The 57,671-nt window shown below is 48.6% G+C and carries 52 protein-coding genes, 7 tRNA genes and 1 rRNA gene (1 of these 60 running past the window's edge); 10 read left to right on the top strand and 50 right to left on the bottom strand.

What is annotated here, in order from left to right; translation table 11 throughout:
• From H8S75_RS22670 to H8S75_RS22655, 4 genes are all read right to left on the bottom strand, one after another.
• Positions 1–935 carry the 5' portion of an ABC transporter substrate-binding protein gene (locus H8S75_RS22670; RefSeq protein WP_187023486.1) on the bottom strand. 493 nt of this gene lie to the left of the window's left edge, so 935 of the gene's 1,428 nt are visible here — the first part of the coding sequence; the start codon lies at positions 933–935; its stop codon lies beyond the left edge, outside the window.
• Between the two features lie 320 nt (positions 936–1,255).
• Positions 1,256–2,605: a glucose-6-phosphate isomerase gene (locus tag H8S75_RS22665; protein WP_187023485.1), complete on the bottom strand. Its 1,350-nt coding sequence runs from the start codon at positions 2,603–2,605 to the stop codon at positions 1,256–1,258.
• A gap of 111 nt (positions 2,606–2,716) precedes the next feature.
• The gene (locus tag H8S75_RS22660) at positions 2,717–3,769 is read right to left on the bottom strand and encodes a hypothetical protein (protein ID WP_187023484.1); all 1,053 of its coding nucleotides are present in this window, start codon (positions 3,767–3,769) and stop codon (positions 2,717–2,719) included.
• Positions 3,770–3,895: 126 nt separating this feature from the next.
• A complete protein-coding gene (locus H8S75_RS22655; protein WP_187023483.1) occupies positions 3,896–4,594 on the bottom strand; it encodes a 5'-methylthioadenosine/adenosylhomocysteine nucleosidase in 699 nt (232 codons plus the stop codon).
• A 202-nt stretch (positions 4,595–4,796) separates the two neighbouring features.
• On the opposite strand from H8S75_RS22655, the gene H8S75_RS22650 reads away from it, so the two are divergent.
• The 4 genes from H8S75_RS22650 to bilR all read left to right on the top strand — a co-directional run bounded on the left by H8S75_RS22650 (position 4,797) and on the right by bilR (position 8,697).
• Positions 4,797–5,045, top strand: coding sequence for a TIGR03905 family TSCPD domain-containing protein (locus H8S75_RS22650; RefSeq protein WP_002605485.1), 249 nt, complete (start codon positions 4,797–4,799; stop codon positions 5,043–5,045).
• A gap of 255 nt (positions 5,046–5,300) precedes the next feature.
• Positions 5,301–7,034 carry an FUSC family protein gene (locus H8S75_RS22645; RefSeq protein WP_187023482.1) on the top strand — a complete coding sequence of 578 codons (1,734 nt, stop codon included), beginning with the start codon at positions 5,301–5,303 and terminating at the stop codon, positions 7,032–7,034.
• 105 nt (positions 7,035–7,139) lie between these two features.
• Positions 7,140–7,577 carry a bilirubin utilization transcriptional regulator BilQ gene (gene bilQ, locus H8S75_RS22640; protein ID WP_187023481.1) on the top strand — a complete coding sequence of 146 codons (438 nt, stop codon included), beginning with the start codon at positions 7,140–7,142 and terminating at the stop codon, positions 7,575–7,577.
• Entirely contained in the window at positions 7,570–8,697 is a 1,128-nt protein-coding gene (gene bilR / locus H8S75_RS22635; RefSeq protein WP_187023480.1) for a bilirubin reductase, read from the top strand. The genes bilQ and bilR overlap by 8 nt, the downstream gene beginning before the upstream one ends.
• A 32-nt stretch (positions 8,698–8,729) precedes the next feature.
• On the opposite strand, the gene H8S75_RS22630 is transcribed toward bilR, so the two are convergent.
• The 6 genes from H8S75_RS22630 to H8S75_RS22605 all read right to left on the bottom strand — a co-directional run bounded on the left by H8S75_RS22630 (position 8,730) and on the right by H8S75_RS22605 (position 14,563).
• Entirely contained in the window at positions 8,730–9,257 is a 528-nt protein-coding gene (locus H8S75_RS22630; RefSeq protein ID WP_187023479.1) for a flavodoxin family protein, read from the bottom strand.
• A 94-nt stretch (positions 9,258–9,351) separates the two neighbouring features.
• Positions 9,352–10,236 carry a class II fructose-bisphosphate aldolase gene (locus H8S75_RS22625; protein ID WP_187023478.1) on the bottom strand — a complete coding sequence of 295 codons (885 nt, stop codon included), beginning with the start codon at positions 10,234–10,236 and terminating at the stop codon, positions 9,352–9,354.
• A 3-nt stretch (positions 10,237–10,239) separates the two neighbouring features.
• Positions 10,240–11,397, bottom strand: coding sequence for a carbohydrate kinase family protein (locus H8S75_RS22620; protein ID WP_187023477.1), 1,158 nt, complete (start codon positions 11,395–11,397; stop codon positions 10,240–10,242).
• Positions 11,394–12,227: a carbohydrate ABC transporter permease gene (locus H8S75_RS22615; RefSeq protein ID WP_006771787.1), complete on the bottom strand. Its 834-nt coding sequence runs from the start codon at positions 12,225–12,227 to the stop codon at positions 11,394–11,396. The genes H8S75_RS22620 and H8S75_RS22615 overlap by 4 nt, the downstream gene beginning before the upstream one ends.
• Before the next feature lie 11 nt (positions 12,228–12,238).
• Entirely contained in the window at positions 12,239–13,132 is an 894-nt protein-coding gene (locus tag H8S75_RS22610) for a carbohydrate ABC transporter permease (protein ID WP_187023476.1), read from the bottom strand.
• A 63-nt stretch (positions 13,133–13,195) separates the two neighbouring features.
• Positions 13,196–14,563 (bottom strand): ABC transporter substrate-binding protein, encoded by a 1,368-nt coding sequence (locus H8S75_RS22605; RefSeq protein ID WP_187023475.1) that lies wholly within the window; start codon positions 14,561–14,563, stop codon positions 13,196–13,198.
• A 271-nt stretch (positions 14,564–14,834) separates the two neighbouring features.
• Between H8S75_RS22605 and H8S75_RS22600 the strand changes: the two genes are divergently transcribed.
• Complete coding sequence (locus tag H8S75_RS22600) at positions 14,835–15,518, top strand: GntR family transcriptional regulator (protein WP_187023474.1); 684 nt, start codon at positions 14,835–14,837, stop codon at positions 15,516–15,518.
• Positions 15,515–17,092, top strand: a complete 1,578-nt coding sequence (locus H8S75_RS22595) for a glycoside hydrolase family 43 protein (RefSeq protein WP_187023473.1) — start codon at positions 15,515–15,517, stop codon at positions 17,090–17,092. Before H8S75_RS22600 ends, H8S75_RS22595 begins: the two co-directional genes overlap by 4 nt.
• 79 nt (positions 17,093–17,171) lie before the next feature.
• Here the strand turns inward: H8S75_RS22595 and H8S75_RS22590 are convergent, their stop codons facing one another.
• From H8S75_RS22590 to H8S75_RS22575, 4 genes are read right to left on the bottom strand one after another with little or no spacing between them, the layout of a single operon-like run.
• A complete protein-coding gene (locus tag H8S75_RS22590; RefSeq protein ID WP_187023586.1) occupies positions 17,172–19,559 on the bottom strand; it encodes a glycoside hydrolase family 31 protein in 2,388 nt (795 codons plus the stop codon).
• Between the two features lie 37 nt (positions 19,560–19,596).
• On the bottom strand, positions 19,597–20,418 hold the full coding sequence (locus H8S75_RS22585) for a carbohydrate ABC transporter permease (protein ID WP_187023472.1): 822 nt from the start codon (positions 20,416–20,418) through the stop codon (positions 19,597–19,599).
• 12 nt (positions 20,419–20,430) lie between these two features.
• Positions 20,431–21,309, bottom strand: coding sequence for a carbohydrate ABC transporter permease (locus tag H8S75_RS22580; RefSeq protein WP_187023471.1), 879 nt, complete (start codon positions 21,307–21,309; stop codon positions 20,431–20,433).
• A 13-nt stretch (positions 21,310–21,322) separates the two neighbouring features.
• The gene (locus H8S75_RS22575) at positions 21,323–22,702 is read right to left on the bottom strand and encodes an extracellular solute-binding protein (protein WP_187023470.1); all 1,380 of its coding nucleotides are present in this window, start codon (positions 22,700–22,702) and stop codon (positions 21,323–21,325) included.
• A 252-nt stretch (positions 22,703–22,954) separates the two neighbouring features.
• Here H8S75_RS22575 and H8S75_RS22570 point away from each other — a divergent pair, with 252 nt between their 5' ends.
• Entirely contained in the window at positions 22,955–24,043 is a 1,089-nt protein-coding gene (locus H8S75_RS22570) for a LacI family DNA-binding transcriptional regulator (protein WP_187023469.1), read from the top strand.
• 48 nt (positions 24,044–24,091) lie between these two features.
• On the opposite strand, the gene H8S75_RS22565 is transcribed toward H8S75_RS22570, so the two are convergent.
• From H8S75_RS22565 to H8S75_RS22510, 12 genes are all read right to left on the bottom strand, one after another.
• Complete coding sequence (locus H8S75_RS22565; RefSeq protein ID WP_025529610.1) at positions 24,092–24,763, bottom strand: nucleoside recognition domain-containing protein; 672 nt, start codon at positions 24,761–24,763, stop codon at positions 24,092–24,094.
• 112 nt (positions 24,764–24,875) lie between these two features.
• Positions 24,876–26,003: an NAD(P)H-dependent flavin oxidoreductase gene (locus H8S75_RS22560; RefSeq protein WP_187023468.1), complete on the bottom strand. Its 1,128-nt coding sequence runs from the start codon at positions 26,001–26,003 to the stop codon at positions 24,876–24,878.
• Positions 26,003–27,745: an acetyl-CoA carboxylase carboxyltransferase subunit alpha gene (locus H8S75_RS22555; protein WP_187023467.1), complete on the bottom strand. Its 1,743-nt coding sequence runs from the start codon at positions 27,743–27,745 to the stop codon at positions 26,003–26,005. The genes H8S75_RS22560 and H8S75_RS22555 overlap by 1 nt, the downstream gene beginning before the upstream one ends.
• A 219-nt stretch (positions 27,746–27,964) precedes the next feature.
• Positions 27,965–29,305 (bottom strand): acetyl-CoA carboxylase biotin carboxylase subunit, encoded by a 1,341-nt coding sequence (locus H8S75_RS22550; protein ID WP_187023466.1) that lies wholly within the window; start codon positions 29,303–29,305, stop codon positions 27,965–27,967.
• Positions 29,306–29,316: 11 nt separating this feature from the next.
• On the bottom strand, positions 29,317–29,739 hold the full coding sequence (gene fabZ / locus H8S75_RS22545; RefSeq protein WP_002605463.1) for a 3-hydroxyacyl-ACP dehydratase FabZ: 423 nt from the start codon (positions 29,737–29,739) through the stop codon (positions 29,317–29,319).
• Between the two features lie 123 nt (positions 29,740–29,862).
• Entirely contained in the window at positions 29,863–30,369 is a 507-nt protein-coding gene (gene accB, locus H8S75_RS22540; protein ID WP_187023465.1) for an acetyl-CoA carboxylase biotin carboxyl carrier protein, read from the bottom strand.
• Between the two features lie 10 nt (positions 30,370–30,379).
• Positions 30,380–31,618, bottom strand: a complete 1,239-nt coding sequence (gene fabF, locus H8S75_RS22535) for a beta-ketoacyl-ACP synthase II (protein ID WP_187023464.1) — start codon at positions 31,616–31,618, stop codon at positions 30,380–30,382.
• A 61-nt stretch (positions 31,619–31,679) separates the two neighbouring features.
• Positions 31,680–32,420 (bottom strand): 3-oxoacyl-[acyl-carrier-protein] reductase, encoded by a 741-nt coding sequence (gene fabG, locus H8S75_RS22530; protein WP_187023463.1) that lies wholly within the window; start codon positions 32,418–32,420, stop codon positions 31,680–31,682.
• A 111-nt stretch (positions 32,421–32,531) separates the two neighbouring features.
• Entirely contained in the window at positions 32,532–33,440 is a 909-nt protein-coding gene (gene fabD / locus H8S75_RS22525; protein WP_187023462.1) for an ACP S-malonyltransferase, read from the bottom strand.
• Between the two features lie 21 nt (positions 33,441–33,461).
• Entirely contained in the window at positions 33,462–34,385 is a 924-nt protein-coding gene (gene fabK / locus H8S75_RS22520) for an enoyl-[acyl-carrier-protein] reductase FabK (RefSeq protein ID WP_187023461.1), read from the bottom strand.
• A complete protein-coding gene (acpP, locus tag H8S75_RS22515) occupies positions 34,385–34,618 on the bottom strand; it encodes an acyl carrier protein (RefSeq protein ID WP_025529601.1) in 234 nt (77 codons plus the stop codon). The genes fabK and acpP overlap by 1 nt, the downstream gene beginning before the upstream one ends.
• A gap of 94 nt (positions 34,619–34,712) precedes the next feature.
• On the bottom strand, positions 34,713–35,678 hold the full coding sequence (locus H8S75_RS22510; protein ID WP_055658336.1) for a beta-ketoacyl-ACP synthase III: 966 nt from the start codon (positions 35,676–35,678) through the stop codon (positions 34,713–34,715).
• Between the two features lie 243 nt (positions 35,679–35,921).
• Between H8S75_RS22510 and H8S75_RS22505 the strand changes: the two genes are divergently transcribed.
• Positions 35,922–36,344, top strand: coding sequence for a DUF2000 domain-containing protein (locus H8S75_RS22505; protein WP_002605455.1), 423 nt, complete (start codon positions 35,922–35,924; stop codon positions 36,342–36,344).
• A gap of 114 nt (positions 36,345–36,458) precedes the next feature.
• Here the strand turns inward: H8S75_RS22505 and H8S75_RS22500 are convergent, their stop codons facing one another.
• The 10 genes from H8S75_RS22500 to H8S75_RS22455 form a co-directional block, all read right to left on the bottom strand.
• On the bottom strand, positions 36,459–37,268 hold the full coding sequence (locus H8S75_RS22500; RefSeq protein ID WP_187023460.1) for a Cof-type HAD-IIB family hydrolase: 810 nt from the start codon (positions 37,266–37,268) through the stop codon (positions 36,459–36,461).
• Between the two features lie 12 nt (positions 37,269–37,280).
• Entirely contained in the window at positions 37,281–38,144 is an 864-nt protein-coding gene (gene rsmI, locus H8S75_RS22495; protein ID WP_187023585.1) for a 16S rRNA (cytidine(1402)-2'-O)-methyltransferase, read from the bottom strand.
• Between the two features lie 216 nt (positions 38,145–38,360).
• Positions 38,361–39,098 carry a tRNA1(Val) (adenine(37)-N6)-methyltransferase gene (locus H8S75_RS22490; RefSeq protein ID WP_187023459.1) on the bottom strand — a complete coding sequence of 246 codons (738 nt, stop codon included), beginning with the start codon at positions 39,096–39,098 and terminating at the stop codon, positions 38,361–38,363.
• Entirely contained in the window at positions 39,088–39,996 is a 909-nt protein-coding gene (locus H8S75_RS22485; protein WP_002605446.1) for a PSP1 domain-containing protein, read from the bottom strand. The genes H8S75_RS22490 and H8S75_RS22485 overlap by 11 nt, the downstream gene beginning before the upstream one ends.
• A 3-nt stretch (positions 39,997–39,999) precedes the next feature.
• Positions 40,000–40,989 carry a DNA polymerase III subunit delta' gene (holB, locus tag H8S75_RS22480; protein WP_187023458.1) on the bottom strand — a complete coding sequence of 330 codons (990 nt, stop codon included), beginning with the start codon at positions 40,987–40,989 and terminating at the stop codon, positions 40,000–40,002.
• A gap of 156 nt (positions 40,990–41,145) precedes the next feature.
• The gene (locus H8S75_RS22475) at positions 41,146–41,985 is read right to left on the bottom strand and encodes a polysaccharide deacetylase family protein (protein ID WP_187023457.1); all 840 of its coding nucleotides are present in this window, start codon (positions 41,983–41,985) and stop codon (positions 41,146–41,148) included.
• A 33-nt stretch (positions 41,986–42,018) separates the two neighbouring features.
• Positions 42,019–42,630, bottom strand: a complete 612-nt coding sequence (locus tag H8S75_RS22470; protein WP_187023456.1) for a nucleoside/nucleotide kinase family protein — start codon at positions 42,628–42,630, stop codon at positions 42,019–42,021.
• 35 nt (positions 42,631–42,665) lie between these two features.
• Entirely contained in the window at positions 42,666–44,198 is a 1,533-nt protein-coding gene (locus H8S75_RS22465) for an aminotransferase class I/II-fold pyridoxal phosphate-dependent enzyme (protein ID WP_187023455.1), read from the bottom strand.
• Positions 44,199–44,287: 89 nt separating this feature from the next.
• Positions 44,288–45,382, bottom strand: a complete 1,095-nt coding sequence (locus H8S75_RS22460; RefSeq protein ID WP_187023454.1) for a DUF6688 domain-containing protein — start codon at positions 45,380–45,382, stop codon at positions 44,288–44,290.
• Entirely contained in the window at positions 45,382–47,052 is a 1,671-nt protein-coding gene (locus H8S75_RS22455; RefSeq protein WP_187023453.1) for a DUF4153 domain-containing protein, read from the bottom strand. The genes H8S75_RS22460 and H8S75_RS22455 overlap by 1 nt, the downstream gene beginning before the upstream one ends.
• 362 nt (positions 47,053–47,414) lie before the next feature.
• On the opposite strand from H8S75_RS22455, the gene H8S75_RS22450 reads away from it, so the two are divergent.
• A complete protein-coding gene (locus H8S75_RS22450; protein WP_002605435.1) occupies positions 47,415–47,645 on the top strand; it encodes a hypothetical protein in 231 nt (76 codons plus the stop codon).
• 49 nt (positions 47,646–47,694) lie between these two features.
• On the opposite strand, the gene H8S75_RS22445 is transcribed toward H8S75_RS22450, so the two are convergent.
• The 5 genes from H8S75_RS22445 to H8S75_RS22425 form a co-directional block, all read right to left on the bottom strand.
• The gene (locus H8S75_RS22445; protein ID WP_187023452.1) at positions 47,695–49,554 is read right to left on the bottom strand and encodes an amylosucrase; all 1,860 of its coding nucleotides are present in this window, start codon (positions 49,552–49,554) and stop codon (positions 47,695–47,697) included.
• Positions 49,555–49,633: 79 nt separating this feature from the next.
• A complete protein-coding gene (locus H8S75_RS22440; protein WP_187023451.1) occupies positions 49,634–50,944 on the bottom strand; it encodes a glycoside hydrolase family 32 protein in 1,311 nt (436 codons plus the stop codon).
• A 27-nt stretch (positions 50,945–50,971) separates the two neighbouring features.
• The gene (locus H8S75_RS22435) at positions 50,972–51,835 is read right to left on the bottom strand and encodes a carbohydrate ABC transporter permease (RefSeq protein ID WP_055658324.1); all 864 of its coding nucleotides are present in this window, start codon (positions 51,833–51,835) and stop codon (positions 50,972–50,974) included.
• Complete coding sequence (locus H8S75_RS22430) at positions 51,835–52,707, bottom strand: carbohydrate ABC transporter permease (RefSeq protein WP_187023450.1); 873 nt, start codon at positions 52,705–52,707, stop codon at positions 51,835–51,837. The genes H8S75_RS22435 and H8S75_RS22430 overlap by 1 nt, the downstream gene beginning before the upstream one ends.
• Positions 52,708–52,723: 16 nt before the next feature.
• Positions 52,724–54,097 carry an ABC transporter substrate-binding protein gene (locus H8S75_RS22425; protein ID WP_187023584.1) on the bottom strand — a complete coding sequence of 458 codons (1,374 nt, stop codon included), beginning with the start codon at positions 54,095–54,097 and terminating at the stop codon, positions 52,724–52,726.
• A gap of 336 nt (positions 54,098–54,433) precedes the next feature.
• Here H8S75_RS22425 and H8S75_RS22420 point away from each other — a divergent pair, with 336 nt between their 5' ends.
• Positions 54,434–55,486 carry a LacI family DNA-binding transcriptional regulator gene (locus H8S75_RS22420; protein WP_187023449.1) on the top strand — a complete coding sequence of 351 codons (1,053 nt, stop codon included), beginning with the start codon at positions 54,434–54,436 and terminating at the stop codon, positions 55,484–55,486.
• Positions 55,487–55,508: 22 nt separating this feature from the next.
• Here the strand turns inward: H8S75_RS22420 and H8S75_RS22415 are convergent, their stop codons facing one another.
• The 9 genes from H8S75_RS22415 to H8S75_RS22375 all read right to left on the bottom strand — a co-directional run.
• Positions 55,509–56,651 carry a GGDEF domain-containing protein gene (locus H8S75_RS22415; RefSeq protein ID WP_187023448.1) on the bottom strand — a complete coding sequence of 381 codons (1,143 nt, stop codon included), beginning with the start codon at positions 56,649–56,651 and terminating at the stop codon, positions 55,509–55,511.
• Between the two features lie 113 nt (positions 56,652–56,764).
• Positions 56,765–56,837 (bottom strand) — tRNA-Lys (locus H8S75_RS22410).
• 4 nt (positions 56,838–56,841) lie between these two features.
• Positions 56,842–56,914 (bottom strand) — tRNA-Phe (locus H8S75_RS22405).
• 39 nt (positions 56,915–56,953) lie between these two features.
• Positions 56,954–57,027: transfer RNA gene (locus H8S75_RS22400), tRNA-Met, on the bottom strand.
• A 46-nt stretch (positions 57,028–57,073) separates the two neighbouring features.
• A tRNA-Tyr gene (locus H8S75_RS22395) sits at positions 57,074–57,155 on the bottom strand.
• 36 nt (positions 57,156–57,191) lie between these two features.
• Positions 57,192–57,264 (bottom strand) — tRNA-Thr (locus H8S75_RS22390).
• A 30-nt stretch (positions 57,265–57,294) separates the two neighbouring features.
• A tRNA-Val gene (locus tag H8S75_RS22385) sits at positions 57,295–57,367 on the bottom strand.
• 23 nt (positions 57,368–57,390) lie between these two features.
• A tRNA-Asp gene (locus H8S75_RS22380) sits at positions 57,391–57,464 on the bottom strand.
• A gap of 102 nt (positions 57,465–57,566) precedes the next feature.
• Positions 57,567–57,671 (bottom strand): 23S ribosomal RNA (locus H8S75_RS22375); the annotation flags it as partial.

The raw sequence follows: 57,671 nt of genomic DNA, 5'->3' as shown, positions 1-57,671 counted from the left end.
AAGGTCGGATAGGGCCTCACCCCGCATTCGATGGGATACTGGTTCTCCCCATCCACGATCACTTCTTTAGGAAAGTATCCGGCGCCGGCCGACGAACCGATGTAGGCCAGCAGACTGCCGCTCTTCAGCCCATCCTGATTATACACACTGCTCTTATACCAGCCGTTTATATGAGGGACGTAATAGGCATTCCACGCCTTCCTCGCGGTCTCCCTGGAATAGACAAATGAGTGATTTTCCCCATCAGCAGGAAATGGATCCGCTCCATCCTGAACCGCGGTCAGTACCGCAAAGTCGTTAAAGCTGTTCATTCCCAGTAATGGCTGCCCGCCTGACCATCTATAATATTCCTCTGCTGCCGAGACAAGCCCTTCCCATGTGTTAAGTACATCATCTGAAAGACCTGTAGCCGAGCGAAACTGCTTCCATCCCGTCTCGTTCACAAATAAAAGCTCTGTCGATTTCGCCACAGGTATCAGTTTATGGCGGCCATCTTTTCCCCAGACACCCTCGCTGAGAAACTCTGCGCGGTACCGCCCCAGCTCCTTGGCACTGTAATGCTCTTCCATTTCCACCAGGGGTGCCAGTTGATCCAGGCGGTATGCGCTGTCCGGATACGCCGTAAACACATTGGGAAGCGGGTCAGATCCAATAATCTCATTGGCGGAGTTAAACAAAGCGTCATCCAGTTCCCCACTCGAACCAAAGCCGTAGGCATCCACGACAATCCCCAGCTCCAGCCCTTTTGTCTCATTAAATTCTGTCACCTTTTCATCAAATTTCGTCTTTGCAAAAGCATTATATGCATGCCAGACCGTAATAACAGTCGGTTTTTTCGGATCCAGCATGCGCCTGCTTTCCCGGGCGCAGCCAGATACTGCGCAAACCAGCGACAGGGACAGCACCGCTATCTTCCATGTTCTTTTCCCTTTCATAGTGTCCGTCTCTCCATTTCTATTCACTTATGCCCGGAAACGCCAGCCAACCTCTGAGAATCTATTGATTCAGCAGGCTGCACCGGATTCATAGGGTTCGATGGTCTGCAGTTACCCTAACGGTTTTGATGTATGTTTATATTATATCATACACTTATTTATTGAACATATTAATTTTTTTGTATAATCTGTGAAAATTATGGATTGGAACATGTTACCCGCCTTAACGATCAAGCAAAATATCGCCAAAATGGATAAAAAAACAGCCCGCACCCCACAACTGCTCACCCAGTCATGGAATACGGGCCTTTTATTCTATTTTACAATCTCTTTAACAGCTCTTCTCTTTCTTTCTCATATCCAGGCTTACCCAGAAGCGCAAACATATTCTTCTTATAGCTCTCCACGCCTGGCTGGTTGAACGGATTGACACCCAGAATATAACCGCTGACACCGCATGCGTACTCGAAGAAATAGAATAACTGTCCTAAGCAGTATTCGTCCTGTTCCGGGATCTTTACCATCAGGTTCGGTACATCACCGTCTGTATGGGCTAAGATCGTGCCGTTCATGGCACTCTTGTTGACGAAATCCACATTTTTGCCTGCTAAGTAGTTCATGCCGTCCGTATCCACGTCTTCCTTCTGAAGCAGGATCTCGGCCGGGGATTCTTCGACATTCAGCACGGTCTCAAACATCACACGGGAGCCGTCCTGGATAAACTGGCCCATGGAATGTAAATCCGTGGTTAAATCCACAGCTGCCGGAAAAATACCTCTGCGGTCTTTTCCTTCGCTCTCACCAAATAACTGTTTCCACCACTCGGAAACGTAATGAAGGCTTGGCTCATAATTGGCCACAATCTCAACGGCCTTGCCTTTTCTATGTAAGATGTTGCGCACGGCTGCATACTGTAATGCGGAGTTGGACTCATATGGAGTCTCAAGAGCCGCCTTTCTTCCTGCTGTAGCACCTTCCATTAATTTATCGATATCAGCGCCTGATACTGCAATCGGAAGCAGACCGACCGCTGTCAGGACTGAGAAACGTCCACCTACGTCATCCGGCACGACAAAGGACTCATAACCCTCTTCCGTCGCCAGATTCTTAAGTGCACCCCTTGACTTGTCCGTCGTAGCGTAAATTCTCTTGTTCGCCTCTTCACGGCCATACTTTTCGATCAGCATCTCCTTGAAGACACGGAATGCAATCGCCGGTTCTGTCGTTGTACCGGACTTGGATATGATATTAACGGAGAAATCCTTTCCTTCCAGCACATCCTTTAAGTCATGGATGTATTTGCTGCTGATGCTGTTGCCTAAGAAATAAATCTCCGGAGTTTTGCGTTTTCCCTTCGGCAATACATTATAGAAACTGTGGGATAAGAACTCAATGGCCGCTCTGGCGCCTAAATAGGAACCGCCAATACCAACTACAAGAAGTACATCAGAATCGTTCTGAATCTTGGCCGCCGCTTTTTTTATTCTCTCAAATTCTTCCTTATCATAGTCTACCGGAAGATCAATCCAACCTAAAAAATCATTCCCTGCGCCGGACTCGTCCATCAGCACATCTCTTGCACACAACGTTGTGGCTTTCATATTTTCCATCTCTTCTGCTGAGACGAAGCCTGCTGCTCTGGAATAATCAAATACTACTTCTTTTCCCATTTCTATCATTCTCCTTTTCCTTTTGTTTCAGGTTATAGAATGCCTGTTCAGGAACAGTATATCATAAATCCCCTCCAATTGCGATACAATTTTCCTTTCTCTCCCAAATGTTCAAGTCAGATATTCATGCAGAATCTCCCCAATAAGCTTCAATTCATCGGGGTTCAAATCCTTCAGCCAGTCCTCCTGCTGTTTTACGGTTCTTCCCCGTTCGCGGCTTGCCGCTATCTGTTCCAAACTCTTCTTTAAATAGTCCACATCCCGGATGGATCCTTCCATTTCTGACGGCCCGCTGCCGCTCCGCGCCATTTCCGACGCCATATTTTGATTTCCAGTGATACCTGACATCTCGTCAGACGCCATTCCCATACCGTTTTCTGTCATAATATTTTCCTGTATAATACCGCCCTGCCTTCCATCTCTCTGTCTTCCGTCGGACCGGCCGCTGTTCTGTCTGCGAGCCTGCGATTCCGCCTTCAACTGATTTTTCATGCGCTCCGTCCTGTTTCTCTGCTTTCCCCGCACGTTTTCCTGTTTCTCCGGCTCTTCTGCCTGTCCTGGTGCAGTACCTGCTGCCACGGGATAGATCGACCGGATATTTTCACGGGTTTCCATATGAGGCCCCGATATCGCCTGTGTTTCATCTCGTTCCTGATCCAATCGGTAGATCAGTGTATTTTCCAGATAATTATCAAGCGCGGTGAACAGCTGTTGTTTCTTATCCCCGACGCCTGCTCCGTGGTCTACAAGGATCGTAAAGAGCCCTGCCAGGATTCCCATGGAGCCGTACAGCACTATGTAATAAGGATCGGTACGATACCAGTATGCGCCAAACGCCGCCGCACCTCCTGCGAGGAAACAAAGAAGCGTCATCTGATTGGAAAATGTGTTCCACCCGTTAAGCGTCATGCCCATAAATCTGAAATCATACATCTGCCTCTCTAAATAAGGCTTTATTTTCGGAATCCCCTGATTCATCTGATAGTTGTTTTCTGTCTTCTGCTTAAATGTGCGAAGATTCTTGTTCTTCGTCAGTGACATGTTGTCCGTTTCTTTAATTAATCTTTTGTAGAGGTTACGTGTCAGCCATCTGGTCACGACCCCAAGGCCGCATACGGCTGCAAGCACGTACAGCGCTTTGCCTGTCTGTAAAAATTCCAGCATAATAATAGCTCCCCTTTCTTCCCGGTTGTTCCGGTGATAGGATTATTATAACCACCGAAACTTCCTTTGGGAAGATGAGAGAGCCTAGAATCGTTCGTCAAATCCCGTCAGGATTCGATTCTCAACTTAACATGAATACCTTTCTGCAATGGCTAAAATCAGGTTTACGGAATGGCGCACCGCCTTTACCTCAAACTCGCTGTAGTCCATGGTTGCGCTGTTATCAGCCTTATCTGAGATCGCCCTGATAATCAAAAATGGGACGTGGTTTAAGTATGCTGCCTGAGCGATCGCCGCACCCTCCATTTCCGTACAGAAGCCTCCAAAATTTTCCGCAATCCAGTCTTTTTTAACCCGATCGGAAATAAACTGATCCCCGGAAACGATCCTTCCGGTAAAAACTCCAATGTCAGGATTCACTTCCTTACAGCACTCCAGAGCCAGATTCCGAAGCGTTTCATCGGCCGGAAACGAGAATTCTTCCATCTGCGGAATCTGCCCCACCGGGTATCCAAACCCCGTCGCATCCATATCATGCTGCGCCGTATCGGTGGAAAGCACCACGTCTCCGATCTCGATCTCATTTCTCAAAGAACCGGCGATTCCCGTGTTGATGACCGCGTCCACTCCGTAATGATCCACCAGAATCTGTGTGCACACCGCCGCGTTCACCTTGCCGATACCGGAACGGACCACCACTGCCTCTTTTCCTCTCAGCGTTCCTTTATAAAAATCCATGCCGGCCATGGTTTTTACTTCCACTTCCTGCATTACCTCTTTTACTTCCGCCACTTCCACATCCATGGCTCCGATAATTCCTAACATACAGCGCCTCCTTTTCGGGTTCCCTTCCGGGTTAATTTGCATATATTGATTATTATAACTGTTTTCGTCCTGTTTGCAAGAGGGTTTCAGTAACCGCTGCTATTGACAATTCCTTCCCTTGTTCGGTATAATTGTAAAAATGCAGGGTCAAAAATAAGGCAGAAAACAAATAAAGCATAGAAGAAATATGGAGGAATGATTCATGATTTATAAAACACACGGCGTATGTTCACAGGAAATTAATTTTGACGTACAGGACAACAAACTCACCAATGTCCGCTTCATCGGCGGATGTTCCGGTAATACACAGGGCCTTGGCCGTCTGATCGAGGGGATGGACGTAGACGAAGCGATCAAACGTCTCGACGGAATCCACTGCGGTCCCAGACCTACCTCCTGCCCGGACCAGCTGGCAAAAGCACTGAAGCAGTATAAGGAATCCCTTTCCTGATGCGAATCCGGATCTGACGCCGTATACAGTTTTACATACGCAACCAGAAATACCAAAAACAGAGAAATCACACAGAGAATCAGCACTGTATGCAGCAGGCCTCGGCTCCCATCATCCGTATAATGGATGACCGCCGCGGCCTGCTTCTTTTCCATTTTTATCCAGATCTTCATAAATATTTAAGAAATGGGACGTTCTTGCACTGCTGTTTTTTCTGTGCTACGATATACTTTCGAAAGAAAGGAGTTTTTATCTATGGCAATACCCAAAAAGAGTTCCATCCTGTCGGCGGTTCAGGAGCGTATACGCAAAAATCTGAAATTCGCCACTCTGTCATTTCTGTTTATTATCGCTTACGTCAACGTGTTCCAGAAAGTATTCGGAGCAGAAAATTCCATTGTCGGAGTTATCTTTGCCATTATGATGTCGGCCTCTATGGTCCGCGACTTAACCTCCACACCATTTAAGCATCTGCTTGCGCAGTCCACGGTACTGGTGCTGATGGCAGCTGCCGCCTGCCTGGTTGTCACTTTAAATCCATGGATCGCTCTTCCGATCAATTTTATTATGATTTTTTTAATCCTGTATCTCTATACGTATGAATACTCCGGACATCTGTATTTTCCTTATATTCTGTCCTACCTGTTCCTGATTTTCATATCCCCCTCCAGCCCGGAACAGCTTCCAAAGCGGATTATAGCCATGGTGACGGGAGCCGTCTGCATCATTCTCTATCAGCTGGTCATGGGACGGAACCGGGCCGCAGAGACGGTTTCCGACGTACTTCTAACACTGATCGGTGAGGCCAAGCAGTACATATCCTGTCTCTTATCCGGCAGCGGAACACCGGAGAGCCTGGAAGATGTCCGAAAGAATATCCGCCGCCTCAGCCGCATGGTCTATGACAGAAGGCGTAAGGAGCTGTGTATATCCGATGCCAACTTCGCCGTGGTCGATTCCGGGCGCGGCCTGGAACACCTGCTTATTCTGCTGTCTCAGACCGAGCATCCGGAAAAATACCAGGATATGCTGGAAAAGACGCTGGTCCAGCTGGACCACTTTGAGGCCTATGTAAATATGAAGACCACGGATCCTCACCTCATTGCGCGAGATGATTTTATTACGGATGTGAAAGACCTGCATCAGGCAGAATTTTACGACAGCCTGGAGTACATCAGAAATCACCTGGTCCATATGGCGGATCCCGAAAAGAAATCAAATTTCCGTCCGACTCTGCTCTCCCTTTCCATCCGGATTCAGGCTGCATTAAAAATCAGTAAAGTGCGCGTCGTCTACGCCCTGCGGGTTGCTCTTCTGCTGTCACTCGCAACACTGCTGGTTGAAAGCCTGAATCTTCCTCACGGAAAATGGCTTCTGTTTACCCTTGCCTCAGTTTCCCTCCCTTATGCCGATGATGTGGGGCAGAAGGCCGGGAAACGTTTCTTTGCTACCGTGGCAGGAGGCGTATTCAGTGTGATTCTCTATTCCCTGGTTCCGTCTCCCGCCGGCAGGACTGTTATCATGATGCTGTCTGGCTATTTAAGCTTTTATTTCTCAGATTACACAGGAACATTTGCCTGTTCCACCATCGGAGCGCTGGGCGGCGCTGTGTTTATGAACGCATTTGGCTGGGTGCCTGTAGGGTGGATGCTGCTCATCCGTCTGGCCTACGTGCTGGCCGGAATCGTGATCGCCTACGCCGCCAACTGCCTTCTCTTCCCCTACCACCGCAGCACAGCCACTGAGACTCTGCTGAAAAAATACGATTACGCCTCCAGGCTGCTGTCAAAGATCTGCCGCCAGGGCGTAATCGACACGCAGTTTTACTACCACCTGGTTATCCAGTCCCAGCTGATCGAGGAAAAACTGTACCAGAATACCTACGGCGAGGAACGGGAGCTGCTGCATGACAAAATCTCGGAATGCCGGGCGCTGGTACGGGCGGCTCACCGGAGTTATCCGCAGAAGGAAGGCTTGATTTCACAATAAATCAAAAAAGTATTTGACAAAGTCAACTATCAAGAATATAATTTGACTTAGTCAAATACTTTTTATTTGCTTATTTTTATATTGAAATTGAAAGGAGCGCTTCCCATGCCAGATTCTCTCGCTTATTATATTACTGCCCTGAGAAAAGATCTGAATGCCTATTCCGATGCCAGACTCAAGCAGTACGGTCTTACGGATGGCCTGTTTTATTATATTATTTACATTGGTAAAAATCCCGGTTGTTCACTCAGTGATACCGCCCATTTTCTCAGGGCAGACAACGGGCATGTGACCCGGTGCATTGGTAAACTGGAACAGTTAGGCTACGCGGTCCGCACCCGCGATACCGTAGATCACCGGCATTACCATTTAACTCTTACAGTGCAGGGGGAAGCCATTTTCAAGGAACTTCATACTCTGCTTCATGACTGGGATGAGATCGTCTGCCAGAACTTGAACGACGGGCAGAGAGAACAGCTTTTGGAATTGCTCCGGCGCGTCTGCACCCGGGAAGGCGGTAAAGGGGGGCAGAGCCATGTATGAGACTATTAACAGCCCATTCAAGCTGGGTAATGTAACCCTGAAAAACAGAATTATCTTTGCCCCCACCTCCATGGGCCTTAAGGAAGAGGAGTACTTGGAAAAACTGGGCGCCATCGCCCGGGGCGGAACAGCCATGATCATCATCGGGGATGTTCCTGTACTGAAGAGTCCGTTTCTGTCCCTGTACAGCCGAAAAGGATTTCTCCGTTACCGCCGGATCACGGAAACGATTCACAAAAACGGCGCCCTGGCGGCCGCCCAGCTGCACATGTCGGACTCGCAGTTCCGTAGTCTGATCAAATATCTGCCGGGCATGATCACCGGAAAGATCAAACCGGATGAGATGAGAGTCCTTTTAAACGATACGGTATCCGGCTATATAACCGGCCTGACCAACAAGAGAATCACCGAGATCACACAGGGCTTCGGCAAAGCGGCCGTTTTAGCAAAGGAAGCCGGATTTGATGTCATTCAAATCCACGGCGACCGGATGTGCGGAAGTTTTTCTTCCTCCATTTACAATCATCGCACAGACCGGTATGGAGGGAGTGCGGAGAACCGGGCTCGTTTTGCCTGTGAAGCAGTCGCCGCCGTCCGGAAAGCACTTCCCGATATGACCATTGATTATAAGCTGGCAGTCCGCCAGGAATATCCCCATTATGGGAATGCCGGGGTGCTGAAGGAAGAGCTTCCGGTCTTTGTTCCGCTCTTAGAGCAGGCTGGCGTGAACAGCTTTCACGTCACCCTGGCCAACCATTCCGACTTAAGCGATACCATACCGCCGGCCTCACATCCCTATTTTCACGGGCAGGGCTGCTTTTTATCATTCTGTGATGAGGTCAGCCGTCTGACCGATTTACCGGTCTGCGGAGTAGGACGGCTCTGTTCTCCTGATTTCGTGGAAGAACAGTTGAAATCAGGACGAATCCAACTGGCCGCCATGAGCCGCCAGCTGATCGCAGATCCCGAATGGGTTAAAAAAACCGTCTCCGGCGCCGGTTCCCAGATTTTCACCTGCACAGGATGCAACCGGGAGTGCCTGGGAGGTATGCAGGCCCATAAAGGAGTGCATTGTATTCGGGATCGTATTAAAACTATTAAACGAATCACTCAGCCATAAGGCCGGCACCCATATGGATACCGGCCCCATGCCTACAGATTCTCCGCAAACGTCCTGACCTGTGCAAGCGCCGCGGACTGATAGATACTTCCCTTCTCCACCATACCAGGCGCCGTAAAAGCTCCTTTATTCTCCCACTTTAAGTAATCGCAGATGTCCTTTAACTGGGCCTGGGCCGCGTTATAGACTCCCGGTGAGCCGGAATCCAGCAGCATGGCCGCCGAAGTGATGTGAAATCCCGTTTTGGCGCACGCATACATCCGGTCGATGAAGCACTTGATCTGTGCGGATATATCAAACCAGTAGATAGGCGACGCCAGCACCAGCATATCCGCTTTATGTACATCCTGCAAAATCTCGTTCATATCATCATTCTGCACACAGACGCCGTCATGGGTAAAACAGTGCTCGCAGGCCAGACAGGGGCCTACCTTCAGCCGGCTTAACTTCCGCACGGTCACCTCGTGGCCGCTCTCCTTCGCGGCCTGAGCAAATGCATCCGCCAAAATCTCTGTGTTACCGCCTTTTCTCGGGCTCCCCGTTACTACTAAAATGTTCATATTAAAGCCTCCTTCTCCGCTGACCTGCCATGATGCTTCTATGATTAGTATAGGTGGATTGGGGCTGTTTTTCAAGTGTTTTCGGGTGTCTTATTTATTCATTTCCCGACAAGGGACCTTCTCCGAAATAGTATTGTCCGGAAGATCCGATTGTTCTCATAAACGTTCTTATATAGTTGGTCAATTCTTCCTCCACACCCATGCAGAGATGCATATAATCCACTTCCGGATTTTCATTCATCTGCTTCTCGATTGACTGGATCCCTATGCCAAATGCATCCGTACACACATTCACCTTATTAATACCGCATGCTACAGCTTTCTTTAAATTCTCTTCTCCTGCACCTGAACAGCCATGCAGTACAAGGGGCATGTTAAGAATCTTTTTCAAAAGACGTATTCTTTCAAAATCCAGTTTAGGTGTCTTTCCTTTTGGATAATTCCCATGCGCAGTACCTACTGCCACTGCTAGTGCATCGACACCGGTTCTGTCTGCAAACTCCTTCGCCTGACCAGGCTCCGTATAGAGCCCGCCATTTTCGTCATCACCGTCCGCGGCCTGGCCGACATGGCCCAGCTCTCCCTCCACGCAGATCCCTAATGGATGCGCCATTTCACAAACCAGACGGGTCCTGGCTATATTCTCCTCATATGGAAGCGCGGATGCATCTATCATAATGCTCGAAAATCCCCGTTTCATACACTCACAGATAAAGGTGAAGTCCTGTCCGTGATCCAGATTTAAAGCTACTGGTACCAAAGCACGCTCCGCCAGCCGCCGGATCATGGGTACCATATCTTCCGGATGTGCGTGATTTTTCATCTGTCCCATTCCAATGTTAATGATAACCGCAGAATGTTCTGCCTGGGCGGCATTTACTGCGGCCCGAACCATCTCCATGTTGATACTGTTCATCGCCATAACCGCGTATCCATGAATATGAGCATGCTCTAAAATAGGTTTCATTGATACATACATCGTTTATCTCACCTTTCTTCTGTCATTTTTCCCCACATAGCATCCGGCTTCCATACAATACGTCCACTCACTGCTATCCGGCCCGTTTAACCGCTCCCCCACCTTTTTCTTTATCGCTTCCATCTCCTGATAATTACCGATTCTACTCACGGTATCATAAGATTCCAAACATCTAAGAGCAGTAAACGCAGCCATATCAAGCGCCTTCTCCGGCGTACAGCCCCGTTTAAATGAGTTTAAAAATCCGGCTATCGCCGTATCGCCTGCGCCTGTAGCAGAACGAATCTTTTCAGGCTTATAAGGCGTGCACCACAGTTCTCTTCCATTCCATGATTCCCCCCAGGGACAGTGTTCTCCGGTCTTTAATACCATACCTCTTTTCCCGCATTTTAACAAAACTGCCTTAGTCCCCATTTCCAGCGCACGGTCCGCAATGGTAAGAATAAACTCCTCACCCAACACCTCCGTCATATCCCTTCCCTGATATTGCGCTGCCATCTCCTGATATGTCCGGTGCATAAACAGAAAGACTGCCTCTTCTATACTCGGCATAAAAATATCAATATACGGGAGCGCCTTCTCCAGAATCGGCAGCCAATCCGTCTTACCAGCATCCGTATTTAAATCAGGAAGACTCATGTCAACCGATATTCCCAGCCCATACTGTTTCACCTTTTTCAGCATCCGAATAAATTCTTCTCCAGTCCGATCATACAGAGTTTTCATAGAAGTAGGATATCCAAAATGAAACCAGTCCGCCTTCTTCAGCAAATCCCCCTGAATATCATCCGCCACAAAGGTCTGGGAAGCCCCTCTGCTGTGAATTGTACTTTTATCTCTTCCCGGAACCGCCAAAGCGATACTTGCGGTGGAAGAGATACCCTCTGTCTCCATAATAAGTGAAGGAACGCCTTCCTTTTTCATCATTTCCCGGATCAGGAATCCCGCTCCATCGTCCCCAGTCTTACTTATGAGAAACACCGGTTCCCCCAGCCGGTGCAGAGCAAGTCCCGTATTCCCCACTTCTCCTCCCATGTAGATACGCATCCCCTGACACTCCGTTACCTTTCCCTCTGCCAGCAGCATATCAGAGGTTACAGCGTGCGGAAATACCGGCAGAATATCCAGTACAAGAGACCCGGCAACCACAGTTCTTTTCATCCCTTTACACCTCCTGCCGACAGGCCTTCCACAAACTGATTCTGGTTGAACAGAAATATGATGACCAATGGTATCAGCGCACATACTGCTCCTGGAATCAGGAATTCATAATTATTTCCATAAGAGCTGATTAAAGAAGCAAGTCCCACGGGAAGTGTGTAGGCAGAATCCGTGGTAAACACAATGAGAGGCCACAGAAATGCGTTCCAGTTGCGCAATGCCAGCAGAATGGTCATTGCGCCGAAGGCCGGGCGCATCAGAGGAGTCATAATCTTAAAATAGATGCCAAACTCAGTACAGCCGTCTACTCGGGCCGCATCCATATAATCCTTACTGATTCCGGATACAAACTGCTGGAAGAAAAACATGGCCGTAGGCTGAATCAGGAAGGGGAGAATGGAACCAGTCTTTGTATTGATCAGTTTCATGTTTATAATCATGCGATATAACGGGATAAGAAGAATTTCCAACGGTATCATCATGACAATCATAGTAAGAGTAAACAGAAACTTTTTTCCCTTAAATTTATAAGCTCCCAGCGCATACCCTCCCATAGATGAGAAGAATAAGGAGAGCACCGTCGATACAGCCATAACCAAAATACTGTTCCCATACCATTTTAAGTAAATTCCGGACTTTGTTGTCACTGTATAGATATAATTCTGTATAGAGAGATTATCAAACTGCCAGACCATGGCGATTCCATTTTTAAAAAGTGCACTGGTAGGCTTTAAAGAGGCTATCACCATAAAATATATGGGGAATAGCATCATCACTGCCAGCAGGAGAAACAAAATTCTCACCACAAACCGTATAATTGTTTTTTTCATTTTCAATCCCCCTAATCGTCGTCTCTGAAAAGCCCAAATCCTTTAAGCTGTAAGAGGTTAATAATGAGCACAATACCAAGAAGGACGAATCCGATTGCAGAACCGAATCCCAGATTTCCATACGTAAAGCCCTGTTGGTACAGATATCTGACAATTGTCATCCCCAGGTTTCCCGGCATGGATTCTTTCCAGAATACGTAGCTCTCTCCAAAGGTACGATACCCTTCAAAGATCAGGATAGTAAAGACGTAGATAATAATCGGTTTTAGCAGAGGAATCGTAATATAAAGCAGCTTCTTTAATTCACCGGCCCCGTCAATCTCAGCCGACTCATAGACATCTCTTGGAATTGTCTGGAGACCAGACAGGAAATAGATCATATACAGTCCAGCGCTTTTCCAGGTGCTTAAGACCACCATTAGGGTAATACTCCATTTATAATTCAGCATGAAGTTCTGTGACTCGAAACCAAACACATTTAACAGTGAGTTCATAAACGCATTGCCAGAGTCGGAAAACAGCATCCGGAATACGATACCTGCCACAATCGTTGAGGCCAGTGTCGGAATAAAAAATACAGCCCTGAAGAAATTTTTTCGTTTAAAAAGGCCTGTATTGAGTACAACTGCCAGAATTAACGGAAATACAGTAAGTACAACACATTCGACGGCCGTCACCAGTGTTGTTGTCTTAACCGCTGTGAAAAAGTCTTTATTCCATAAGTTTTTATAATTGTTCAGTCCCACCCAGGTATAGCTGTTAAATCCCTTTAGTTTCTGAAAGCTCATTAAAAAGGAGCTGATAATCGGATATAAATTAAAGATCAGGAACGACAGAATGAATGGGGTAAGAAATATGTAGGGTGCCGCTTTTTTACTGTATGCAAGCTTTTTTAAGTATTTCACAACATCATCTCCTTTTAGAAACGGGTACCGCCAGTCAAGTCAGACGGCACCCGCCCGGATACTTTACTTCTGGGAATTCAGCGTGTCAGCAGCCCTGTCCAGGGCCTCTTTCGGCGTCGATGTTCCGGCTTCAAAAACAGAATACATTACATCGGAGGATACAATATCAAAGGCTTTTGGAACCATTGGATTATTATGGATCGCGTTGGAATTCTTTAAAGAAGCCGCCACATTGCCAAATACATTCTCGTTATTGAAGAATTCCCGTTTTACAGAAAGGGCCTCATCCTCCCATACATCGCTTCTAAATGGCGCAAATCCCAGCTGCAGATAACACTCCTTGTTCGCATCATAGCTCAATTTGCAGAAATATAAAAATTCTTTTGCCAGTTCCTGATTCTCGCACTGATTGGTAATAACTGTTCCGGTTCCACCGGTACAAGCGCTGGTATACTGCTGTCCCTCTTCCCATACAGGCATTGGTCTTACGGCTAAATGACCGCTTAAGTCAGGCATATACTCTTCAAGCCTCGTCATATACCACAGAGGCATAATCAGCGCGCCCATACCATCATTGTTAAAGAATTCATAGAAATTCTCTGAGGTATTGGAGCCGCCCGGCATCGTAACTGCAATTCCATCATCCAGCCAGGACTTTAAATACTCCAGAATTTCCACATTAGTCTCATTATTAATGATGACGTTTCCTTCTGCGTCGAAGAAATCAGATCCTTTCTGAAGTACCATAGACTGGAATGGATACATATCTGTAGTTTCAACAGCCGTCATTGGCTTTCCAGTCTTTTCTGCAACATTCTTCCCAGCCTTAACAAAATCGTCCCATGTTACAATGGAGTCGATATCTACACCTGCTTCTTCCATAATTTTTGTATTGTAAAATACAACATTGGCACCAGCCTGTGTCGGAGATCCGTATAGCTCCCCATTATAAGAGTACATATCCAGCTTACTCTTAATAAACTTGTCTTTTTCATCCTTCACCATATCTGTAAGAGACACAAATGGTATTTCATCAAAATCATAATACACACCAAAGTGGATAATATTAACGTCACAGAAATCGGGTGCTCCCTGCCCCGTCTGCAGTGCTACCAGAAGCTTACTCTGCCTGTCTGACCCACCTACACTGACCAGATCTACTTGAATAGGTCTATCCGGATTTTCTTTATTCCACGCGTCTATTCGAGATCTGTAAAATGCCTCATGAGCAGATATACACCAGAAACTGAAATCGACGGGCTCTGCCTCCGTTTTAGCAGCTTCCGCTGTAGTATCTCCTCCTGCCTCCTGAGTTGTCTCCTTCGCAGCTTCAGCCGTCGTCGGTTCCACCGCCTTTTCCTGGCTTCCACATCCGCTTAAGATTCCTGCTGCCAGCATTGCTCCACACACCAGTGTCATTAATTTTTTCATATCTCCTTCTCCTTTCATTTGTTGTATACATCATCGGATATTTTAATTATTATCACATTTACACAACTTTGTCAAATGTATTTTTATATTTTTATACATTTATTCTATCACATCTTATTATTTAACGGTAATTCCAAATAATGGAAAGAATTTCTCTTGCTTTTTTTTCATCTATGCTATATGATTATTAATCATGAGGATACGTTGTATACATTGTTGTTTTTATTTTATCTTTTAACAGCCACTAAGTGCTCATAACAAGGAGGGAAACATGAAAACTGAACGTTCAGAAAGCGAAAAAGGCCGAAACACATTAAAATACAGCACTTACGAATTTATCAAAAACAAGATTATCTGTTGTGAATATGAACCAGGGACATTTCTGAATGAGGAGATACTCTGTGAAGAAACAGGGGTCAGCAGAACCCCTGTCAGAGACGCGCTCGGAAGACTGGAACAGGAAGGGCTCGTTAAAATCCTTCCCAAAAAGGGAGTTATGATTTCTAATTTATCCATTAATGACATGAACATGACATATGAATTCCGTCTTCTTTTGGAACCATATATCCTAAAGAATTACGGCAATACCCTGGATACGGATGAGACGCTGCGCTACTATCAGCTTTTTTCTGATACAAAGCTTTTAGAAGATAAGTCCCTCTCCGCTACGGCAGATGACGATTTTCATATGTGGATTGTGAACGCCTGCCCAAACACTTATTTTAAAAACAGCTATATTGCTATTCACAATCAAAATCTTCGCTACCGTACCCTGTCTGGTATTCGTTCGAGAGAGAAGGCAGCGGATGAGCAGACCGACCATTTGACAATTTTAAGCGAGTGTCTGAAGGGCAACTGGAATGAGGCTGCAGAAGCCATGCGCCAGCACATTTTAAATTCCAAGGAGACATCATTCCGCCTCTTATTCAGCCAGAATCTGGGAGGGACCTTATGAGCACACTGCGCAACCCGCTGCTGCCTGGCTTTTATCCAGACCCCTCGGTATGCAAAAAGGGGAACGACTATTATCTCGTCACCTCATCCTTTGAATATTTTCCGGGAATACCAATCTTTCATTCCAGAGATTTTGTCCACTGGCATCAGATTGGGCATGTTCTTACCAGAAAGAGTCAGGCAAATTTAGACGGGCTCTTCCCCTCCAGAGGAATCTATGCTGCTACCATACGCTATCATGAAAAGACTGATACATTCTATGTAGTGACTACCCTGGTGGGCAATGCCCCTTATTACGACAATATTAATTTCTATGTCACCGCCTCTGATCCGGCCGGCCCCTGGTCTGATCCTGTGATCATAAAGGGAGCAGAAGGAATCGATCCGACACTTGTATTTGATGGAGATGAAGTCTATTATCTTGGCAACAGAAGGCCAAATCCAGACATCCCGGAATGTGAAAGCCGTCATATCTGGCTTCAGCGCCTGGATCTTCCTACAGGAACACTCGTTGGAGAACGAGTCACACTTTTGGAGCACGGAGCTCTGTATGATGCCGTGGCTCCCGAAGGGCCGCATCTGTATCACATAAAAGACTGGTATTATCTGATCATTGCCGAAGGCGGTACGGACCATAACCACTGCAGCACCGTATTCCGCAGCCGCTCTATCTTTGGACCTTACGAATGCAACCCTCGCAATCCCCTGATCACTCATCGGAACCTGAAACGCGATTATCCAATTAACAGCACTGGTCATGCTGATATTATAGAACTGAACGACGGATCATGGTGGGCTGTTCTTCTGGCCTCACGTCCAGACGGCGGCGATTACCGTAATCTGGGACGTGAAACTTTTGCAGTTCCTATGGTATGGGAAGACGGCTGGCCCGTATTCAGTCCTCAGACAGGCTGCGTGGAATTCTCTTACCCAGGGCCTGATCTTCCGGAATGTATCTGGGAGCCGGAACCGGCGTGCGATCATTTTCTTACACAGGATTTGGGGATGTGCTGGAATATACTAAGAACTCCGGATTATGAAACCTTCAGCTTAAACGATCGGCCCGGTTTCTTAAGGCTGTACCTCAACCGTCACACACTGTCAGAGGCCGCCAGTCCAGCGTTTATAGGAAGACGTCAGCAGCATATGAGCTTTACCGCGAGAACTTTTATGGAATTTATTCCAGCCGCTTTAGGCGAAGCCGCAGGAATTACCATGTTTTATAATAACCAGTTTTATTATTCCCTGATGCTCCAAAGTACAGAGACCGGAGTCTCCATTGTCCTGACACGTCAGATCTGTGGTGACAATACCAGACTGTATTCAGCTCCATACGAAAACGACGGCATTTATTTCAAAATTCATATGAGGTATCAGTCCATTGATTTTTATTTTTCTCAAGATGGTCAGACTTGGATACCGGCCGGAACTACCGTATCCGGTACAATCTTAAATAAAGAGACTGCCGGGGGATTTACCGGAACCTATATCGCACTGTATGCAACAGCAGATGGGAAAGAATCTCAAAATCATGCTGATTTTGACTGGTTTGAATATACCGGAGAAATAAACTAAAAGCCGTCAGGGCAGTGACGTACATTCCTGTAATTCACTGCCCTGACGGCGTTCATTCCCTCTGTTAAGCATAAGTGTCTTATGCCGTCAAAATCTCCACCAGCGCCCCCTTAATCTCCCCATCAATCTCCATCGCCTGCAGCTCCGAAAGAAAGACCTTCAAACTCTTCCCTTCCCTGATCCGCCTGAACAACATTTCCTTTGTCTCAAACGTGGTCTCCGCCTGATTCAGAAACTCAAAGGCAAGCTTCTCCACCGGGTTTTCAGAAAGCTTCATGTTTGTCTCAAAGATTACAACCAGCGTTTCTGCAGTACTAACCTGATCGATCTCCAGGGTCAGTGTTCTGCGGTCCGCATCATAAGACTTTCTGCATGCGGTTTCCCCGCCATTCAGGCTCACACGGCACTCTGCATCCGTCACCGCGGCAAACTCCAGAACGTAATTTCTCTTCTCAGGTATCAGTTCCAGCGCTCCCCTGGCCGAATCAATGGTAAAGGTCTGTTTCTCCCCCTCCCAGTCAAGCTTCATCTCCGTCGTCACGCATACGCCCTGTTCGTAATCACACGTCTCATTGTCATCCTCATACAGCGTAAATGCGCCATCCGCGCCTCCGAAGATCCGGATTCGCAGTGTCTCCGGGTTTTTCGTCACATCGGCGGCCCCGGTGCTGTCCGTCATGGGAATCACACCTCCGGCCTTCACCAGTACCGGAATCGTCTCCAGCGGCCGGTAGAGCTCCATGACTCTTCCGCCTTCATACACCATATGGCTGAAGAAATCGATATAAGTCCCTTCCGGAATCCATGCGCACACCTTTGCCTCGTTGATCTTTTTAATCCTCGGCGCGGTAATGGGCGCCACGATCATCTCGCTTCCGAAATAATACTGATTGGCCGCCTCGTAGGCCTCCGCCGATTCCGGATGCTTATAATACATCGGCATGATCATCGGCTCAGCCGACTCACTCGCCCGGTAGTTCATGGTATAAAGGTAAGGCATCAGACGGTGGCGCAGGCGCAGGAACTCACCCATCACAGCCTCCGACTCCTTCTTAAAGCGCCACGGTTCTTTTCCATTAAACTCGCTGCAGGAACTGTGAAGCCGCATAATCGGAGAAAATACGCCGAACTGCGCCCACCGCGCCTCCATCTCGTCGTCCTTATAGCCCCTCATGTGGCCTCCGATATCATGACTCCACCAGCCATAGCCGATATTGGAAGCGTTCGCCGTAAAATACGGCTGGAAATCGAGGGATTCCCATGTGGTGATGGTATCACCGGAAAATCCTACCGGATACCTGTGGCTCCCCGGACCCGCATACCGGGAAAATGTCATCGGGCGTTTTCCTTCCCTCTTACTGTCCAGAAAATGGTAGTGATTCAGCATCCAAAGCGGATCCAGTCCCGGAATTTTGCTGTTATTCCCCTGCTGCCAGTCCACCCACCAGAAATCCACGCCCATTTCCTCATAAGGATGGTGCGCATACTCAAGATAAGCCTCCAGAAAAGCCGGATCCGCAATATCAAAGTTAATCGGATCTTCCTTCTCCCAGTCCACGCCCAGCGCTCTTGCCATATCCGGATACATTTCCTCAAAGCCCCGGACGCCTTCCGCCGGATGGACATTCAGAGTCGTCCGCATCCCGCGTTTATGAAGCGTCTGAAGAAAACGCTTCGGATCGGGAAACAGGCTGCGATTCCACGTATACCCGGTCCATCCGCTGCCGTATTTCGGATCGATATCCACCAGATGCCAGTCCATATCGATGACAGCCACCGTAAATGGGATATCTTCACGCTCGAACCGGTCCATTAAAGCCAGATACGATTCCTCCGTATACTTGTAGTACCTGCTCCACCAGTTCCCGAGGGCAAAACGAGGAAGCATGGGGGAACGGCCGCTGAGATAGTAAAAGTCCTTCAGGCATTCCAGATAGTCATGGCCGTAACCGAAGAAATAGAGATCCTCGCCCCCGCCGCATCTCGGCTCAACCCAGCCGTCCTCTGTCAGGAGCATGCTTTTTCCATCATCAAGAACAGAATATCCAAACCGGGAAAGGACTCCGTGCTCCAGCTCCGTAGAGCCATCCACCTCGTCAAGCGTTCTTGCGGTTCCCTTCAGATCATGAATTTCCTCAGAGTAATGCCAGATGCTGTGGTATGCGCTTAAGTTCCCGATCACCTGGATGCTCAATCCGTTTTTAGAGAATTTCTTCTCATCATAGATCAGATGAATCCGTTTTGTCAGAATCTCAATCCCGTCTTCCGTCTTAATGACCCGGTACTGGGTTGGTTTAAAATCACGGTTCCACGCCATCTGTGAGGGACGGTCTTCAAAATGGCCGTTTTCCTGATATTCCAGCCGGATCAGTCCGTCTGTCAGCACGCTGATGCGGTAGCAGTCTCCCAGCACTATATTTTCCCCGCAGGCCGCAGGGTTTGTCTTAACCTTAAAAATATCTCTTATCACCATATTCTCCTTCTGCCATTAACCATTCCTGTCTTTAACCCTTCACTGCCGACGCGGCGATTCCTGCGATAAACTGTTTCTGGAAGAATAGGTAAACCGCCAGAACCGGTATGATTGAAATCGTAGTAGCTGCAAACAGTGCGCCGTAATCTGTGGAATACTGCCCGTTAAACATCTTAAGACCAACGGACAAAAGCTGTTTTTTGCTGTCATCAATAACCAGATAAGGCCAGAGGAAATCTTCCCACGCCCATAAAAACTGGAATATGGCAATACTGGAAATCCCGTTCTTTGACATGGGGATCACAATCTTATGGAAAATATAAAACTCATTTGCCCCGTCAATTCTGGCGGCCTCCAGTATTTCATTGGGCACGGATGCAATATGCTGTTTCATCATAAAGATACCGAAGCCGGAAAATGACGCAGGCACGATCAGTGCGGCATAGGAGTTCATCCAGCCAAAGGCCTTAATCATGGAGTATCTCGGAATGATGGTGACACACCATGGAATCATCATGGTCGCCAGCACAAGGCCGAAGAGCGCGTCTCTTCCTTTAAATTTATATTTGCTGAGTACGAATCCGCACAGGGTGCTGGTATAGATCACGATCACCGTGATAGCCAGCGTAATAAAAATACTGTTAGCAAAGAATCTCATGAAGTTAAAATGAGCATTCATGGACACGTAATTCCCCGCCGTAAACAGCTTTGGCAGAAAGGTCTGGTGCAGGGCCACGATCTCACTGTTTTTCTTAAAAGAGGAGGCCAGCATCCATAAAAACGGATACACGGTCACGACTCCCAGTACCAGTAAAACAAGATTCAGTACGATACTGCTTACCTTCTTTTTCATGACATCTCCTCCTTATTCCGAATCCCCGGATACCCGGAATGACAGCCAGGTAAATACCGCGGTGATGACAAACAGTACAAAGGACATCGCGGATGCATATCCGAAATTGTATTTCACGAATGCCTCATTATAAATAATATAAGAGGAGAGGTAGGTGGCTGTTCCCGGACCGCCTTCCGTTAAGATCAACACCTGTACATACGCCTGGATATAGGAAATGATGGACGTAATCACCACAAACAGCGTCATGGGCTTCAACAGCGGAAGTGTTAAATACTTGAAGGTCTGCCAGGAAGACGCGCCATCCACTCTCGCCGCCTCCATGGCATCGCTGGGAAGGGAGTAGAGGCCTGCCATAAACATAACGACCGCATAGCCGAAATCCTTCCAGATCGTCATAATCATAATGGCAAGCAGTGCAGTCTTCGGATTCATCAGCCAGTTGATATCCAGTCCCAGGATCTGGTTGATCGCACCAATCTGCGGATTATACAGGAATTTCCACACAAACGCCACCGCCACCATCGGCGTAACCACCGGCATGTAATAAATTGCGCGGAAAAAGCTTTTATGCTTAATCAGGTTTGAGTAGATCGCTATAGCAATAGCAAGGCCCAGCCCTACACGGAAGAAGATAACAACAACTGAAAATATCAGGGTATTGAGCATGGATTTGCCAAAAAGCGCGCTGGTAAATACACTAACATAATTTTCAATACCATTGAACCGGTAAATGCCGCTCAGCGGATTCCATTCGTGAAAGCTGCCTGCAAATGCGATCCCAATCGGCACCAGCAAAAATACTGTGTAGAACAGAATCATTCCGGTTACTGTGATATTGCGGAGCAGGATCTCGCTTTTGCTCTGCAGGGGATTTGTTTTTCGGAACATGATTTTCCCTCCTCTACTCCGCGTATTTATAAAGGCTTTCTACTGATTCAAAACTGCTGTTCTTCATATCGTTATGTATGGTCGCTTCCGCCTCAGCCAGCGCATCGTCAATGGACATGCCGTTAAAGAATACATTTTCACCGGCGGTCTTTAAAGATGTCTCCATGGTCGCCGGCATCGGGCCCGGCCAGATGTAACGGTCGATATGATCGGCCAGAACCGCCATAGACGGATTAGCCAGAATCTCCGCATCCTCAGCCAGTGATTTCTTCGCCGGGAAGGTGCTCATGGCAATGTTGAACTTCTTCTGAATGTCATTGTTTGCCAGGAAATACTTCACAATATCCTGTGCAACGGCCTGCTGATCCGCCGGAGCATTCTTATTGATACCAAATGTAGACTCGCCGTTATACCGGTTATAAGCATATGGATTTTCCGCAAATACCGGAATCTCAAAGACGCCAAAGTTGATATCCGGGAAGTTTGTCTTTAACGTATTGTTAAAATGGCCCCACTGGATTGTCATGGCTGACTGTCCCTGTCCAAAGCTGTCCGCGCCCTCTGCTCCGAAATCCTTGGAACCGACTCCGTCAACCTCATATAAATCCACCAGAAGCTGCATAACCTCCTTCATGGCGTCATTATTGACAGTAGCTGTCTTTTTGTCATCTTCGAATAAATCCTGGCCCAGCTGGTAATTCAAGCCCAGTAGGTAATTCTGATGGAAGGTTCCGTTAAAGTTTAACCCGGCCTGTACAAAGCTGTTTCCCTCTTTGATTGTCAGCTTCTTCGCCACTTCCCGCATCTCATCCCAGGTCTTTGGATAATCCGCGTCTGTGAGCCCCGCGGCCTCCCACATGTCCTTGTTATAGTAAACAGAGCCTGTCATGATGCCGTAGTCAATATAGTAAACCTTGCCGTCGATGACATGGGCGCTTACGCCGTTAAAATCCGCATCCAAATCGTCTGATGATACCTCATACGGGGCCATATAGTTAATCAGGTTTTCATGCTGACTGTTATGTACATTGAAAATTGCAGGTCCGTTTGCACCGCCAAGTGAAAGAGGAAGTTTTGTCCAGTAGTCGTCCCATGGATTGTTGACCAGTTTGATGGAAACATTGGGGTGAATTGCCGTATAACCGTCGATCAGCTCCTGAAACAGATTGTCACTGCCCCATTCCCAGAATTCAACGGAAATGTCTTTTCCATCGTTAATTGGCTGCGACGGATCATACTTTACCGTATCGCCAAACGGTTCTGTCGGCACGTTTACTGCTGCGTTTGCCGTTGCGTTCTCCGCAGCCTTTTTTCCGTCCGAGCTGCCGCATCCTGTAAGACTTGTTACCACCATCGCCGCCGCCAGGCCGGCTGCTATCCAGCATTTCTTCATTTTAAACTCCTCCTTGTTCTTTTCGCGTGGTCACCGCTTCAGTCTCTGTTTTCTGAAAATTTTCTAAAAACGGTAATCGCTGCAATTGGTTTCGTTAAGGTTTAGCGTTAAATCTAACATGAGAATACCACTCGAACAAGCTACTGTCAATATTATTTTTGTATTTTGTCATATTTAAATAGTTTAAACGGGTTTAAACTATGCACTTATACCAAAACTCGTCAAAATACATTTGCGTTTTTCAACTTCATAGTGTATAATATATTTAGCGCTAAATATATTTTAAGAAATGGGGATAAAAACATGACATTAAAAGATATTGCAGAAAAAGCCGGCGTCAGCATGATGACCGTGTCCAACGTAATCAACGGAAAGCACAGCCGCGTATCTGCCGCAACCATAGAAAAAGTAAATTCCATTATAAAAGAGTACAATTACGTTCCGAACCTGTCTGCAAGGAGCCTGACGGTCAAATCCTCTCATATTATAGGAGTTATCGTTCCCCTGGATGACAAGGAGGACAGCGGAACTTCGGTTAGCTACTTTGACAATCCGTACGTCAGCTCCATGATCGGTGTGATTGAAAGAGAGCTGCGTGACAACGGATACTTCGTCATGATACGCGCAGTCCGGTCTCAGGATGATTTGTCTATATTGATGCGCAACTGGAACGTTGACGGCGCAATCTTTCTCTATCCCCGCCTGGGAGACCGTTTTGAGGATTCCATCAACGCGATTGTTGCAGAGACTCATCTTCCCGTAGTCCTTTTCGACGCGAGAACAGACAATCCGGAGGTCATCAATGTCTGTTCCGACGACCGAAAGGGCTGTTACCTCTCGACTCGCTATCTCATTAACCGCGGACATAAAAAAATTGCCTTCGTGGCAAATTACGAAGGCAATCCTCTTTTAACAGACCGATTTGAAGGCTACCGGACCGCCATGGAAGAAAGCGGACTCGGATGTGATCCCGACTGCATCTTTTCCTATTCTCCCTCATACGAGGAAGGGATCGCCGCCGGCAAGGCCATCGCGGCCAGCGCCCTTAAGATCACCGGGCTTGTCACCACGGCCGATATCTGCGCCATCGGCATCATGGAGGGCGCCAGACTGGGGGGCCTGCGGATTCCCACGGATCTCTCCGTCATCGGCTACGATAACCTGGCAGTCTCCACCTACACGACGCCGAAGCTGACGACAATCTCACAGAATGTCATCAAGAAGGCAGAAACAGCCATGGAACTGCTGCTGGAGAAACTCCGCACCGGACATGTGGAACAGCCGCATGTCCAGTTGGATGTGGAGCTGGTGGAGCGGCAGTCTACGCTGTCGCTGCTGTAATGCCTGAGGTCAGCGGGCCATCAGCCGGGCCTTAAAAAACGGAGAGCTTTATGCTCCCCGTTTTCTGTCCATTACTTTACAATATACAACTGCCACGATCGTACTGGCCAGCGTAGCCACAATTGCCGGTCCTACCACTGCCGCCGGATTCGTGCTCCCATACTGACTCCGGTACGCAATCATGTTGACCGGAATCAGCTGAAGGGATGAGATATTAATAATTAAAAACGTACACATTTCATTGCTGGCTGTTCCCAGTGGTACGGCGCGCGGTGACTTCTGCATCTGGCGCTTCTTAGAGCCATCCAGGCTATTTTTCCCTGATTCTGTCTGCTCTTCCTCCCGCCGCTCCTCCTCCAGCTCCTGGAGGGATTCCATGGCCTTTAACCCGGCCGGCGTAGCAGCCCAGCCCAGGCCCAGGATGTTGGCAATGATATTCGTGGCGATGTGATCCATGGCGGGATGATCCTTCGGTATTCTGGGAAAAAGGAAACGAAGCACCGGCCCCATCCTCCGGGACAACCGTTCAATCAGGCCGGACTTCTGCCCGATCTCCATGATCCCGGTCCAGAAGGACATCACTCCCAACATTGTGATACACAGCATGACGGCTTCCTTTGCCGACGAGAGCGCCCCGTCGGTAACCGCGCTTAAATTTCCATGGAACGCCGCCCATAAAACGCCTACCACCATCATAAACGCCCAGAGATAATTTAACATACTAATTCAACCGCCGTGGTGATTTTATTGCTATTTTATGATTTCCGAAATTGTTTTATAACCGAATATTATTTAACTTTTTTCTGTTTCGCTGTGATAAATCCGTTTTCTTTTATTCCCCCATCAAATCCCTCATTACCTCATCCACCGTTTCAATCCGCTCCGCTCGGAACGCATTGCTTCCGCAGAACACAAGCCCTTCATCCGTATTCCCTTCCGCGGAATTCACCAGTGCCTTGGTGATACAGTAGGGAATCGTCTTCTTATCGCATTTCTCGAGACACTGGTAGCAATGTTCCAGCTTAAAGGGAGTCTGGCCGACACCGCTTAAGAATGCGTTATTGATCGCCCGTCCGGGCATGCCTACGGGACTCTTTGTGATTACGATATTTTCCTTTGACGCGTGAAGATACGCCTGCTTAAATTCGTCCGGTGCGTCACATTCCTCTGTGGTCACAAAACGCGTCGCCACCTGGACGCCGTCGGCTCCCAGCTCCATCTGATGCATCACATCCTCATGGCTGTAGATTCCGCCCGCCGTCACGACAGGAATCTCTGTCTGGTACTTCTCGGCATACTCTCCAACCAGGCGGATAATTCCTCTGACCTCTTCGTCGTAGGCAGCCTGATCATACGTGTGTTCCACCTCCACAGTATCCACGCCCAGTGTCTCCAGGGATTCACGGGAAAAGCCCAGGTGGCCTCCCGCAAGCGGCCCCTCTACCACGACCAGATCGGGAACGCGGTGAAACTTGCGGTCCCACATCTTTAAGATTACCATGGCAGACTTGACAGAGGATACGATCGGGGCGATCTTTGTCTTTACTTTTTCCCCGGCTGCGCCCATCTCTGCCGCAGCCTCGGCCAGATATGCCGGAAGGCTGGCGGGAAGACCGGCTCCGGAGATAATAATATCCGCTCCTGCCTTAACCGCTTCCTTCACATACAGTGCGTAGCTCTTCGTCGCCACCATAATATTAAATCCGATCACGCCTTCCGGGGATATCCCCCTGGCCTTCTTAAATTCTTTTCCGATCGCCCGGAGATTCGCCTCCAGCGGATGGTCTGCAAAATCCGGTTCCCGGAAACCGATCTGTGCGGTAGAGATAATCCCCATACCGCCAGCCCTGGCCACAGCGCCCGCCAGGGAAGAAAGGCTGATTCCAACTCCCATTCCGCCCTGTATAACTGGCTTCGGAACCACAAGTTCTCCTATTACCAATGGTCTTAAATTTCCCATCACATTCTCCTAAATCTGTCATATCGCCCGGAGGCAATTTCTTCTTTCGGCACAGCGGCGTATTTTATGAAAAATGTCTCCATGGCGCTGTCCATTTCCTTCGCCAGTTCCGCTAAATTCTCCGCTGCAGCCGGTTCTTCCTCAGCTATGATTCTTTCGATCAGGCCCAGTTCCATTAAATCCCTGGCGGTGATCTTCATGACTCGAGCCGCGTCGCTGGCCTTCTTGCTGTCCTTGTAAAGGATTGAGGCAAAGCCCTCCGGCGACAGAATCGAATAGATTGCATTTTCCAGCATCCAGACCTCATTGGCGACTGCCAGCGCCAGCGCGCCGCCGCTTCCGCCTTCTCCAATGACGATGGAGAGAATCGGAACGGTTATGTCTGCCATTTCAAATAAGTTTCTGGCAATCGCCTCGCCCTGTCCCCGCTCTTCCGCTTCCAGCCCGCAGAACGCGCCCGGCGTATCCACGAAACAGATAATGGGACGGCCGAAGGTTTCCGCCTGCTTCATCAGACGAAGCGCCTTCCTATAGCCCTCCGGAGAAGGCATGCCAAAGTTGCGTTTGATATTGTCCTTCGTATTCTTTCCCTTTTCCTGGCCGATCACTGTCACTGGCATACCGTGGAAAGAGGCGATACCGCCCACAATTGCGCCGTCGTCGCCAAAGTAACGGTCCCCATGGAGTTCCATAAAATCGTCAAATACCGCGTTTATATAATCGCTGGCCACGGGACGTTCGGAGCTTCTGGAAAGCTGAACGGTATCCCATGGGCTCTTTTTATTTCTGCAAAACTTCGTCTTTTTCTCTTTTCCACTGGCTGCTTCGGATTGTCCGCAGTTATCCACATGGAAAAATAAGTTTTCACCGTTCTGCTCCTGATCTGGTGAGCGGTGAAGCTTTAAGATCGCAGAAATGGCATCTTTCATCTCTTCCCGCTTCACGATCTTATCCACAAAGCCGTGATCCTGCAAAAATTCAGAACGCTGGAATCCCTCCGGCAGCTTCTGTCCGATGGTCTGCTCGATGACCCTGGGGCCTGCAAAGCCGATTAATGCGCCCGGTTCTGCCAGAATGATATCGCCCAGCATGGCAAAGCTGGCCGTCACGCCTCCGGTGGTCGGATCGGTCAGAACGCTGACAAACAGCTGGCCTGCCTTGTGATGGCGCTTTAAGGCCGCGGAGGTCTTTGCCATCTGCATCAGGGATACAATTCCCTCCTGCATTCTGGCTCCTCCGGAACAGGCGAAAATGACAACAGGGAGCTGCTCCTTAGTGGCTCTCTCCACTGCTCTCGCTATCTTTTCACCCACCACATGGCCCATGCTGCTCATGATAAATCTGGCGTCACAGACACCGATTACCGCAGGCTCTCCGCCTATGGTGCATTTTCCGGTTACGATCGCTTCGTTTAACTTTGTCTTCTCCCTGGCCGCCTCGATTTTCTTTTCATATCCTGGAAAATCCAGCGGGTTCGCAAATTCCATCTCCTTATCCCATTCCTCAAAGCTTCCTGCATCCGCAGTCATCTCGATTCTGCGATAGGCGTGGACCCGGAAATAGCCTTTGCATTTGGGACAGATATAGAAATTACTTCTCACATCTTCCGCGTAAATGGGCTGACCGCATTTGTTGCACTTTCTCCACAGACCAGCCGGGATGTTTGGTTCGTCTGTTTTGTCGGGTGTTTTGTATTTGCTGTCGATCAGTGTGTATGTTTTTTTAAACATGTCTCTTAACATGGGGTTTGCTCCTTTATGAAAAAATGAGGATAGGGGGAGGGAGATGCATGCGTAGTGTTTGTTAGGAGGATTCATCCGCAGTGGACAGCCCTGAAACGCCTCTGGCGTCCCAGGGCTGTCGGGCATTCGCCCCATACCCAGATGAAACTTCACATTTTCAGATACAAGCGAGCTTGCATCTGAAAATGCGAAATTTCATCTGGGTGCACTGCTCATTGCTTACGCAAAGTACTTCGTTATAAAATCCGTATCAATGTCTCCATCCTGATACGCTTCATGACTCAATATATCAAACTGGAAGTCCACATTTGTCTCGATTCCCTCTATAATCAATTCGCCCAGCGCACTCCGCATCTTGGCAATCGCCTCGGTGCGGTCTTTTCCATGGACGATCAGTTTCATCAGCATGGAATCGTAGTTTGCCGGTACTTTGTAGTCGTTGTAAATATGTGTGTCCACACGGACGCCGTTGCCGCCTGGGACGTGGACATTGGTGATCAGTCCTGGACATGGCATGAAATTCTTTTCCGGATTTTCCGCGTTGATTCTGCACTCGATGGCGTGGCCCGTGATCTTTACGTCTTTCTGGGTTACGCTTAAGGGCTCTCCCGCTGCCACACGGATCTGTTCCTTGATTAAATCCAGCCCGGATACCAGCTCTGTTACCGGATGCTCTACCTGAATTCTGGTGTTCATCTCCATGAAATAGAAGTTCTTGTGCTTATCTAAAAGGAATTCTATGGTTCCGGCGTTTTCGTAGCCGACGGATTTCGCCGCCAGTACCGCGGTCTCCCCCATCTTCCTCCGAAGCTCTTCTGATATAGCCGCAGAGGGGGATTCCTCCAGTACCTTCTGGTGGCGCCTCTGAATAGAACAGTCACGTTCACCTAAATGCACCACATTGCCGAACTTATCCGCCATGATCTGGAACTCGATATGCCTCGGCTTCTCAATGTATTTCTCAATATACATGGTGTCATCGGAAAATCCCTTGATGGACTCCATCTGCGCATTCTGGAAATTAGCATCGAAATCTTCCGATCCACGGGAAATACGCATGCCCTTTCCGCCGCCGCCTGACGATGCCTTAATCATCACCGGATATCCGATCTTTTCCGCTACGAGGCGCGCCTCTTCCACTTCGTGAACAGCCTCCTTACCACCCGGAACGACCGGGACACCGGCCTCCATCATGGTCTTTCTCGCCTCAGATTTATTGCCCATCTTGTTGATAATATCAGCGGAGGGACCGATAAATGTTATATTGCATTTTTCACATAATTCTGCAAATCTGGCATTTTCCGAGAGAAAACCAAAACCCGGATGGATAGCATCTGCCTTCATGGCCACCGTCGCAGTCAGGATCCGTTCCATGTTTAAGTAACTCTGGGTGGAAGGAGCCGGACCGATGCAGATGGCCTCGTCTGCCAGAAGTGTATGCAGACAGTCGCGGTCCGCCTCAGAATAGACCGCCACGGTCTTGATTCCCATTTCCCGGCACGCCCGGATTATACGCACCGCGATCTCGCCGCGGTTTGCAATTAATATTTTATCAAACATATGACGACCACCTATCCAATCATAAATGTCAGTTCCGCGGAAGCGGCGATTTTTCCGTCAACCGTTGCTACAGCCCTGCCGATGCCTACCGGCCCCTTGCGCTTGATGATTTCACATTCCAGACGCATACGGTCGCCGGGAACTACCTTATATTTGAACTTTGCCTTGTCGATTCCGCCAAAGAATACCAGCTTTCCCTTATTGGCCTCTTCGCTTAAGATCGCGACGGCTCCGACCTGTGCCAGCGCCTCAATTCTCAGCACGCCCGGCATAACCGGTTCCTGCGGGAAATGTCCCTGGAAATACGGCTCATTAAACGTAACGCATTTATATCCTACGGCGCGGACGCCCGGTTCCAGCTCTTCAATGCAGTCTACCAGCAGAAACGGGTGCCTGTGCGGAATAATTTCTTCAATTTCCTTAATACCTAACATGACTCTCTCTCCTCTTTATGAAAAAAGAGCCTCAACCAATTTAATACCCTGTCATTCCTTAAAAATCGGCTGAACCTCTTTTCAACTTTTTCTTTCCTGTCAATCACAGCCCTGTATCGCTTCTTACCGGATTCTGAACAGGGGCTGGCCATACTCCACCACGTTTTCGTTGCCGACGAGAACGGCTTCCACAATGCCGTCAAACTCGCTCTCTATCTCATTCATCAGCTTCATGGCTTCGATGATTCCAAGGGTCTGGCCCTTCTTTACCGCATCCCCCACCTTGACGAACGGTTCGGCATCCGGTGAAGAGGAATTATAGAAGGTTCCCACTAACGGTGACGCCACGATCTTATCGGAGTCAATGGCTGCGGCCGTGTTTTCCACACTCTGCGCGCCTTCGCCGCTGCCGGCCGGCGCAGTATATTCCGCTGCCGGAAGCGCTGCCATTTCTACTGCCACGCCTGCTGCCGGTATCATCTGCTGCACCGCGCTGTTTCCCGCTACGGTTATAATCTGTTCTTTTTCCTTTTTAATGGAAAGCTTCAAGCTGCCTTCCTCTATCTTAAAGCTGGTCAGGCCATTCTCTGAAACCGCCTGCATCAGTCTGATGATATCATTGATCTCCATATCCGGCCTCCTACTGTTCGAACTTTTTCACTAAAATACTGGCGTTATGACCGCCGAAGCCAAGAGAGTTGCTAATTGCCACATTGACATCACTGGAAACGCCCTCGCCCTTCGTGTAGTCTAAATCGCATCCTTCACCCTCAGTCTCAAGGCCCGCTGTCGCATGAACAAATCCATCCTGGATTGATTTCACACAGGTGATGAATTCCACGCCGCCTGCGGCCCCCAGAAGATGGCCGATCATGGACTTGGTAGAATTGATCTTAACCTCCCTCGCATGGTCTCCGAGCGCTGATTTGATCGCCATTGTCTCGAATAAGTCGTTGTGATGCGTGCTGGTTCCGTGTGCGTTGACGTAATCCACGTCTTCCGGTCTGATACCGCCGTCCTGGATGGCATTCGTCATCGCTCTGGCCGCACCGCTTCCGTCCTCGGCCGGGGATGTGATATGGTACGCGTCACAGGTTGAGCCGTATCCGATCACCTCGGCGTATATCGTCGCATTTCTTGCGACTGCATGCTCCAGGGACTCCAGAACCACAACACCGGCGCCTTCTCCCATGACGAAACCGCTTCTGTCCTGATCAAACGGGATAGACGCGCGCATCGGATCCAGAACAGTGGTAAGCGCTGTCAGGGATGTAAATCCGGCCACACCGATCGGTGCTATGCTGGCTTCCGTTCCACCGGCAACCATTACATCCGCCTCACCGTACTGGATGGAACGGAACGCTTCACCGATCGAATGAGTACCTGTCGCACAGGCAGTTACCACGTTAAAGCATTTTCCCTTTAATCCGAACTGGATCGCCACATTACCGGCAGCCATGTTGCAGATCATCATCGGTACCAGCAGCGGATTTACACGGCCCGGTCCCTTTTCCAGGAGCTTACTGTGTTCCCGCTCCATAGCCTGAAGGCTTCCGATTCCCGATCCCAGACATACGCCTACACGGTACGGGTCCTCCTGTTCCATATCAATACCGGAATTCTCCAGCGCTTCCTTCGAAGCGGCTACGGCAAACTGGGAGAAACGTTCCATGCGCTTAGCAGCCTTCGGATCCATATAATTCTTAGGATCAAAATCCTTTACCTCGGCCGCAAGCTTTGCCTTATATTCGGTTGTATCAAACTGGGTAATCGGTCCGATTCCCACCTTTTTCTCTTTCAGTCCGTTCCAGAAACTCTCTACATCATTTCCGATCGGTGTAATTGCTCCCATACCTGTTACTACAACTCTTGTCTTCATGTCGCTCTCTCCTTATTACATTATAACTCTTGCCCAACCGTGCATCTGCTGAATAGTTACGTTACATCGCCATTCCGCCGTCCACGCTGATCACCTGGCCGGTAATGTAGCCTGCCGCGCCGGAGGCCAGAAATGCCACTGCACCGGCAATATCTTCGGTGGTTCCAAAATGTTTCATCGGGATCTGTTCTGTCGCACCCGCCTTTACGGCATCGGACAGCACCTCCGTCATCTCTGTCTCAATAAATCCAGGCGCTACCGCGTTCACGGTAATGCCCCTGCTGGCCACTTCTCTGGCAAAGGATTTTGTCAGTCCGATTACCCCGGCCTTGGCTGCGCAGTAATTGGCCTGCCCCGCATTGCCGAGCACACCGGAAACGGAAGAAATATTGATGATTCTGCCGCCTCTCTGTTTGATCATCTGGCGGGCTACATGCTTCATGCAGTTAAATACGCCCTTTAAGTTGGTATCGATAACTGCGTCGAAATCGCCCTCGGACATCTTCATCAGCAGATTATCCTTCGTGATTCCGGCGTTATTTACCAGAATATCGATAGAGCCATACTTCTTTATGACGCCGTCCATCATAGCCGCAACGCTCTCAAAATCAGACACGCTGCACTGGATGGCCTCCGCATGGCCTCCGCCTGCCGTAATCTCATTTACTACTTCTTCCGCACGTTTCGCGGAACCATTATAATTGACAATGACAGTCGCGCCTTCCGCGGCCAGACGGAGCGCGATCGCCCGCCCGATTCCTCTTCCGGCTCCGGTCACAACAGCTGTTTTTCCTTCTAACATTCCGGCATCCTCCTCGCTATGAGCACTTAGCGCCTGTCTTTTAGGCGCTTACGTGCGATGCATGTCACCTCCACTTGGTGAGGTCCTTCACGAACCTAGTGGAGTGACTCGCTATAGCTTTTCAATATCTTCCAGTTTTTCTATATTAATGACTTTTACATCTCTTGTTATCTTTCTCATGAATCCGGCCAGAGTCTTTCCCGGCCCGATTTCTATAAATGTATCCACTCCATCCTGCAGCATGGTTTCCACACTCTGCTGCCATCTGACGGAAGAAGACACCTGTCTCTCTAAAAGCGGTCTCACATCCTCTGCCTTCGTCACATACTGAGCCGTGACATTAGCCACATACGGGATAACCGGGGTGTTGATGCGGGCATCGGCCAGAACCCCGCCCAGCTTCCGTCCGGCGTCCGCAAGCATGGCAGAATGGAACGGTCCGCTGACATTTAACAGGACGGCACGCTTTGCACCAGCTTCCAGGAGCTTCTCATTGGCCGCTTCCACGGCTTCCTTCCGTCCGGAGATCACGATCTGTCCCGGGCAGTTGTAGTTGGCGATGGAAACGCCGTCGATCGCGCTTATCACTTCTTCAATCTTAGACGCGTCGAGGGCCAGGATGGCGGCCATGGCTCCGAGTCCAACCGGAACCGCCTCCTGCATAAGGATTCCCCTCTGTCTTACGGTACGGATCGCATCCGCGTCGCTCATCACGCCCGCGGCGGCAAGCGCAGGATATTCTCCCAGGCTCAGTCCGGCAGCCACATCGGGCTTCACGCCTTTTGCCTCTTCCAGGACACGCATCATGGCGATGCTGGTGGTTACCATGGCGGCCTGTGTGTATTCCGTGATATCCAGTCTGTCGTTCTTTTCAAAACACAGCTCCGGCATGGAAAAACCAAGCAGCTCTGACGCCATGTCAAAGAGCTCTTTTCCGGTCTTTGTATTCTCATAAAAATCCTGGCCCATACCACAGTACTGTGCGCCCTGTCCCGGGAAAATAAATGCAGTCTTGCTCATAATCCGTAACTCCTTTTTCAATTATCGGTTCAGCAGTTTCTCCGCCTGTTCCATCATTTCGTCAATCATTTCCTTACAGGTCTGTTTCTTATAAATCATACCTGCGATCTGTCCTGCCATGACGGTACCGTTCGTGATATCGCCTTCCTGTACGGCCTCTCTCAGCTTTCCGAGAGTTAAGTATTCCAGTTCCTCGAAGCTCTTGCCTTCCTGCTCCAGCTTTACGTATTCCCTGGTCATCTGATTCCTTAAGCATCTGACCGGATGGCCGTGGGAGCGTCCCGTAACCGCCGAATCGATGTCCTTTGCCTTGATAATGCGCTGCTTGTAGTTCTCGTGAACAATGGATTCATCCGAAACCACAAATCTCGTGCCGATCTGTACCGCCTCTGCTCCGAGCATAAATGCCGCGGCGATTCCGCGTCCGTCACCGATACCGCCGGCCGCGATAACCGGTATGGATACAGCGTCCACAACCTGCGGAACCAGTGTCATCGTTGTCTGCTCACCGATATGACCGCCGGATTCGCATCCTTCCGCCACAACCGCATCCGCGCCGTAGCGCTCCATTCTCTTAGCCAGTGCTACAGAAGCCACAACCGGTATAATTTTGACCCCGGCGGCCTTCCACATCTCAATATATTTCTCCGGGTTTCCGGCTCCGGTGGTTACCACACCGATTCCTTCCTCCACGACTACCTTTGCTATCTCATCGGCATGAGGGCTCAGCAGCATGACATTGACTCCGATTGGTTTCTTTGTCAGCGCTTTTGCCTTGCGGATCTCCTCTCTGACCACCTCGGCCGGTGCGTTTGCACCGCCGATCAGTCCCAGCCCGCCAGCTTCCGATACAGCCGCCGCCAGATGATGTTCCGCAACCCAGGCCATTCCACCCTGAATAATCGGGTGTTTAATTCCTAAAAGTTCCGTTATTCTGGTATTCATCAGCCTTCCACGCCCTTTGCTTTTAAGTAGTCCATAACCGCGCTTACGGTCGTCAGCTTCTCTAAATCCTCAGAAGGAATCTCGACTGAATACTCATCCTCCAGAGCCATAACAAGTTCGAATAAATCCAGGGAATCCGCTCCTAAATCCTCTTTAAAGGAAGACTCTGCCAATACGGCCTCTGCGTCTACATTTAACTGCTCTGCGATAATTTCTTTCATCTTCTCTAACATGGTTTCATTCTCCTCTTCATTTTCCATCTTTTATTCCATTGATTTTTTAATATTTATCTAATTACTTTGATTTTCAAAGTATTAGTCTTTTTAATTACCACTCCAGAAGAGTGGTTCCCCAGGTCAACCCTGCACCAAAACCGGCTAAAAGCAATTTGTCGCCCGGTTTCAATTTTCCTTCGCGGTTCAGCTCATCTAAAAGGATGGGCACCGACGCTCCGGAAGTATTACCATACCGCTCTAAATTCGCTGGAAACTTTTCCATCGGTAATTTAAGTCTTTTCGCTATGGATTCGGAAATCCGGTAATTGGACTGATGCAGAATAAAATATTTAATTTCTTCTAATTCGGTTCCGCTCCCGGCAATCGTCTTCTTAATTGCCTCCGGCACGGTCTTAACCGCAAATTTAAAAACTTCCTGGCCATCCATGGTCATATAGCCTAATTCTGGTTTCTTTCCTGTCAGGAAATTTCCCGTAGTGCGTCCGCCGCATTTTAAAACGTCGCCTTTCGTTCCGTCCGCACCCATGGTCAGCCCCATGATTCCGGTGTCCTCTGCCCTCACGACAGCCGCTCCCGCACCGTCTCCGAAGAGAACGCAGGTACCCCGGTCGTTCCAGTCCACCAGCTTGCTGAGTGTATCCGCTCCGATCACAAGCCCCGTCCGGTAGATTCCCGCCGTCAAAAAGCTATGTACCGTGTTTAAAGCGAAGACAAATCCCGAACACGCGGCGCTTAAGTCAAACGCCACCGCATTGACCGCGCCGACCGCGGCCTGTACCTCGCAGGCACCATTTGGAAAACAGCAGTCTCCCGAGGAAGTGGCAAGGACGATAATGTCCAGTTCTTCCGGTTTTATTCCGGATTGTTCAATCGCCAGCTTCGCCGCCTCCGCCGCCAGATCGGAGGTTCCTGATTCTGCTGCCGCAATCCTTCTTTCCCGGATTCCGGTTCTCGGTCTGATCCATTCGTCGCTGGTATCCACGATCTTTGCCAGATCATCATTGGTTACCACCTGTTTCGGTACAGCCGAACCTGTTCCTATAATTCTAGTCGTCATAATTTCCCCCATTCGTGCTGTGATTCACACATCCAGGTAAATGGGAAAACCCGTGGTTTTCACCTGTCTCTGATATTTTTCGTTTCAAATATTTTGATATTCAAACCAATTCTATACAATCCCGATTCGTTTGTCAAGAAAAATTTTTAAAATAACAGCCGCCTGTGATATGCCACATCGTTCAAGAAATTTTTTCGGACAAATGGTAAAATAGAACAACAAACAGAAAAGGAAGTAAGACAAATGGATTTACAGAACGAAAAATGTGTCATGGTCATCGACGAGACACTCCCCACCGGCCTGATTGCCAACACCGCCGGAATTATGGGAATCACGCTTGGCAAAGAGATGCCGGATACCGTGGGGCCTGACGTCACGGACAAGACAGGCTGCTCCCACCGGGGCATCATCCAGTTCCCTGTCCCCATACTAAAGGCTGACGGAGCCAAAATACGGGAGCTCCGGAAACAGCTTTACCGGCCGGAATATGCGGAACTGACTGTGGTGGATTTCTCCGACACGGCACAGAGCTGCAAGACCTACGATGAATTTATTGATAAGGCTGCCGCCACCGAGGAAGATACTTTCTCTTATCTCGGTATTGCCATCTGCGGACCTAAAAAAGCGGTGAATAAGCTGACAGGGAATCTCCCGTTGCTTCGATAAATGAACATGTGTTTCAGGTATTACCCCAACACCAATATGCAAAGAGGCCGGATCTTTGGAATCCAGCCTCTTTGCATCTTTAACTGTTAATTCGTATCTCTTCCGACTCACCCTTTAATCGAATACATACTTCTCAATCGCATACGCCACACCGTCTTTGTCATTACTCAGCGTCACAAAATCGGCGTACTTCTTTACTTCCTCCCACGCATTCCCCATTGCCACGCCCATTCCGGCATATTGGATCATGGAGATATCATTGTCATTATCCCCTGCTGCCAGTACCTGCTCTTTCGATATCCCGTACAGACGGCAAAGACGTTCCACCGTCTCTTTCTTTCCCACGCCGGCCGGCATAACCTCCAGATAGGTATCCTTGGACCGGTATACCTCCATCTGGGGCTGGCCTTCCCGTTCAAAACGCTTCATAAACGCCAGGATACGGTCCGCCTCCGCCATAAGAAGCAGCTTGTGCGGCCCCGTCCCATCTGCCTTCCATCGGTCCATCATGGCCTCCGTATCACAGACTGTCGCCATATAATGCGTAATGAGCCCTTCCTGCCTCGCCCACTCGTCCATTTCGTCCACACACCATTCATCATTCCGGTAGTAGCTCACATGGATTCCCATGGAATCGGCAAGCCTGCTGACCTCCCGGACCAGCGGTGTCTCCAGCGTCTTACTCTCGATGACCGTTCCGTCCCCCGACAGTATGAGCCCGCCTCCGTAGCAGGCAATGGGATCCTTTAACCCCAGTTCATCCTTTAAAAACACCATGGCCTTCGGCATTCTGGCCGATATGAGTACAACCGGTATCCCTTTTTTGGAGGCCGCCCTGATCACCGTTCTGGTATGAGAGGTAATCTCATGTCTGCTGTTTAATATCGTGCCGTCAATATCGAGGCATATCATGTTACACACCATATCCGTATCCTCTTACTTCATCAGCTGCTGGTAGACATCCCGTTTACTGATTCCCCGGTCCTTCGCCACCATACGCATGGCCTCTTTTCGTTCAATTCCCTGCTTCTCATACAGATCCATATGCTCTTCCAGAGACATCTCCTCAAACGATTTCATCCGTTCTTCCTTTATTTCACCGATACTCTTCCCTTCGATAACAATGACGCACTCGCCTCTCGGATCCTCCGTCTCATAGGCCGCCAGCGCATCTTCAAACGTAGTCTGAAACGCCGTCTCATACCGTTTCGTCAGTTCCCTGCATATGGTGATTCTCCGGTTTCCCAGGGCCTCTCTCAGTTCCTCCAGCGTCCTGACAAGCCGGTGGGGCGCTTCATATATAATGATCGTTCTCGTCTCACGCTTCAGTTCCTCTAAAATCCACTGTTTTTCCTTCTTATCAGAAGGGAGAAATGCCTCAAAGCAGAAACGCCTCGTTGCCAGTCCCGATATGGTCAGAGCCGTAATGCAGGCCGCAGGCCCAGGCAGAGATGTAAGCGGTACTCCCGCCTCATGGCACTGCCTCACCAATTCTTCGCCCGGATCAGAGATTCCCGGTGTTCCCGCATCTGTAATTAATGCGATGGAAACTCCATTTTTCATCTGCTCCACCAGATATCTGGCCTTGTCCACCTTGTTGTATTCATGATAGCTGGTCATGGGCGTCTTAATATTAAAGTGGTTTAACAGCTTAATACTATGCCGGGTGTCCTCCGCCGCAATCAAGTCCACTTCCTTTAATGTATTCAAAACCCGCAGGGTAATATCATCCAGATTCCCAATAGGCGTCGCACATAGATACAGCTTTCCTGTTTTCTGATCCTTTACCTGTTCTTCCATCTTCTTTTCCAACTTTTCTGCTATTTTTCGGGCCGTTTGACCGGCCTGTTTCTTCTATCATTAGTAGATATACTTTAACACAGAGGGCGAGACTTTTCAAGGAAAGGCGGAAATATGGCAGGGCGGAAAACACCAATCCCCTGGTTCTCCGCCCTGCCATATTCACCTAATTCTCCAAATTCTCCCCATTGCTGGCAATACATAATGATCAATTTTTCAATACCCGTAAATATCATAAATCTCCTGCGTATACACCCCCGGCTCCCGATATACCACAATCGGCGCCTCCACCTTAATCATGGATTTACCGCCGCGCACGGCTTCAATCAGGACCATATTGGCCTCTTTGTCCACAAATGGATGGACCATCTTCATCCGCTTCGGCTCCAGCTTATACTTCGTCAGCGCCGTAATAATTTCTATCAGGCGATGAGGCCGGTGCACCATGTAGAAGCGCCCGCCCGGCCGCAAAAGCTTCGCCGCCTCCCTCGCCACATCGTCCAGCGTACATAGCACCTCATGGCGGGCAATCGCCTTGGGCAGATCGGGATTTTTAAGTCCATGGGAATCGTTCATATAGGGCGGATTCGAGGTCACCACGTCAAAGGAAGCCGCGCCAAACATCCGGCTGGCTTCCTTGATATCGCCCTTTACGATCGAGACCTTCTCTTCCAGGCGATTGAGCGCCACGCTGCGCGCGGCCATCTCCGCCACCTCATCCTGAATCTCAAGCCCCGTATAATGTTCGCCTTCATATTTCGCTTCCAGAAGAATCGGGATAATTCCCGTCCCGGTTCCCAGATCGATCGCCTTTTCCCCCGGCTTCACCGCCGCGAAACCGGATAAAAGCACCGCATCCATACCGAAGCAGAACCCGTCCTTCTTCTGTATAATCTGATAGCCGTTTCTCTGTAAATCGTCAAGCCGTTCCTCATCCTTAAGCTCAATTATCATCTAACTTGGATTTCCCTTCCTTCTTCTCAAGGGCTTCCAGAGCCTTCAGCTCCGCATCCGCTACAGAGCCTTTATCCTTGCGCCGCCTCGGTTTAAACTTCAGCTGATCCACACGGTATTCTCTGATTTCCTTCTCATCCTTTGTGATGACGATGACCTTCACCAGCTGACGAAGCACGCTGACCGAGTGAACCTCACCCTTCAGCCCGTCGTCCGTGGTCACATAATCCCCCACATTCGGAAGCTTGCTGTTTAAGTCCTCGTACGTCTCTTCCTCATTCTTCAGACAGCACATGAGCCTTCCGCAGACACCGGAGATCTTCGTCGGATTCAGCGACAGATTCTGCTCCTTCGCCATCTTGATTGAAACAGGGATAAACTCCGATAAGTAAGAGTGGCAGCACAGCGGTCTGCCGCAGATACCGATTCCTCCCACAATCTTCGTCTCGTCTCTGACGCCGACCTGACGAAGCTCGATTCTCGTTTTAAATACCGATGCCAGATCCTTCACCAGTTCGCGGAAATCGATTCTTCCATCCGCGGTAAAGTAAAACAGCACCTTGTTGTTGTCGAAGGTATATTCCGCATCGATCAGCTTCATCTGAAGCCCGTGTTTCCGGATCTTTTCCTTACAGATCCGGAACGCTTCCCTTTCCTTGTCGTGGTTTTTTAACTCCACATCCTCGTCTTCTCTCGTCGCCATCCGGATCACAGACTTAAGCGGCTGGACGACCTTGTCATCCGGCACCTCTCTGCTTCCCAGCACTACATAACCGTATTCAATTCCTCTCGCCGTCTCCACAATCACGTGGTCACCCGTATGAATCTCCCTGCCGGCCGGATCGAAATAATAGATCTTCCCCGCATTGCGGAATCTTACACCAATCACTTTTATCATCAATCAGTTCTCCTTCATTACCAGTAACATGAGCTCCATGGCCAGTTCCATATTCACATTGGCATTCAGCCTGATCCCCGCCTTATCAATGGACTGGAGAATCTTTTCAATCCCATCGTAGGCGCTGGAGGCGCTCATTTCCTTAATTGTATTATACTCTTCCTTAAACACCAGAAGATTAATATCCTGTGTCACCTTATACATCAGCACATCCCGGTACCATAGCTGCATAAAATCGAGGCAGTCATAGATGTCCAGACTCTCATCCTTCAGCTTCTTGATATAGTCCAGAAGCTCCGTAATATCCATATCCTTCAAATGCTTCAGCATATGCAGAAGCTCGGTATACATCAGCTGAAAATCCTCCGAAGAGGCCAGATGGATCGCCTTTCCCAGATTTCCTCTCGCAAACGCGGCGTAAATCTCCGCCTTCACCTCGGAAATCCCCAGAGATTCCATCAGATACGTCCTGACCACGCTGTCCTGAAGCGGCTTCAGCTTTAACTGCACGCATCTGGAGAGAATCGTCGGCAGAAAAGCCTCCTGATTCGTAGTCAGCAGCATGATAATCGCATAGGACGGCGGTTCCTCGATGGTCTTAAGCAGGGCATTCTGCGCCTGTGCCGTCATCTTTTCCGCTTCATCCACGATGTAGATCTTATAATAGCTGCTGTAGGGCCGTACCATGATTGTATCATTAATTTGTTCCCTGATATCGTCAACGCCGATGCTGTTCGGCTTTTCATGATTTACAAAAATCAAGTCCGGATGGTTGCCGCTCATCACCTGCTTGCAGGCGTGGCACTGCATACACGGTTCCTTCTTCCCCTTTTCACAGAGAAGCGTCATGGCAAATGCATTCGCCAGCGACTTACGTCCCATTCCTGCCTCACCTGTCAGAATATACGCATGAGATACATGATTTGTCTCTATAGCCTTCTTAAAATGTTCCTTTATCATCTCATGACCGATTATATCGTTAAATCCTGGCATTGGGGCACCTCCGTCTCAAAATATACGGATTTATTATAGCATATAAAATTCATACTCACAAGAAATAAGTGCTGGTAATTCCCATAAGAGGGCGTCTCCTGTCATTTCCCGCACAAAAAGAAACAGACGGCCCCATACGGCAGCCGTCTTAAGCATTTAATTCAGTTCCATCCTCTCACCAGCCTTCACCCGGTAAGAAATTCCGTCCTTCTCAAAATATACGTCCAATGCGGCTGGATTCCATACCATAGATCCATCCGCGCTGAACAGCAGCCGGTCATACGCCGTCATATAATCATACAGCTCCAGGTTTGTCGCATACCAGATCTCATCTCGGTTTCCGGTATACGCAGCAAATCTCTCAATCACCTCCCAGTTCCCATCAGCCTCAAACTCATAGCTGTGTCCCCAGAGATAGAACAGCCAGGAGCCGTACTTTGGCGTCTCCTCCACAAATTTTTCCGCCAGCTCCATCAGGCGCTCATCCCGGTGATGGCACGTGGCCGTCAGACGGAGCCAGTCGGATGGAAGCCGGAAATCCCATGTTGAAATCGTTGTTCTTGCATAGGCGATTCCCGCCTGCACAAGCGTATCGACCACTCTGTCACTGGTAGTACCGAAGGGATAAGCCATCCCCCTGACAATTGTATGAAACTGCTGCTCCAGATTCTCCCGGTCCTTCATCACCTCAGCCGTACAGAGATTCACCGGAAGCTGCTCCAGAAACGGATGTGTCAGCCCATGAACCGCCACCTCCATGCCGCTGCCGCCGTAGACCTCCGTCACCGCCTTTTCCGTCATTCTTCTGTGCACCGTACCGGGTGGGTATACCGTACCCTCTTCCGCGTAGAGCCCGCTGTTTAAGTTAAATGTGCCCTTTAATCCATGCTGCTTCATGATTTCGATCAGACGGATATCCTGTTCCACTCCGTCGTCATAGCTTAACGTCAGCGCCTTCTTTTTTCCCTTTGGAAACTGAATAAAGATACTTCCCATGATTCTTCCCCCTTTCCTCCAAATGCGGGCAGCTTACTCCCTGCTGCCCGCTGCCTGTTCCATAAACGCCTTCATATCCCTGCAAATCTCCTCCAGGCATACCCTCAGATCATCATTCCTGTATCTCCTGTCAATTCCGCATCTTACCAGGTTTTCTTCCTTAAAATCCTCTTCATCCGCCAGAAATCTCCGGCAGAGTTCCTTATATTTCGGTTCCTTCTGCCCCTTTTCCCGCTCCAGCGCACGTTCCAGCCTCACGCCGTCATCCACCTCGATGTAGACAGGAACCAGCCCATTTTCACCGAAATACTCTCTCATCTTCTCATAAGACTCCAGCGTTCCGATCATCAGATAAGAATCCCTGTCATCCAGACAGATCTGCCCGTCATCCACGGTAAAATAACTCCACGGTCCATACACCGTCTGATACGTCCGTTCCTCGATCAGCCTTTTCTCCCTGCGGAAGTCATCCAGCCGCTCCACCGTCGTAAAATGGTATTCCACCCCTTCCGTCTCCCCATCCCGGATCGGCCTCGTCGTATAAAGGACCACCGTCTTTAATTCCGGTATTCGTTCCCGCAGTTCTTTATAAATCGTATCCTTCCCGGATGCGCTTTTTCCCATCACATAAAAAATCTTTCCCATGTTTCATTCCTCAGTTTTTTCTAAAATAATAGTATCTAACTATCCGCTCCTGCTGCCGTCAAAACCGCCTCCACCTCCGGATCCGCCGTTCCCTGGACCGGAAGGCCCTTGCGCTTATACTGCCGGATCATCTCCACCAATTCCGGTTTTAATACTTCTCCCGGCGCCACAATCGGAATTCCCGGCGGATAGATGTAGATAAACTCCGCGGATACCATTCCCTCACACGCATCAAGAGGGACAGACCGCCCCGGAGAGTCCATCGCCTGTGCGATCGTCATAGCAATCTCCGGCCATCCACAACCACGTTCCTTTTCCATCCCGTTATCCACAATTCCACGGTCTCTTTCCCCTGTGTTATCCCCGTTTATCCCCGAAAAGCCTGATGCGGCAGTCCCACAGTCTCCCGCATCCCTCCTCCGCTCATGATCGATCTCCAGGAAAGCCCGGCATAACCGATCCAGACCCTCATCCGTATCAGCCACCGTAGTAATCGCCGTCACATAATCCGGTCCGCACATTTCCATTTCCAGATGGTATCTGTTTCGAAGCAGCTCCGTAAGCTCCGGCCCGGTCAGGCCGCTGCTTCCCACTGAAACCACGATTTTAGACTTATCCACATCAAAGACCTGGCACCGCCCTTTCACTCCGCCAAGAAGAGCCAGACACTCCATCTCCCCCATCCGCCGCCGGATACGGTCCAGCCTGCCGCTAAAGGCCTTCATCTCATCTCTTCCCGCTTCATCCATCCATCGGATACAATTTTCAATAGCGGCCATCAACACATACGACGGGCTGCTGCTCTGGAACATGTGTACATACCGGTCAATTCTGCTGATATCCGCAAATCCCGCTTTCACATGCATGACCGCGGTCTGAGTCAGAGAAGGAAGCGTCTTATGGAGACTCTGTATCACCACATCCGCCCCCAGCTCCAGCGCAGAAACCGGGAATCCCGCCTCCCCTCCAAAGGGGAAATGCGCCCCGTGAGCCTCATCCACAATCAGCGGAATCCACCACTCATGGACGATTTTCGCAATTGCACCGATATCCGAGACAATACCGTCATACGTGGGAGATACCACCAGCACAGCCTCCGTCTCCGGATGGGTTATCAACAGCCGCCGCACATCCTCCGGCGATAATCCACCCTGAATCCCAAATTCCAGGATTGTCTGTGGATAAATATATTCCGCCCTCAAATGGCCCAAATACACGCCATGATATGCCGATTTATGGCAGTTCCGGCTCATAAGAATAGTGCCTCCATGGGAGACAGAGCCGCAGACCGCGCTCAAAATACCGCAGCTGCTTCCATTCACAAGATAATACGTCCGGTCCGCCCCATAGACATTTCCTGCCCACTCCATAGATTCCTTCAGAATCCCTTCCGGGTGGTGGAGATTATCAAATCCCTCAATCTCGGTAATATCCACAGAAAACGGATTTGGAAAATCTCCTGCAAATCCGGTCCCCGTCTGTCTCTTATGCCCCGGCATATGAAACGGATAGGCGTCAGATTCCCCATATTCCATTAATCGGTCCAGCAGATACTTCTCCATCTCCATCCTCCAGATCATTTTCTGTTACAATTTTCTTTCAGATTAGCAGATCAATGGTGAAATGTCAAATCCTCACTCCTTCACAGGCTGAACTGTTACAGGTATTGTTTTGCAATCCGGTCCTCCGGCTTTCTGTCCGTCAGATAGAGAACCAGGAGAAATATCCATTCCAGGGGCTTCATCACCAGATACGTAATATCCGCCGCCAGAGGCGTCCTGATGTGCTTTGCCACCGGATACCCATACGTATCATACGCATGGCGCACGAAGCGGTGAAAACGCGGTGTACGCTCCTCAAGCACCTGCTCAAATGCATTTGCCACACACAGCTGCCGGTTCACCACGATCCGATGCCCATGCCGGACTCCCATCCGTTGGGGTTTCACCAGTTTCTCATGTCCCCCGGCCGCCACCGTACAGAGATAATGGCCATCGCTGTAAACTGTCGGCGGTGATATCCGCTGTGACAGCATCCAGTCGCTTGTCTCTGTAAATGCCTTCACCGCGGCGGATGGTTCCTGCCCAAACAGCACGAGAACCGCAATACAGATTCCCAGCACCGGCCACACCATGAGAAACGCCAGCGCCGGCCAGCAGCTGCTCTTTACCAACAGGCGCCGCAATCCCGTAAACTTTTCGAAATCTTTTCCCTCATCCTCTTCCTTCTGTTCCTTTAACAGGGTCTTCACCACAGAAGCTGACAACAGAATCACATTCAGAGGAAATACAGCGAGATAAACAGATAATTCATCCGCCCGCCCCAGTACCTGGATAATCCACATCACACAGACCGCGCATCCAATATACAAAAATGAAATACTAAGAATCTTAACCAGCGGCGGCAGCCTTTTAGACGCAAGCTTTAGCAGAAAATATCCCAGAAGCCCCAGCGAAACCAGAACAAGAACTGTAACCACATAGTGCTCCGACACAGGAGTATGGATCGCAGAGTCACTGGCAAACAGCTGCTCCTGCCACTCGCCTCCAATCCCCATATAATCATACAGTATAGCGGAAAACAGCGGTCCCAGAATCCATGTAAGCACCTCCGCCGCATTTTTAAATTTCCCCGGTTCTGCAAGAATAAAATATAAATTCATGAAAGTCAAAATAATTGGAACTATAAAAAACAGAAACAGCAGCCCCAACAGTATGATACTTCCAAAAAGTTGCCCTGCTATATCAGCCATTATTCTATCCCCCCATTTCTGAACGATTGTTTTGCCTTTTCAAACGAAAAATTCCTTGTCCTGAAATCCGCAGCCCCCGCCTGATAGTTCTTAGAAATAACCCACCTGTAATACTCCGTTAAAAATTCCGTTCTCCCGCCGGAATAAAACCGTCCGAGAACCGCATTATCTTCAAGCGTCTCAAGCACTACAGGAACTGCGTCCGCCGAAAGCGCCTGCGTCATATACGTAAAATCGCTGTCAGACCATTCACCCACATGAGCTGCATTATAGTCCGCAATCACCCGATCCGGTCTCATATACGAAAATCCCACAAAAAATACAGATACCATCACAAGGCACCATCCAAACAGCGGAAATCTGTTCCTATAGATCAAAATAACCACACCAGCCATCATACACGCCAGCAACAGCAGGAACCACAGCACCAGAACCCGCAGATACGTCAGGTGATACTCCCCGACATACAAAGCCATCCGGTATGCCGCGGATGCGATCATCACATACGTACATCCGCAGATGACAGTCAGAACGCCATTTAAGAAACGGCTTCTCTTAAAAAACTTCAGGTTCATAAGCACCATAACCAGATTCATCACAGCCACAAACAAAAGCTGGAAAAATCCCTGCCGCGCATAGGAGGAGTACGTCACCCCCTCCGGCAGACTGCCTTTTCCGAGAAAAAGGTAAATGACCTGTATCCCGCTAAAGAACAGATACAGCAGTGCAACCGCGCTCATGCACGTAATAGCGGTAACCGGTTCGTGGGTTCTCATCGTCTTTTCTTCCCCGGAGATCTGGTCCATACAGGCTCCGCAGATCAGGCAATAGACTCCAAATGCCCCTAAAGCAGTCATGGAGACCATAACGAGAATAGTCCATACATTCAGAACCGTCTCCATCCAGTGAACCACCATGGAGCCAAACACTACATCCGCCCGCCCCAGAAGAAATCCGGCTACCAGCAGGATCGGCAGAGCTGCCGCCAGCCCCATGAGCACCCGTGATGCCGTTCTGTACTTTTTCAAACTGACCTTCTTAAAAAATTCGTTCCCCTGAAAAAACGGATAGACAACTGCCGCAATCACACAACAGAGATAGACTGCCATAGAAGATAAATACTTACCGATACTCCACCCCCTGTCTTCATAAAACTGGTGAATAACAAAAATAACCACGAGCAAAAATTCAGCCGTCTTAATCAGCAGAATAAGCAGCGGATCCGCAGTCCTGCAGACCGCGATACCCAACAAAACAGCAGTAACGATCAAAAACCATGATCCCCGTTTCCACTCTACCGAAAGCCTCCTGATCATCCAGGCCAGCACACCATAAATTCCCCCAACCATAATTGGATACGTAATTCCACTGGGGTTCTTATACATACAAAATGTATACAGTATTCCAAATGCCAGAGCCACCCCCATAAATATCGGAAAGTTCTGTGTAATAACCTCCTGCTTTCCCCTACGCCAAGCCGGAACAGGCACTTCTTTTATCTCCTTTTTCATATCCTTTTTTATATCTTTTTTCTCCTGTATTATCTGACTGCTATCTCCGTTTTGCTTCTCAGGTTTTGCCTGATATTCAAGTATGTTCTGATTTCCACCTCCCTCCTGACTTTCAGTTATCACCATTTTACCCTCTTCCTCCAGAATCTTCCCACTCATCAAACTTCCTCCTTCTTATTATCGCAATTCTTCATCCATTACTTCTCTTTCCTGTAACATACCATAGTATATATTAAATTTCAATATTAAATTATTGATAATCAATAATTTAATATTGTTTTATAATAAAATGTAAGATTTTCTTTCGTTTTTCCTTTCTTTACATTTTTTCAGATCAGTCTTATAATAGATGTCGAAGTCAGAACCTTTGTATCAAACTGCGGGATATTTGGCTCTCGCGGCCATCGCCAGATAGCCAGCCATACATAATACCCAGAACTTCACCCGCAGAAATAAAATAAGCTAATCCACGAAGCCCGTGAAGTACCTTGCTAAGCGGATTAACCAGGAGGTGATTCATTGTGAGAACAATCGAATTTAAGATGGAGCGCCCCGGACTCGTCAAGGCGGGTGATGAAGTATCCATTATCGAAAGGGAAGGAACCAGCAGCTACAGCTATATAATCGATCCTGCCGTTGCCATGTCCGGCTGCTATACCGGCCGTGACCGCATCAAATCCGACCACGGAATCGTAAAAGAAGTCAAGCACAACGACAGAGGCTACTATGTGATTGTAGAATTTGACGAATAAAAAAAAGGATCCGGGACGCAGCGTCTCCAGATCCTTTTTACTTTATCAATTATTTATTCTCCTCAATCCCGTTTTCCCTCATAAGCCAGTAAACTCCATAAGCAGGTATCTCCACCCCTTTCGCCTCCATCGCTCTCCCCGAGATCAGATCCGTATACATCCCATCCTCCTCGTTAATCCAGGCGACTTTATCGAATTCACTGAAATTAAAGAGGGCAATTACCTTATCCTCCCCGTACTCTCTCACCAGCCCCAAGATGGAATCATCCCATGTGTCAATGGTCCATACCCGCGCATCCGTGCAGAAAACCGGATACTGTGCCCGGATCGTCTCCAGCTTCCTAATGCCGTCGAAAATCTTTTCCTGAAGACTGCCCTTCACACTGCGTTTCTTCTCCAGATCCCACCGGAAATCGCCTCTGTGCAGATAACGGGAGTCATCCCATTTTCTGGGATTCTCGTGGTAGGTATAATCATTTTCCTGACCGATCTCATCGCCGCTGTAGATCACCGGAATCCCCGACTGCGACAACATATACGCATGAAGCATCAGATCCAGCCTAACAGCCTTTTCAAGGGCTTCTGCGTCCCTCTCAAACGCAGCCTTTTCAATACCGCATAACGATGCCGTAGTTCCGCACAATCTTGCATCCCCGGACTCAGGGTCTGAATTGTACAACTCTCCCCGTCCAAACGATCCCGGATACTGCCCTGTCAGAAAATCATTCAAATACTTTTTATGGCTGACCTCATCGATCCCGAATTGTCTCAGCCACGGATAATCCAATCCCCAACCGATATCGTCGTGACAGCGCAGATAATTTAAGAAAACGTAATCCTTCGGCAGACCGCTCACCACATTCATCTGCTGGCGAAGCAGCCGGATATCCTTTGTCGCCACGCTGTTCCAGGTAGCCGCCATGGTCGTCACATTATAAAGCATGTGACACTCCGGCTTCTCCACGCTGCCGAAATACGGAACCACTTTATCCGGTTCCATCACCACCTCGCCGAGCAGAAGGACCCCCGGACACACAATCTCACAGATAATTCTCATAATCCGCACAATGGTGTGGACCTGCGGCAGATTCCTGCAGTTCGTCCCCAGCTGTTTCCAGATGTAGGGAACCGCATCAATACGGATTACATCAATCCCCCGGTTCACCAGGTTCAGCATATTTTGGGCCATCTCATTCAGCACAACCGGATTCCAGTAATTCAAATCCCACTGATAGGGATAAAATGTGGTCATCACATATTTTCCCGCCTCCTGTACCCAGGTAAAATTCCCCGGAGCCGTAGTTGGAAATACCTCCGGCACTGTCCGTTCAAACTGTGCCGGAAGATCGTAATTATCGTAGAAGAAGTACCGGCTCTGATACTCCGGATCGCCCGCCTTCGCCTTTCTGGCCCATTCGTGGTCCTCCGAGGTATGGTTCATCACAAAGTCCAGACAGATGCTCACCCCCCGTTTATGGCACTCCTTTGCCAGACACTCTAAGTCCTCCATGGTACCCAGATCAGGCCTCACCTTCCGGAAATCAGATACCGCGTATCCGCCGTCGCTCCTGCCCTCCGGCGTATCGAGAAGCGGCATCAAATGCAGATAATTGACCCCGCATTCCTCAATATAGTCCAGATGCTTTAAAACCCCGTTCAAATCCCCGGCAAATGCATCCACATACATCATCATACCGACCATCCGGTTTCCTTTATACCACTGCGGATCCTTCGCCCGCTCCCGGTCCATCGTCTTAAGTTCCGCCTTCCTCTCCGTATAAAACCGGTACATCTGTCCGCACAGCTGCTTAAACGCCTCATCCTGATTATTATATAGTTCGCAGTAGAGCCATTTCAGCTCGTCATAGTACCTGTCAAACCTTTTCTCATATTCCTTACAGTAGTTCATCTCACCATATCTCCTCGCCAAATACGCGCTATAATTTCTAAATATTTACAGACTTTTCATAATCACTGTACTATTTGTATTATTCTACCGTAAACAGCTTCACCTTTCGATCCGACACGATCTGATTTTCAATCCCATATACCGCATTTGAAATAACATACTCACCGTCATTTACAAAAACCTCAATCAGATTGGAATCCACCAGAATCTCCACATGGCCGCCATTCTTCATTTCCGGTGTCTCAAACTGCATTCTGCACGCCCTGTCATCTCCCGCAGTCAGGCTCCGGTCCGTACAGATTTGATTCCCTTTCCGGTAAATCCGGTATCCGCCGACATCGATACCATCTCCATCCTCTAAATCTGCCTCTGCCCGATATCCCGCTTCTGCAGCCTCCTTTGGCGTATCAATTGCTCTGCCGTAGGCTTCCCTGACCGCCGGATGCATCCGGAAATAAATATGGCCGTCCTCTACTTCCACCACTCTGGGACTGCACATCATCCCAATCCATTCACCCCCGACCGTCTCCGGCATACGGACCCATGCAGCCATCACTCTCCGGCCATCCTGATCCACCGTGCTCTGCGCCGCATAGAGATCCAGGCCATAATCGAGAAACTGGTATTGATCCGGCATCGTCATTGTACAGCTCTCTTCCTCAAAGTCCACAACCATGCAGATACTCTGATTCTCTTCTTTATACCCATCCTTTAAAAATCCCATAGGGGAAAATGACAGAACCTTTCCCCCCTTCGTCTCATAGTAATCCGGGCACTCCCACATCCATCCAAAACCGCTTTTCGACACGGCATTCACATACGACCAGTTTATCAGATCAGCGCTGCGGTAAAAGAGCATTCTGCCATTTCCGTCAATTCCATGGGTCCCCAGCACCATATACCAGGCGTCCGCCCCGCGCCACACCTTAGGGTCCCTCGTATGAGCAGCATCGCCCCTTTCCCGTTCCCCGATCGGAGCAATAATCTCTCTTTTATCCTTTATATTGTCAAAATGAACTCCATCCTCCGATGTAATTATCATCTGTGCCGAGACAAACTGATCATCCAGACAGAGATTCGTGTCCTCGGGATCCTCTAAAAGATAACGGACACCGGTATAGTACAGATATAATTTCCCATCCTGTTCCACCGCACTTCCGGAAAAACACCCATCCCGGTCCCCGCGCTTACTTGGAAATAAGGCAATTCCTTTATGTTCCCAGTGCACCAGGTCCTCACTCACCGCGTGTCCCCAGTGCATCCTCCCCCACCTCGGTCCATAGGGAAAGCACTGGTAAAACATATGGTACTTTCCCTTGTAATAAATAAATCCATTCGGATCATTCATCCAGCATCCCGGAGCCTTTATATGTATTGTATTAGTTGTCATCGTATGCAGCCTCTCCTTACCAATCATCTATTTTACTGCTCCAGCCACCACGCCGCTGATAATCTGCTTTTGAAGCGTAATATACAGGATTAACACCGGTATTACGCACAACAGCAGTCCAGCCATAATCGTGCCGTAATCCGCCGAATACGTGCCGTAGAAGCTGTAAGTGGAAAGAGGCAGCGTCAGCAGCTTCTTATCCGACAGCACCAGAGACGGCAATAGGAAATCATTCCAGAACGCCAGTGAATTTAAGATCACCATCGTGGAAATAATCGGCTTCAGCAGTGGAAAAACGATTCTAAAAAATGTCTGGACGTGGGTACATCCGTCGATATTCGCGGCCTCCTCCAGCGCCACCGGAACATTTCCCTTAATAAAACCATGAAACATAAACACGGACATCGCCATGGAAAATCCCGTATGCATAAACACCAGCGTGCTCCTGTGATTCAGCACATTCAGCTTACCGCCATAAATACTCACCAGCGGAATCATAATCGCCTGGAACGGAATAATCATGGAAGCCACCATCAAAACAAAGGCAATCCTGGAAATCGCATTGTTATTCCGCACGATATAGTAGGCCAGCATAGCCGCCAGCAGCGTAACGAGCGCCGTTGCAAACACCGTTACGATCAGGGAATTCTTAAATGCGTTCAAAAAATCCATCTGAACAAACGCCTTCACGAAGTTATCAAACGACAGTCCCTTAATTGTATACAGCCAGGAAAATGGACTCTTGATAATATCCCGTTTTTGTTTCAGGGAATTAATCACCACCATGTAGAATGGGAACATGTAAAGAATAAATATCACGATCAGTCCTGCTGTAGCCACAAGCTCCGATTTCTTTCTCTTCTTACCGCTTCCTGCTTTCTCTCCCGCCATTATGCTTCCACCTCCTTCTTCTTGGTCAAATAAACCTGAATGCCGCTGATACAGGCCACGATCACGAACAGGATCAGCGCCTCCGCCTGGCCCACGCCAAACCGTCTCGATGTAAATGCCTTTTCATACACGTGCATGGCCGCCATCTCCGTCGTCCCGTAAGGCGCACCAGCCGTTAAGGAAAGGTTCACATCGTATACCATAAATGCCCTGGACAGTGTCAGGAACAGGCATATGGTAATGGAGGACATCATAAGAGGCATAATAATGCTCTTCATTTTCGTCCATCCCGAAGCACCGTCAATCGTAGCTGCTTCCATCACATCATCACTCAGTCCCATAAAACCGGCCACATAGATAAGAATCATATATCCGGACAGCTGCCACACCGTGACAATCACCAGTGCGATAAATGCCTTTGTCGGTTCCGAAAGCCAGGATGCCTCAAACAGTCCCCAGCCCGTAGCATCACCGATTCCCACAAATACTCTTGAAAATACAAACTGCCAGATATACCCGAGAACGATGCCCCCGATCAGGTTCGGTGTAAAAAATCCGGCCCTGAAAAAGTTCTGTCCCTTAATCCCTCTTGTCAGCAGATAGGCGATCATAAACGCCAGCAGATTTACAAATACCACCACCACGATCACATACTTAAAGGTCAGAAGCAGAGACGACCAGAACTGTCCGTCCTTCATAACCCCGGCAAAATTCTGCAGACCGATAAAATTCTTCACATCCGAAACTCCGTTCCAGTCCGTCATCGTCAAATAGACGCCGTAGATAAACGGAACAATCACAACTGCAAAAAAGCAGAATAATCCGGGCAATGCAAAAATACAGAAATCTTTCCCTTTGCTCTTTGATTTCATCCTGGACACCTCTCTCCTATCTCTGTTCTTCCCAATAGTTCTCAATCGACTGAATCAGTTCCTCCCGGCTGCTTCTGCCCGCCAGGTACTTCTGCATGGATGCTCCCAGAACCGCCCAGTGGTCATTTGGAACGATAGCAGACGCGTTAAACGCCCTCTCTTCATGAACCCGGTTGTAAATATCGCGGCTCAGCGGATCAGCCGGTTCATAAGGATTATTCTGAAATGGCGGAATCAGATTACACGTCTTCACGATCATCTGCTGTCCGATCTCACTGAATACAATCCAGTTCAAGAACTCCCTTGCCGCCGCCCTCTCTTGATCCGAAACTACGCTCCCGTCTATCATAATCTGTTTAGACGGAGACGCCTGGATCTTTTGATTGGCAAAATCCTCAGGATCGTTATTCAAAAAGTATGGAAGAAAGCCATACGCATCCGAATTCTCCGAACCGGCCTCCGAAAGATTCGGCCATGCCCAGTTGCCGTTAAACCAGAAAGCGGTCTTTCCATCCACCAGGTCGATGGCCATCTCGTCATAATCGGCCCCCAGCGGATCCTTTCCCGCCACGTTATATTCCCGTAAGATATCAAACATATTTAAAAACTGATTCATACGGTCATAAGAATTTAAATCCAGTGTCCCTTCCTTGATCGCCTCGATAACCTCCTGGGCGCCCTCAGAAGTCCCGTCATACGTCTCATAGATATACTGGAGCTGGTGCGCTCCCAGAGACCAGTCTTCCTTTGCCACAGAAACAGGCCGTTTCATGCCGGCCTCCGTCAGCTGATCCAGAAGTGCCGCAAACTCATCCATGGTTGTAACAGACAGAGGATCGAATTCCCTTCCCAGCGTTTCTTCAATCACCGACCGATTATAAATCAGCCCGCGGCCTTCAATACAGAGCGGGAAGCTATATATCTTTCCATTCACCTCTGTCAGATAACCTTCCGCCTCAGCAGTCCAGGGCTCTCCCGTTAAATCAACCGCTTTTTCCTCAGCCAGCGCTATCACATCGGTAGTATCCAGAATTGCCATAGTAGGCGGCGTCCCCGAGTTATACATACTGACAACCTTAGTATAAGGAGAATCCCCATCCGTAACCGGCATAACCTCCACGTGGACTCCCGATTTCTTTTCATATTCCTCCGCCATCTTCGTCAAAGCCACCTGTATCTCCGCCTTAGAATTCAAAAGCGTGATTTTCGTACCTGACAGAGAAGCGTCATATTCAAACGTATCCACCGACGTGTCAATCGGCACTTCCTGTACCACCTCATTCGGATCATCCGGATCACTGGCAAATCCAAATCTGCATCCCGTCAGCATCATAACCGCCGTCACCATCATGACTCCGATTTTAATGGCCTTCGTACCAATCCCTTTCATCATCCTCATTCCTCCTTTAACGCTGCAATTTTTATCGGCCTCATTCTATGTAACCGGTAAAGTAACCGGTTACTTTATGTTTTTATCATAACACCCTTTTGGTCAATTTGTCAATGTGCAAACTACTTTTCGTAAAACTGCCCTAATACGGCGTACACAATTTGTACGAACTTTACAAAACCGGTTACTTAACCGATTACTCTTGAAGCGCTCATCTATTTTTGTTATACTGAATAAAGAGGAAGGAGCGAAATTCCAGACAGTCACAGGAATCTTCACTGGCAAGAAAACTCCTTTTTATAAAAAAACCCTACATTTTGAAAAGAGGCATCACGGATGACGAAAAAAAAGAATATAACATTTGACGATATTGCACAATACACACATTTTTCTAAGACAACGATATCCAGATACTTTAATAATCCGGATTCCCTCACGCTTGAGAACCAGCAGATCATTTCCGACGCTCTTGTAAAGCTCAACTATAAAGAAAACAAGGTAGCCCGCATCCTTGCCAACGGCAAGACAGAATTTGTCGGTATCCTGATTCCAAACCTTTATCTGCACTATTATTCAGAAATGCTGAATCAGATTCTTGCCACCTATGAGACGTACGGGTACAAGTTTCTGGTATTCATCGGCCACGAGAACGCGGAGACGGAGCGCCAGTACATTCAGGAGCTTCTGGCCTATAAGATTGAGGGGCTCATTGTCCTGAGCCACACACTGTCCTCCAGGGAACTGGCAGACCTTCAGATTCCCATTGTCACCATAGAACGGGAAGACCAGTATGTCTCCAGCATCAACACCGATAATTACATGGGCGCCATACAGGCCACCAGCCTCCTGGCCAGACATAACTGTGACATACTGATTCATATCAATACACCGACCGCCGAGAACATCCCCGCCTACGGACGAATCCAGGGCTTCATTGATTTCTGCAAAGAGAACAATATTAAAAACCGTATATTCTGCCACAAAACAGAAAACACCTATGATTCCTCTCTCCAGTACTTAAAAGATATCTTAGAGGAACTGGAGACCTCTTATACCGGCATACGAAAAGGCATATTCGTCTCCAACGACACCCATGCCAATATTCTGTTAAACTTAATTGTCCGTAAATACGGCAGGCTGCCCGACGACTATTATATTATAGGCTTTGACGACTCCCCGGTTGCCAGGGAAGCGGTTATCCCGATCAGCACAATAGGACAGCAGATAGACCGCATAGCCAATGAGGCGGTAAGTCTCCTTGTCAGCCAGATGAATGAACGCAAAAAAAGAAAACCAGCTCCCTTAAAGGAACCGGTCCATAAAACAATCACTCCCATTCTGATCCGAAGAGAGACCACAGAAAAAGAAAATCTGCCAGAGAACCGTTAATCCGGTTTCCTGGCAGATCTTTTTATGGCAGTACCTCAACTCTGTTTCTTCCATTCTTCTTCGCCTGATACAGTGCCTTATCCGATAGACAGACCAGATCATCCATCTGCACCTTACCTTCCCCATGCCAGGTATAGACACCAATGCTGATAGTAACCGCGCCTTCTTCCTCACCATTGATTTTAAAACGGCATTCAGCGATCCTCTTTCGTATTGTCTCCGCCATTTCCACCGCTTCATCCCGGTCCCACCGGAACAGGCAGATAAAAAATTCCTCCCCGCCAAAACGAATAGCCGCCACATCATTATCCTGACAGCACCCCCGGATGATCTCCGCGATCTTCTTCAGACACACATCGCCAGCAATATGACCATACCGGTCGTTAAACTTCTTAAAATAATCGATATCCAGCATCATACACGAGATCGTACCGGATTCCTCTTCCAGTTTCTTGATTTTCTCCCCGATAAACCACTCCATATACCGCCGGTTATTCATATCGGTCAGCTCATCAACCATGGCCTGATGGCTCAGAATCTCATTTACCCTGGTAATCTCCTCGTACTGTTTTCGGATCGTTACCTCCTGCTTTGTGACAATCACCTTATTTCGGTAAAGCGAATAAGAGATAGCCGTAGAAATACCCGCGATTGAAAAACTGTTTATAATATTGCTGAAAATATTATTTTCAATCGTCTGGATTCCCGGCAGACAGATATTTAAAAAGACAAATGCCGCCATAAAAATAATTCCAGCCTTTACCGGCTCCAAAAAACCAAGTGCTGCCACGGACAGCATCATATATGTAAATACGCTTAAATCGTTTCCTCCCAGCTGATCGTTCAAAGTAACACAACAGCCCCAGAAGCAGATAAATGCCGCGTAAACCAGCTCAGCATGAAGATACAGATGGTAATTTTTCTTTTCTTTCCTCCAGAAATTCCGATTTAGGATCATAGCAATTCCCGTAACCAGGAAAAGAGTCAGATACAAGATACAGTAAATAGCTCTCCTCTGTGTCTTAAACGGGCCGCCCGGTTTCGCAGCCATCAGTATCAGCATTAAAAGTTGAAATACCACAACGAATACGCTGATGATCTTCCAGGCGCGATTGACACTCTCAGCCCGTTTCTTTTCAATTTCAGCCCGGTACTTTTCCTCCATCGGCAGTCCTCCCTATCGCTTTACTTCATCATACATTTTAATAGAGTTTTGGAAAAAATAAAACAAAGATAAAAAAGCCTTGAAACAGAAATTGTTTCAAGGCTTCATTTCGATGAGACACCGGGGACTCGAACCCCGGACAACTTGATTAAAAGTCAAGTGCTCTACCACCTGAGCTAGTATCCCATAATGCCCAAAGTCGGAATCGAACCAACGACACGAGGATTTTCAGTCCTCTGCTCTACCAACTGAGCTATCTGGGCATGTACATCTGTAAGCATACTTAAAGTTCTCACAAAAAATTGCGGGGGCAGGATTTGAACCTGCGACCTTCGGGTTATGAGCCCGACGAGCTTCCAGACTGCTCCACCCCGCGTTATTAAATTATATTCGATACATCTTCTTTTTAGAAGTGTATCAAGTGGATGGTGGTGGATTCGAACCACCGAAGCAATTTGCAGCAGATTTACAGTCTGTCCCCTTTGGCCACTCGGGAAACCATCCATATTATATACTATTTAGTTTTATTTGATTCATGCAAGCCGATGATCGGACTCGAACCGATAACCTGCTGATTACAAATCAGCTGCTCTGCCAATTGAGCCACATCGGCGAATTACTCATTCGGACTTTACATACTGAATGGGACCTACAGGGCTCGAACCTGTGACCCTCTGCTTGTAAGGCAGATGCTCTCCCAGCTGAGCTAAGATCCCACATACGAAATATTCTGTTAAAACGACCCGGATGGGATTCGAACCCACGACCTCCGCCGTGACAGGGCGGCGCTCTAACCAGCTGAGCCACCAGGCCAAACCTGTTTTGAAGGTTTTACATATACCCTCAAAACCACACATTGTACATATCTTTCATCCGTTCTTACTTCCTCTGCCATTTCTGACAACCTAAACCAACTTGGTTAAGCCCTCGACCTATTAGTGACAGTCAGCTGCACATGTTGCCATGCTTCCACCTCTGCCCTATCTACCTCGTCGTCTTCAAGGGGTCTTACTCTTGCGA

The organism is Hungatella hominis, from assembly GCF_014288005.1.
Taxonomy (GTDB): domain Bacteria; phylum Bacillota; class Clostridia; order Lachnospirales; family Lachnospiraceae; genus Hungatella; species Hungatella effluvii.
The sequence above is the reverse complement of the archived record's forward strand: the minus strand, read 5'-3'. Positions and strand labels throughout refer to the sequence as shown.

Coding starts and splice junctions, on each gene's coding strand:
- accB (WP_187023465.1), bottom strand. CDS start 30,369: ATGGAGATCAATGATATCATCAGACTGATGCAGGCGGTTTCAGAGAAT.
- H8S75_RS22665 (WP_187023485.1), bottom strand. CDS start 2,605: ATGGGAAAAGAAGTAGTATTTGATTATTCCAGAGCAGCAGGCTTCGTC.
- H8S75_RS22620 (WP_187023477.1), bottom strand. CDS start 11,397: ATGAAAAGAACTGTGGTTGCCGGGTCTCTTGTACTGGATATTCTGCCG.
- H8S75_RS22600 (WP_187023474.1), top strand. CDS start 14,835: ATGAAAACTGAACGTTCAGAAAGCGAAAAAGGCCGAAACACATTAAAA.
- H8S75_RS22505 (WP_002605455.1), top strand. CDS start 35,922: ATGGATTTACAGAACGAAAAATGTGTCATGGTCATCGACGAGACACTC.
- H8S75_RS22660 (WP_187023484.1), bottom strand. CDS start 3,769: ATGCTGGAATTTTTACAGACAGGCAAAGCGCTGTACGTGCTTGCAGCC.
- H8S75_RS22470 (WP_187023456.1), bottom strand. CDS start 42,630: ATGGGAAAGATTTTTTATGTGATGGGAAAAAGCGCATCCGGGAAGGAT.
- fabD (WP_187023462.1), bottom strand. CDS start 33,440: ATGAGCAAGACTGCATTTATTTTCCCGGGACAGGGCGCACAGTACTGT.
- H8S75_RS22605 (WP_187023475.1), bottom strand. CDS start 14,563: ATGAAAAAATTAATGACACTGGTGTGTGGAGCAATGCTGGCAGCAGGA.
- H8S75_RS22560 (WP_187023468.1), bottom strand. CDS start 26,003: ATGGGAAATTTAAGACCATTGGTAATAGGAGAACTTGTGGTTCCGAAG.
- H8S75_RS22475 (WP_187023457.1), bottom strand. CDS start 41,985: ATGGGAAGTATCTTTATTCAGTTTCCAAAGGGAAAAAAGAAGGCGCTG.
- H8S75_RS22425 (WP_187023584.1), bottom strand. CDS start 54,097: ATGAAAGGGATTGGTACGAAGGCCATTAAAATCGGAGTCATGATGGTG.
- H8S75_RS22565 (WP_025529610.1), bottom strand. CDS start 24,763: ATGTTAAATTATCTCTGGGCGTTTATGATGGTGGTAGGCGTTTTATGG.
- H8S75_RS22650 (WP_002605485.1), top strand. CDS start 4,797: ATGATTTATAAAACACACGGCGTATGTTCACAGGAAATTAATTTTGAC.
- H8S75_RS22485 (WP_002605446.1), bottom strand. CDS start 39,996: ATGATAAAAGTGATTGGTGTAAGATTCCGCAATGCGGGGAAGATCTAT.
- fabG (WP_187023463.1), bottom strand. CDS start 32,420: ATGTTAGAAGGAAAAACAGCTGTTGTGACCGGAGCCGGAAGAGGAATC.
- fabK (WP_187023461.1), bottom strand. CDS start 34,385: ATGAATACCAGAATAACGGAACTTTTAGGAATTAAACACCCGATTATT.
- H8S75_RS22625 (WP_187023478.1), bottom strand. CDS start 10,236: ATGTATGTATCAATGAAACCTATTTTAGAGCATGCTCATATTCATGGA.
- H8S75_RS22460 (WP_187023454.1), bottom strand. CDS start 45,382: ATGGCTGATATAGCAGGGCAACTTTTTGGAAGTATCATACTGTTGGGG.
- H8S75_RS22415 (WP_187023448.1), bottom strand. CDS start 56,651: ATGGAGGAAAAGTACCGGGCTGAAATTGAAAAGAAACGGGCTGAGAGT.
- holB (WP_187023458.1), bottom strand. CDS start 40,989: ATGCCAGGATTTAACGATATAATCGGTCATGAGATGATAAAGGAACAT.
- H8S75_RS22630 (WP_187023479.1), bottom strand. CDS start 9,257: ATGAACATTTTAGTAGTAACGGGGAGCCCGAGAAAAGGCGGTAACACA.
- fabZ (WP_002605463.1), bottom strand. CDS start 29,739: ATGTTAGGTATTAAGGAAATTGAAGAAATTATTCCGCACAGGCACCCG.
- H8S75_RS22615 (WP_006771787.1), bottom strand. CDS start 12,227: ATGAAAAAAACAATTATACGGTTTGTGGTGAGAATTTTGTTTCTCCTG.
- fabF (WP_187023464.1), bottom strand. CDS start 31,618: ATGAAGACAAGAGTTGTAGTAACAGGTATGGGAGCAATTACACCGATC.
- H8S75_RS22550 (WP_187023466.1), bottom strand. CDS start 29,305: ATGTTTGATAAAATATTAATTGCAAACCGCGGCGAGATCGCGGTGCGT.
- H8S75_RS22445 (WP_187023452.1), bottom strand. CDS start 49,554: ATGAACTACTGTAAGGAATATGAGAAAAGGTTTGACAGGTACTATGAC.
- H8S75_RS22430 (WP_187023450.1), bottom strand. CDS start 52,707: ATGAAATCAAAGAGCAAAGGGAAAGATTTCTGTATTTTTGCATTGCCC.
- H8S75_RS22645 (WP_187023482.1), top strand. CDS start 5,301: ATGGCAATACCCAAAAAGAGTTCCATCCTGTCGGCGGTTCAGGAGCGT.
- H8S75_RS22585 (WP_187023472.1), bottom strand. CDS start 20,418: ATGAAAAAGAAGGTAAGCAGTATCGTACTGAATCTTGTTTTACTGGTA.
- H8S75_RS22455 (WP_187023453.1), bottom strand. CDS start 47,052: ATGAGTGGGAAGATTCTGGAGGAAGAGGGTAAAATGGTGATAACTGAA.
- bilQ (WP_187023481.1), top strand. CDS start 7,140: ATGCCAGATTCTCTCGCTTATTATATTACTGCCCTGAGAAAAGATCTG.
- H8S75_RS22490 (WP_187023459.1), bottom strand. CDS start 39,098: ATGATAATTGAGCTTAAGGATGAGGAACGGCTTGACGATTTACAGAGA.
- rsmI (WP_187023585.1), bottom strand. CDS start 38,144: ATGGAAGAACAGGTAAAGGATCAGAAAACAGGAAAGCTGTATCTATGT.
- H8S75_RS22580 (WP_187023471.1), bottom strand. CDS start 21,309: ATGTTCCGAAAAACAAATCCCCTGCAGAGCAAAAGCGAGATCCTGCTC.
- acpP (WP_025529601.1), bottom strand. CDS start 34,618: ATGTTAGAGAAGATGAAAGAAATTATCGCAGAGCAGTTAAATGTAGAC.
- H8S75_RS22465 (WP_187023455.1), bottom strand. CDS start 44,198: ATGGAGATGGAGAAGTATCTGCTGGACCGATTAATGGAATATGGGGAA.
- H8S75_RS22500 (WP_187023460.1), bottom strand. CDS start 37,268: ATGGTGTGTAACATGATATGCCTCGATATTGACGGCACGATATTAAAC.
- H8S75_RS22435 (WP_055658324.1), bottom strand. CDS start 51,835: ATGGCGGGAGAGAAAGCAGGAAGCGGTAAGAAGAGAAAGAAATCGGAG.
- H8S75_RS22555 (WP_187023467.1), bottom strand. CDS start 27,745: ATGTTAAGAGACATGTTTAAAAAAACATACACACTGATCGACAGCAAA.
- H8S75_RS22420 (WP_187023449.1), top strand. CDS start 54,434: ATGACGAAAAAAAAGAATATAACATTTGACGATATTGCACAATACACA.
- H8S75_RS22510 (WP_055658336.1), bottom strand. CDS start 35,678: ATGACGACTAGAATTATAGGAACAGGTTCGGCTGTACCGAAACAGGTG.
- H8S75_RS22595 (WP_187023473.1), top strand. CDS start 15,515: ATGAGCACACTGCGCAACCCGCTGCTGCCTGGCTTTTATCCAGACCCC.
- H8S75_RS22655 (WP_187023483.1), bottom strand. CDS start 4,594: ATGTTAGGAATTATCGGAGCCATGGATGTGGAAGTGGCGGAAGTAAAA.
- bilR (WP_187023480.1), top strand. CDS start 7,570: ATGTATGAGACTATTAACAGCCCATTCAAGCTGGGTAATGTAACCCTG.
- H8S75_RS22575 (WP_187023470.1), bottom strand. CDS start 22,702: ATGAAGAAATGCTGGATAGCAGCCGGCCTGGCGGCGGCGATGGTGGTA.
- H8S75_RS22440 (WP_187023451.1), bottom strand. CDS start 50,944: ATGACAACTAATACAATACATATAAAGGCTCCGGGATGCTGGATGAAT.